This window comes from Jiella avicenniae (genome assembly GCF_021390325.1).
Taxonomy (GTDB): Bacteria; Pseudomonadota; Alphaproteobacteria; order Rhizobiales; family Rhizobiaceae; genus Jiella; species Jiella avicenniae.
Genome location: NZ_JAJUWU010000011.1, coordinates 1 through 55573, shown reverse-complemented (window position 1 = coordinate 55573; position 55573 = coordinate 1). Strand labels below are relative to the sequence as shown.

At 67.9% G+C, this 55573-nt stretch carries 53 protein-coding genes and 1 pseudogene (1 of these 54 cut by a window edge); 26 read left to right on the top strand and 28 right to left on the bottom strand.

Features of this window, described 5'->3' with window-relative positions:
- The 9 genes from LZD57_RS12770 to argE form a co-directional block, all read right to left on the bottom strand.
- On the bottom strand, positions 1–1502 hold the 5' portion of the coding sequence (locus LZD57_RS12770) for an ABC transporter ATP-binding protein (protein WP_233719862.1). The gene continues 160 nt to the left of window position 1, outside the view; the window shows 1502 of its 1662 coding nt (coding positions 1–1502); its start codon is at positions 1500–1502; its stop codon lies beyond the left edge, outside the window.
- Positions 1502–2353 carry an ABC transporter permease gene (locus tag LZD57_RS12765; protein WP_233719861.1) on the bottom strand — a complete coding sequence of 284 codons (852 nt, stop codon included), beginning with the start codon at positions 2351–2353 and terminating at the stop codon, positions 1502–1504. Before LZD57_RS12765 ends, LZD57_RS12770 begins: the two co-directional genes overlap by 1 nt.
- Complete coding sequence (locus tag LZD57_RS12760; RefSeq protein ID WP_233719860.1) at positions 2350–3306, bottom strand: ABC transporter permease; 957 nt, start codon at positions 3304–3306, stop codon at positions 2350–2352. The genes LZD57_RS12765 and LZD57_RS12760 overlap by 4 nt, the downstream gene beginning before the upstream one ends.
- A gap of 75 nt (positions 3307–3381) precedes the next feature.
- Positions 3382–4995, bottom strand: coding sequence for an ABC transporter substrate-binding protein (locus LZD57_RS12755; RefSeq protein ID WP_233719859.1), 1614 nt, complete (start codon positions 4993–4995; stop codon positions 3382–3384).
- A gap of 63 nt (positions 4996–5058) precedes the next feature.
- Positions 5059–5766, bottom strand: a complete 708-nt coding sequence (locus LZD57_RS12750; RefSeq protein WP_233719858.1) for an HAD-IA family hydrolase — start codon at positions 5764–5766, stop codon at positions 5059–5061.
- Positions 5767–6040: 274 nt separating this feature from the next.
- A complete protein-coding gene (locus tag LZD57_RS12745; protein WP_233719857.1) occupies positions 6041–6970 on the bottom strand; it encodes a 2-hydroxyacid dehydrogenase in 930 nt (309 codons plus the stop codon).
- Between the two features lie 5 nt (positions 6971–6975).
- Complete coding sequence (locus LZD57_RS12740; RefSeq protein WP_233719856.1) at positions 6976–8358, bottom strand: aspartate aminotransferase family protein; 1383 nt, start codon at positions 8356–8358, stop codon at positions 6976–6978.
- A gap of 20 nt (positions 8359–8378) precedes the next feature.
- On the bottom strand, positions 8379–9209 hold the full coding sequence (locus LZD57_RS12735; protein WP_233719855.1) for a GNAT family N-acetyltransferase: 831 nt from the start codon (positions 9207–9209) through the stop codon (positions 8379–8381).
- A 209-nt stretch (positions 9210–9418) separates the two neighbouring features.
- Complete coding sequence (gene argE / locus LZD57_RS12730; RefSeq protein WP_233719854.1) at positions 9419–10561, bottom strand: acetylornithine deacetylase; 1143 nt, start codon at positions 10559–10561, stop codon at positions 9419–9421.
- A gap of 242 nt (positions 10562–10803) precedes the next feature.
- Here argE and LZD57_RS12725 point away from each other — a divergent pair, with 242 nt between their 5' ends.
- A complete protein-coding gene (locus tag LZD57_RS12725) occupies positions 10804–11484 on the top strand; it encodes a haloacid dehalogenase type II (protein ID WP_233719853.1) in 681 nt (226 codons plus the stop codon).
- A 3-nt stretch (positions 11485–11487) separates the two neighbouring features.
- Entirely contained in the window at positions 11488–12765 is a 1278-nt protein-coding gene (locus tag LZD57_RS12720) for an NAD(P)/FAD-dependent oxidoreductase (RefSeq protein WP_233719852.1), read from the top strand.
- 118 nt (positions 12766–12883) lie between these two features.
- On the opposite strand, the gene LZD57_RS12715 is transcribed toward LZD57_RS12720, so the two are convergent.
- From LZD57_RS12715 to hslV, 4 genes and pseudogenes are all read right to left on the bottom strand, one after another.
- Positions 12884–14341, bottom strand: a complete 1458-nt coding sequence (locus LZD57_RS12715; protein WP_233719851.1) for an NAD-dependent succinate-semialdehyde dehydrogenase — start codon at positions 14339–14341, stop codon at positions 12884–12886.
- Positions 14342–14345: 4 nt separating this feature from the next.
- The gene (locus LZD57_RS12710; protein WP_233719850.1) at positions 14346–15395 is read right to left on the bottom strand and encodes a tartrate dehydrogenase; all 1050 of its coding nucleotides are present in this window, start codon (positions 15393–15395) and stop codon (positions 14346–14348) included.
- A gap of 44 nt (positions 15396–15439) precedes the next feature.
- Positions 15440–15625: pseudogene (locus LZD57_RS24155) on the bottom strand (aldehyde dehydrogenase family protein); the annotation flags it as partial.
- Positions 15626–15898: 273 nt separating this feature from the next.
- Complete coding sequence (hslV, locus tag LZD57_RS12705) at positions 15899–16465, bottom strand: ATP-dependent protease subunit HslV (RefSeq protein ID WP_233719849.1); 567 nt, start codon at positions 16463–16465, stop codon at positions 15899–15901.
- A gap of 222 nt (positions 16466–16687) precedes the next feature.
- On the opposite strand from hslV, the gene hisB reads away from it, so the two are divergent.
- From hisB to LZD57_RS12685, 4 genes are read left to right on the top strand one after another with little or no spacing between them, the layout of a single operon-like run.
- Complete coding sequence (gene hisB / locus LZD57_RS12700) at positions 16688–17296, top strand: imidazoleglycerol-phosphate dehydratase HisB (protein WP_233719848.1); 609 nt, start codon at positions 16688–16690, stop codon at positions 17294–17296.
- Between the two features lie 22 nt (positions 17297–17318).
- Positions 17319–18083, top strand: coding sequence for a DUF2628 domain-containing protein (locus LZD57_RS12695; RefSeq protein ID WP_233719847.1), 765 nt, complete (start codon positions 17319–17321; stop codon positions 18081–18083).
- 2 nt (positions 18084–18085) lie between these two features.
- Entirely contained in the window at positions 18086–18739 is a 654-nt protein-coding gene (gene hisH / locus LZD57_RS12690; protein ID WP_233719846.1) for an imidazole glycerol phosphate synthase subunit HisH, read from the top strand.
- The gene (locus LZD57_RS12685; RefSeq protein ID WP_233719845.1) at positions 18736–19215 is read left to right on the top strand and encodes a methyltransferase family protein; all 480 of its coding nucleotides are present in this window, start codon (positions 18736–18738) and stop codon (positions 19213–19215) included. The genes hisH and LZD57_RS12685 overlap by 4 nt, the downstream gene beginning before the upstream one ends.
- A gap of 36 nt (positions 19216–19251) precedes the next feature.
- Here the strand turns inward: LZD57_RS12685 and LZD57_RS12680 are convergent, their stop codons facing one another.
- The gene (locus tag LZD57_RS12680) at positions 19252–20316 is read right to left on the bottom strand and encodes a hypothetical protein (RefSeq protein WP_233719844.1); all 1065 of its coding nucleotides are present in this window, start codon (positions 20314–20316) and stop codon (positions 19252–19254) included.
- 177 nt (positions 20317–20493) lie between these two features.
- On the opposite strand from LZD57_RS12680, the gene LZD57_RS12675 reads away from it, so the two are divergent.
- Complete coding sequence (locus LZD57_RS12675) at positions 20494–20970, top strand: CYTH domain-containing protein (protein WP_233719843.1); 477 nt, start codon at positions 20494–20496, stop codon at positions 20968–20970.
- Positions 20971–20989: 19 nt separating this feature from the next.
- Positions 20990–21961, top strand: coding sequence for a CHAD domain-containing protein (locus LZD57_RS12670; RefSeq protein WP_233719842.1), 972 nt, complete (start codon positions 20990–20992; stop codon positions 21959–21961).
- A gap of 37 nt (positions 21962–21998) precedes the next feature.
- On the opposite strand, the gene LZD57_RS12665 is transcribed toward LZD57_RS12670, so the two are convergent.
- Positions 21999–22871, bottom strand: coding sequence for a glucose 1-dehydrogenase (locus LZD57_RS12665; protein ID WP_233719841.1), 873 nt, complete (start codon positions 22869–22871; stop codon positions 21999–22001).
- Positions 22872–23070: 199 nt separating this feature from the next.
- On the opposite strand from LZD57_RS12665, the gene LZD57_RS12660 reads away from it, so the two are divergent.
- Together LZD57_RS12660 and LZD57_RS12655 are read left to right on the top strand one after the other, a co-directional pair.
- Positions 23071–23886, top strand: a complete 816-nt coding sequence (locus LZD57_RS12660) for a DeoR/GlpR family DNA-binding transcription regulator (protein WP_233719840.1) — start codon at positions 23071–23073, stop codon at positions 23884–23886.
- A gap of 44 nt (positions 23887–23930) precedes the next feature.
- A complete protein-coding gene (locus tag LZD57_RS12655) occupies positions 23931–25148 on the top strand; it encodes an MFS transporter (protein WP_233719839.1) in 1218 nt (405 codons plus the stop codon).
- A 377-nt stretch (positions 25149–25525) separates the two neighbouring features.
- Here the strand turns inward: LZD57_RS12655 and LZD57_RS12650 are convergent, their stop codons facing one another.
- Positions 25526–27133 (bottom strand): GMC family oxidoreductase, encoded by a 1608-nt coding sequence (locus tag LZD57_RS12650; protein ID WP_476733807.1) that lies wholly within the window; start codon positions 27131–27133, stop codon positions 25526–25528.
- Between the two features lie 188 nt (positions 27134–27321).
- Between LZD57_RS12650 and LZD57_RS12645 the strand changes: the two genes are divergently transcribed.
- Positions 27322–28008 (top strand): SOS response-associated peptidase, encoded by a 687-nt coding sequence (locus tag LZD57_RS12645; protein WP_233719837.1) that lies wholly within the window; start codon positions 27322–27324, stop codon positions 28006–28008.
- Positions 28009–28108: 100 nt separating this feature from the next.
- Positions 28109–28723, top strand: coding sequence for a glutathione S-transferase family protein (locus tag LZD57_RS12640; RefSeq protein WP_233719836.1), 615 nt, complete (start codon positions 28109–28111; stop codon positions 28721–28723).
- Between the two features lie 101 nt (positions 28724–28824).
- On the opposite strand, the gene LZD57_RS12635 is transcribed toward LZD57_RS12640, so the two are convergent.
- The gene (locus LZD57_RS12635) at positions 28825–29190 is read right to left on the bottom strand and encodes a gamma-butyrobetaine hydroxylase family protein (protein WP_233719835.1); all 366 of its coding nucleotides are present in this window, start codon (positions 29188–29190) and stop codon (positions 28825–28827) included.
- 304 nt (positions 29191–29494) lie between these two features.
- Between LZD57_RS12635 and moaA the strand changes: the two genes are divergently transcribed.
- Positions 29495–30484 (top strand): GTP 3',8-cyclase MoaA, encoded by a 990-nt coding sequence (moaA, locus tag LZD57_RS12630; protein ID WP_233719922.1) that lies wholly within the window; start codon positions 29495–29497, stop codon positions 30482–30484.
- 2 nt (positions 30485–30486) lie between these two features.
- Positions 30487–30963: a hypothetical protein gene (locus tag LZD57_RS12625; protein WP_233719834.1), complete on the top strand. Its 477-nt coding sequence runs from the start codon at positions 30487–30489 to the stop codon at positions 30961–30963.
- A gap of 59 nt (positions 30964–31022) precedes the next feature.
- Here the strand turns inward: LZD57_RS12625 and LZD57_RS12620 are convergent, their stop codons facing one another.
- Positions 31023–31565, bottom strand: coding sequence for a hypothetical protein (locus LZD57_RS12620; protein WP_233719833.1), 543 nt, complete (start codon positions 31563–31565; stop codon positions 31023–31025).
- An 82-nt stretch (positions 31566–31647) separates the two neighbouring features.
- Positions 31648–32193, bottom strand: coding sequence for a hypothetical protein (locus tag LZD57_RS12615; RefSeq protein WP_233719832.1), 546 nt, complete (start codon positions 32191–32193; stop codon positions 31648–31650).
- Between the two features lie 323 nt (positions 32194–32516).
- On the opposite strand from LZD57_RS12615, the gene LZD57_RS12610 reads away from it, so the two are divergent.
- The 3 genes from LZD57_RS12610 (at position 32517) to LZD57_RS12600 (ending at position 35362) form a co-directional block, all read left to right on the top strand.
- Positions 32517–33731: a multidrug effflux MFS transporter gene (locus LZD57_RS12610; protein ID WP_233719831.1), complete on the top strand. Its 1215-nt coding sequence runs from the start codon at positions 32517–32519 to the stop codon at positions 33729–33731.
- 11 nt (positions 33732–33742) lie between these two features.
- Positions 33743–34393 (top strand): molybdenum cofactor guanylyltransferase, encoded by a 651-nt coding sequence (gene mobA / locus LZD57_RS12605; protein ID WP_233719830.1) that lies wholly within the window; start codon positions 33743–33745, stop codon positions 34391–34393.
- A 177-nt stretch (positions 34394–34570) separates the two neighbouring features.
- On the top strand, positions 34571–35362 hold the full coding sequence (locus tag LZD57_RS12600) for an ABC transporter substrate-binding protein (protein WP_233719829.1): 792 nt from the start codon (positions 34571–34573) through the stop codon (positions 35360–35362).
- A gap of 188 nt (positions 35363–35550) precedes the next feature.
- Here the strand turns inward: LZD57_RS12600 and LZD57_RS12595 are convergent, their stop codons facing one another.
- On the bottom strand, positions 35551–36513 hold the full coding sequence (locus LZD57_RS12595) for an MBL fold metallo-hydrolase (protein WP_233719828.1): 963 nt from the start codon (positions 36511–36513) through the stop codon (positions 35551–35553).
- Positions 36514–36635: 122 nt separating this feature from the next.
- Between LZD57_RS12595 and LZD57_RS12590 the strand changes: the two genes are divergently transcribed.
- The 6 genes from LZD57_RS12590 to LZD57_RS12565 all read left to right on the top strand — a co-directional run bounded on the left by LZD57_RS12590 (position 36636) and on the right by LZD57_RS12565 (position 42567).
- Positions 36636–37343: an ABC transporter permease gene (locus LZD57_RS12590; RefSeq protein WP_233719827.1), complete on the top strand. Its 708-nt coding sequence runs from the start codon at positions 36636–36638 to the stop codon at positions 37341–37343.
- On the top strand, positions 37340–38152 hold the full coding sequence (locus tag LZD57_RS12585) for an ABC transporter permease (RefSeq protein WP_420844800.1): 813 nt from the start codon (positions 37340–37342) through the stop codon (positions 38150–38152). The genes LZD57_RS12590 and LZD57_RS12585 overlap by 4 nt, the downstream gene beginning before the upstream one ends.
- A gap of 156 nt (positions 38153–38308) precedes the next feature.
- Positions 38309–40567, top strand: a complete 2259-nt coding sequence (locus LZD57_RS12580) for a methyl-accepting chemotaxis protein (protein ID WP_233719826.1) — start codon at positions 38309–38311, stop codon at positions 40565–40567.
- Between the two features lie 134 nt (positions 40568–40701).
- A complete protein-coding gene (locus LZD57_RS12575; protein WP_233719825.1) occupies positions 40702–41574 on the top strand; it encodes an NAD(P)-dependent oxidoreductase in 873 nt (290 codons plus the stop codon).
- Between the two features lie 150 nt (positions 41575–41724).
- Positions 41725–41934 (top strand): hypothetical protein, encoded by a 210-nt coding sequence (locus LZD57_RS12570; protein WP_233719824.1) that lies wholly within the window; start codon positions 41725–41727, stop codon positions 41932–41934.
- Positions 41935–42312: 378 nt separating this feature from the next.
- A complete protein-coding gene (locus LZD57_RS12565) occupies positions 42313–42567 on the top strand; it encodes a Fic family protein (protein ID WP_233719823.1) in 255 nt (84 codons plus the stop codon).
- 33 nt (positions 42568–42600) lie between these two features.
- Here the strand turns inward: LZD57_RS12565 and LZD57_RS12560 are convergent, their stop codons facing one another.
- Together LZD57_RS12560 and LZD57_RS12555 are read right to left on the bottom strand one after the other, a co-directional pair.
- Positions 42601–43086: an Lrp/AsnC family transcriptional regulator gene (locus LZD57_RS12560; RefSeq protein WP_233719822.1), complete on the bottom strand. Its 486-nt coding sequence runs from the start codon at positions 43084–43086 to the stop codon at positions 42601–42603.
- A gap of 98 nt (positions 43087–43184) precedes the next feature.
- Positions 43185–43574, bottom strand: coding sequence for a winged helix-turn-helix transcriptional regulator (locus LZD57_RS12555; protein ID WP_255699916.1), 390 nt, complete (start codon positions 43572–43574; stop codon positions 43185–43187).
- 85 nt (positions 43575–43659) lie between these two features.
- Here LZD57_RS12555 and LZD57_RS12550 point away from each other — a divergent pair, with 85 nt between their 5' ends.
- Positions 43660–44271 carry an FMN-dependent NADH-azoreductase gene (locus LZD57_RS12550; protein ID WP_233719821.1) on the top strand — a complete coding sequence of 204 codons (612 nt, stop codon included), beginning with the start codon at positions 43660–43662 and terminating at the stop codon, positions 44269–44271.
- A 187-nt stretch (positions 44272–44458) separates the two neighbouring features.
- Here the strand turns inward: LZD57_RS12550 and LZD57_RS12545 are convergent, their stop codons facing one another.
- From LZD57_RS12545 to LZD57_RS12520, 6 genes are all read right to left on the bottom strand, one after another.
- On the bottom strand, positions 44459–44785 hold the full coding sequence (locus LZD57_RS12545; RefSeq protein WP_233719820.1) for an SPOR domain-containing protein: 327 nt from the start codon (positions 44783–44785) through the stop codon (positions 44459–44461).
- Between the two features lie 131 nt (positions 44786–44916).
- Positions 44917–46734, bottom strand: coding sequence for a vWA domain-containing protein (locus tag LZD57_RS12540; protein WP_233719819.1), 1818 nt, complete (start codon positions 46732–46734; stop codon positions 44917–44919).
- A 285-nt stretch (positions 46735–47019) separates the two neighbouring features.
- Positions 47020–47799, bottom strand: coding sequence for a succinate dehydrogenase iron-sulfur subunit (locus LZD57_RS12535; RefSeq protein ID WP_233719818.1), 780 nt, complete (start codon positions 47797–47799; stop codon positions 47020–47022).
- A 149-nt stretch (positions 47800–47948) separates the two neighbouring features.
- Positions 47949–49061 carry an App1 family protein gene (locus LZD57_RS12530; protein WP_233719817.1) on the bottom strand — a complete coding sequence of 371 codons (1113 nt, stop codon included), beginning with the start codon at positions 49059–49061 and terminating at the stop codon, positions 47949–47951.
- 88 nt (positions 49062–49149) lie between these two features.
- The gene (locus LZD57_RS12525; RefSeq protein ID WP_233719816.1) at positions 49150–49920 is read right to left on the bottom strand and encodes a hypothetical protein; all 771 of its coding nucleotides are present in this window, start codon (positions 49918–49920) and stop codon (positions 49150–49152) included.
- A 241-nt stretch (positions 49921–50161) separates the two neighbouring features.
- Positions 50162–53977: a hydantoinase B/oxoprolinase family protein gene (locus LZD57_RS12520; protein WP_233719815.1), complete on the bottom strand. Its 3816-nt coding sequence runs from the start codon at positions 53975–53977 to the stop codon at positions 50162–50164.
- Between the two features lie 133 nt (positions 53978–54110).
- Between LZD57_RS12520 and LZD57_RS12515 the strand changes: the two genes are divergently transcribed.
- Positions 54111–54638: a winged helix DNA-binding protein gene (locus LZD57_RS12515; protein ID WP_233719814.1), complete on the top strand. Its 528-nt coding sequence runs from the start codon at positions 54111–54113 to the stop codon at positions 54636–54638.
- Between the two features lie 114 nt (positions 54639–54752).
- Complete coding sequence (locus LZD57_RS12510; RefSeq protein ID WP_233719813.1) at positions 54753–55283, top strand: retropepsin-like aspartic protease family protein; 531 nt, start codon at positions 54753–54755, stop codon at positions 55281–55283.
- Positions 55284–55573 lie beyond the last annotated feature (290 nt).

Below are 55573 nucleotides of genomic sequence, written 5' to 3'. Positions count from 1 at the left end.
TGATACATCACCAGCACCCGGTCGCAGACCGCCTCCACCGTCGACAGGTCGTGGCTGACGAACACGTAGGTGAGGCCGAGTTCGCGCTGCAGTTCGTCGAGGAGATCGAGGATCGCAGCGGCCACCACGGTGTCGAGCGCCGAGGTGATCTCGTCGCACAGGATCAGCTCCGGCCTGGCGGCGAGGGCCCGGGCGAAGTTGACCCGCTGCTTCTGCCCGCCGGACAGTTCCGGCGGCAGCCGGTGCTTCAAGGCCTTGGGCAGCCGGACCATGTCGAGGAGCCGGTCGACCTCCGCCTCGCATTCGCGGCCCCGCGTGCCGTGATAGAAGGTCAGCGGTCGTGACAGGATCGCCCCCACCGAGCGGTTGGGATTGAGCGCCGTGTCGGCCAGCTGGAAGACGATCTGCAGCTTGCGCAGATCCTCCTTCGAGCGGTCTTTCGTGCGTCGCCCGAGTTCCACCCCGTCCATCCTGATCTGGCCGATCGCCGGCGGCAGCAGGCCCGCGATCGCCCGCGCCAGGGTCGACTTGCCGCTGCCGGATTCGCCGATCACCCCGAGGCTCCTGCCCCGCTCGAGGCGGAAGCTCACGTCCTTCAGCGCGAGATATTCCGGCCGGCCGTCCCGGCCGATCGCGCCGTAGCCGGCGGTGAGGTTCGTCACTTCCAGGACGGGCGTCTCCGGACCGGGCCGCTCCGTCGCTGCGGCCTCGTGCGGCCTCGGATGGAAGGCGTCGATCAGCGCCCTGGTGTAGCCGTGCTTCGGCGCCGTGACGATCTGCTCGGTGGCGCCCTCCTCCTGCACCTCGCCGCCCTTCAGGACGACGATGCGGTCGGCGATCTGGGCAACGACGGCGAGATCGTGCGAGACGTAGACGCCCGCCATGCCGCGTTCGCGCATCACCGACTTGAAGGCCCGCAGCACCTCGATCTGGGTGGTGACGTCGAGCGCCGTGGTGGGTTCGTCGAACACCATCACCTCGGGATCGGCGATCAGCGCCATGGCGGCGGCAAGACGCTGCAGCTGCCCGCCCGACACCTGATGCGGATAGCGCAGGCCGATCGTCTCGGGATCGGGCAGCGCCAGGGCGCGGAACAGCCCGATCGCCTTCTGCCGGGCTTCTTCCATCGGCATCAGCTGGTGGATCTTCGCGACCTCGACGACCTGGTCCATGATGGTCTGCGAGGGATTGAAGGCCGCCGCTGCCGATTGCGGCACATAGGCGACCTGCCGGCCGCGCAGCCGCCGCCGCTCGGCCCCCGACATCGCCACGACGTCCCGGCCGGCGACACGGACCGAACCCTTTCGGATCGAACAGCCCGTGCGCGTGTGGCCGAGTAGCGTCAGGGCGATCGTCGTCTTGCCCGAGCCGCTTTCGCCGATGAGGGCGACCATCTCGCCCGCGCCGACGTTCAGGTCGACGCCCTTGATGATCTCGACCGTGCGGCCGGAATCGGTCCTGGCGCTGACGTGCAGATCGCGGATTTCGACGACGTTGCCCATCATTCGCTCCTGTCGCGGATCCGCCGGGGAAGGTTGTCGATCAGCATGTTGACCGAGATCGTCAGGCTGGCGATGGCGATCGAGGGCATGATCACCGCCGGAGCCCCGAATGACAGCCCGCCGATGTTCTCGCGCACCAGCGCGCCCCAATCCGCGTTCGGCGGCTGAACGCCGAGTCCGAGAAAGGACAGACCGGAGAGCAGCAGCACGATGAAGACGAAGCGCAGGCCGAAATCGGCCAGAACCGGGCCGATGATGTTCGGGAAGATCTCCTCGCGGATCGTGTAGATGGTGCCTTCGCCGCGCGCCCGCGCCACCGTGACGAAGTCCATGGCATTGACGTTGACGGCGAGCGCCCGGGCGAAACGGTAACTGCCGGGCGCGTAGAGCACGGCGATCGTCAGGACGAGCACTGTCATCGAGCTGCCGACCGCGGCGACCACGACGAGGCCGAACATCAGGGAGGGAAGCGAGTTCAGCGCGTCGAGGAAGCGTGACAGGATCGCGTCGAACCACCCTCCGACGACCGCCGCGATCATCCCGAGCGTCACCCCGACGAAACAGGCGATGGCGACGGCGGCAAGTGAGATGCCGACGGTGTAGCGCGCGCCCATCAAGACGCGGGACAGCATGTCGCGGCCGAGATAGTCGGTGCCGAGCCAGAACTGCGCCGACATCGGCCCGTAATAGTCGAAATCGACGATTTGGCCGACCGGATAGGGGCTGATCCAGGGCGCAGCGATCGCCACCACCATCCAGAACAGGATGATCGCGGCGCCGATGATGCCGACGGCGTTCATGTGCCAGCCGAAGCGACCTTTGCGGGCGGAAGCTGTCGTCGTCATCGTCATTGGTTCCGCAGCCGCGGGTTGGCCATGATCGCGACGAGGTCGGCGATCAGGATCAGAAGGAGATAGCTGACGCAGAAGATCATCGCACAGGACTGGATGAGCGGAAGATCGCGGGTGGAGACCGCGTCCACCATCAGTTTCGCCACGCCCGGATAGTTGAAGATCGTCTCGACGATGATGACGCCGCCCAGCAGGTAGGAGAGCGACAGGGCCATGGCGTTGACGATCGGGCCGAGCGCGTTCGGCAGCGCATGTCTCAGCACGATCCGCCGGCGCGATGCGCCCTTGAGCAGAGCCATCTCGACATAGGCGGTGTCGAGGGTGTCGATCACCGCCGCACGCGTCATCCGGATCATCTGCGCCGAGACGACGAAGGACAGTGTGATGACCGGCATCGCGTAGATCCGCAGGAGCTCGCCGAGTCCTTCGACATCACTGGCGACCGACAGGGCCGGCAACCATTTCAGGTAGACCGCAAAGATCATGACGGCGAGCGTCGCCACCATGAATTCGGGGATCGAGATCACCGAAACGGTGAAGACCAGGACCAGCCGGTCGTAGGTCGACCCCCGGAACATCGCCGCGGTGATGCCGAGGGTGAGGGCGATGGGCACCGAGAACAGCGTCGTGACGAAGGCGAGTTCGAGCGAATTCGCCAGCCGTCCCGCGATGAGATCCGCGACCTCGCGATTGTTGGCATAGGAGCGCCCGAGATCGCCGGTCAGGAGCCCGCCGAGCCAGTACAAGAACCGCAGGAAGGCCGGCTGGTCGAGATGCATCGACTTGCGGAGGCCGGCTACGGCCTCCGGCGTCGCGGCCTGGCCGAGCAGGATCTGGGCGACGTCGCCGGGAAGAAGCTCGGTGGCGAAGAACACCGCGAAGGCGACGACCAGGAGAGAGATCAGCATGATCCCCAGGCGCTTGGCGACAAGTCGCGCGATGAGGGCATTCATGATGGCGACGGCTCCCCGTGATCCGCGAATGAATGAACGGCCGGGCGAAGAGCGCCCGGCCGAAAGGTCGGAGGATCAGTCGTCGAGCCAGACGTACTCGGCGAAGGCATAGCCCATCATGCCGCCGAGCGGGTTCGCGCGCATACCCTTCAATTTGGAGGAAAGGGCGTCGACGTTGGAGATCCACACCGGAATGATCGTGCCGGCCTCCTCGGAGACCATCACCTGCATCTCGTCGTAGATCGCCTTGCGCTTGGCTTCGTCGAGCGAGCCGCGCGCCTCGACCAGCATCTTGTCGAACTTCTCGGACTTGTAGTGGCTCTCGTTCCACGGCGCGTCCGAGGCGTAGAGCAGCGAGAACAGGATATCGGGCGTCGGCCGCGGATTGATGTTGCCGAAATGGATGGGCGCTTTCAGCCAGTAATTCGACCAGTAGCCATCGGAAGGAACGCGCTGAACGTCGAACGGCATGCCGATCTCCTGGCCGGCCTGCTGCACGACGGTGGCCATGTCGACAGCCGAGTTCGGCGCATCCGAGGTGATGATCGGGATGGTCTGGCCGAGCACGCCAGCCTTTTCGAACAGACTTTTCGCCTTGTCCGGGTCGTATTCCTTCGCCGGGAGCTCTTTGTTGTAATATTTGTCGTTGGGCGAAATCGGCTGGTCGTTGGCCACCACCGCCAGATCGCGCAAAATCGAGCGTTTGATCACCTCGCGGTTGATCAGATACTTCATACCCTCGACGAAGCCGGCTTTGTCGCCCGGATCCATGTCGAGTCGGACGTTGAGATCGGTATAGTTGCCGGACGTCGTCTGCGAGAGGCTGACGCCGTCCACGCCGTCCAGACGTCGCATCGACCGCGGATTGATCGCCGCCGCCAGCGCGATATCACCTGAAAGCAGCGCGTTGATGCGGGCCGGCTCGTCGGAAATCGCGATGAATTCGAAACTGTCGAGATAGGGAAGCTGGTCCTTCCAGTAGTTCTCGTTCTTCACGCCGACGGAGCGCACGCCGGGCTCGAAGACCTCGCACTTGAAGGCGCCGGTTCCGTTGGCGGTCGAAAAATCGGTCGTGCCGTCGGCGATGATCATGAAGTGGTGCAGCGCCAGGATGATCGGCAGATCGGCGTTGGGAGCGCTCAGCACGATCTCCATCACCTTGTCGTCGACCTTCTTGAAGCTCTCCATCTGCTTGGCCATGGCGTTGACCTTGGAGCCGACGGCCGGGTCCTTGTGGCGCTGCAGGGAATAGATGACGTCGTCGGTGGTGAGCGTCTTGCCGTCGTGGAAGGTCACGTCGGGGCGCAGCGTCAGCGTCCAGGTCTTGGCGTCCTGCGTCTCGAGCTTGTCGGCGAGCTCCATGCGCACGTCGCCGCCCTCTTCGAGGAACGTCAGGCGGTTGTAGAAGGCGCAGGCGCGGACGTAGTCGGTCGACAGCGAGCCCTTGGCGGGATCGAGCGTATCGGCCGTGGAGGCCGACCAGCCGGCGGCCGTGATCGAGCCGCCGGATTTCGGCGTCTCGGCAAAGGCCCGTGTGGCGCGGCCGATGATCGTGCCGCCGGCGGCAAGGCCGATGCCGCTCGCCATCAACAGGCGCAGGAGGTCGCGGCGGGTGGCTCCGCGGCGGATGGCATGCTCGACCATCGCATCGTCGCGACCGGTCCAGTTCGTCACAGTGTCATGGCTCATGCGTCGACCCCTTTTCGTGTCAGCAGGTGGCGAGCCCGTCTTGGTGCGGGATTGGAGAAGATCTCACTGCGCTTCGACGGCATCCGCCAGTGCGGCGAGCGACGTGAAATGGAAGTCCGGCCGGGTGAAGCTCTCCGGGGCGATCGTGCCGCCGCTGCCGGGGCGCCCGTGCCGCCGCTCGATCCAGCAATTGGTCAGGCCGAGCTGCCGCGAGATGCCGATGTCGTGATATTGGCTCTGGGCGACATGCAGGATGTCGGCCTTGCCGAAACCGTCTTTCGCCAGATCGGCGAGGACGAAGTCGAAGAAGGCCGGATCGGGCTTCTCGGTGCCCGTGTCGTCGGTGGTGAAGCCCTTGTAGAACGGCCGTCCGAGCACCTCCGCATAGCGTTCGAAGGCCCAGCGCTGGGCATTGGTCATGGCGACGAGCTTGAACCTTCGGGACAGCCGCGACAGCGCCTCGACGCTGTCGGCAAAGGCCGGAGAGGCCGCGACCGCCTCGACCATCCGCGCACCCTGCTCCGGCCCTCGCGGCAGACCGGTCCTCGCGGCGATGACGCCGTAGCAGCGGGCGACGTCGTCGGGGAACTTGCCGGCCTCCGCGTCGCGGCGGCATTGCCCGTAGATCGCCAGCGCCGCTTCGCCGTCGACGGTGAGGCCATGGTCCGCCGCGATGGCCTCCAGACCGCCGGTCAGTCCCGCCTCGAAGTCGATCAGGGTCCCGACGACGTCGAACGTCAACACCTTGAAATGGGTCAGTGCTTTGTCCACGCGATGCGCTCCTCTGCACGTACGACCTCGGCGCCGCGAAAGTCGAACGGCATATTGTTCCGTGATGGCAGACCTTGATTTGTCCCGAGGGATGTTGCGGACCCCGGGGTCTTCGACGTGCAGTCCACGGCCCTGTCGGGCTTTCTGCCGCCTGCGGTCGCCGTCCTCCACCAGACTGTCGCAGGACTGCGATCCAAGAAAACCCGAAACGCCCCGTCGCCGCGGCATTTTGTTTTGAAATCGCGCCCGTGGCGATATTTTCCGCAGTGCCTAATCAGTAACCCTTAGCTCTGTCGACGCGGCCCGGCACGGGGCGACCGGCCAGATGCGCGCGGATGCACTCGACGGCGCAGACCGCCCCTTCCTCGAAGTCGGTCACGGTGGCCACATGCGGCGTCAGGATCACCTGCGGATGGGTCCAGAGGCGGTGCTCGGCCGGCAGCGGCTCGGGGTCCGTCACGTCGAGGAAGGCGTCGGCAAGCCGGCCGCGATCCAGGGCCGCGAGCAGCGCGTCATGGTCCAGATGCCGGCCGCGACCGGCGTGAACCAGGCATGCGCCTTCGGGCAGCGCGTCGAAGAGATCGGCGTCGAGGATGTTCTCGGTCTCGGGCGTCAGCGGCAGCAGGCAGACCAGGATGTCGGTGCGCGAAAGGAACGGCCGCAGCCCGGCCGTTCCCGCAAACGTCTCCACCCCGGCGATCGTCCGCGGTGTGCGGGACCAGCCGGCCAGTTGGAACCCCAGCGGCAGCAGCGCATCGATCGTCGCGCGGCCGAGCTGTCCGAGCCCGAGGACGCCGACCCGCCGGCGGCGGGCCAGTTCCACCGGGCCGGCCTTCCAGACTTTCTGCCGCTGCTGGTCCAGGTAGCGCGGCAGCTGGCGATGCATCGCCAGGACGCCGAGCAGCGTGTAGTCGCGCATCATCTCGCCGATCGACGGGGTGATCATCCGCGCCACCGCCACCTGTTCCGGCAGGGCGGCGAAATCGAGCTGATCGACGCCGGCGCCGACCGACAGGATCATCTCGAGCCCGGGGTAGCGCTCGACGATGCCCGCCGGCAGCGTCCAGGCGGCGATGAAGCGGACGTCCCGGGGATCTGCGACCGCCGCCTCGCCGTCGAGGAACGGCACGTCCGGCAACTCGCGCTCGAAGATCGGCCGCCAGACGGCGGCGCGCTCGGCGCCGGAGAGGTAGAGCAGCGCCACGGCGCTCAGGCGCCCGTCATCGCCGAGCGCACGTCCGGATCGTCGAGCGTCTCGTCGAGGACGCGGAGGGTGCGCGCGACCATCTCGTCGATCTCCTCGGGCGTGCAGCACAGAGGCGGCGCGAACCCGATCGCGCCGTTGGCGAAGGCGCGGACGATCAGGCCGGCGCGATAGGCCCGGTCGAAGATCCGCCGGGAGGCCTCGGCGGCGGCCGGCAGCGGCGTCTTCGCCGCCTTGTCGGTGACGAGTTCGATCGCCGCCAGCATGCCGCGACCCCGGACGTCGCCGACCAGCGGATGGTCGGACAGACCGTGCAGCCCGGCCATCAGCCGCGCGCCGGCCTTGCGGCCGTTTTCCAAGAGGCCGCCGTCTTCGTACAGCCGCAGCACCGCCAGGCCGACCGCGGCGCTGACCGGGTGGCCGGAATAGGTGTAGCCATGGCCGATCAGCGCTTCGCCGGCGCCGTCGGCGATGGCCTGGTAGACGTGATCGGCCATCAGCACGGCGCCGAGCGGCGCGTAGCCGGAGGTCAGCCCCTTCGCGACGGTGATGAAGTCCGGAACGATGCCCTCGTCCTCTGAGGCGAAAAGCGGTCCGGTCCGCCCGAAGGCGGTGATCACCTCGTCGGCGACGAACAGGATGTCCATCTCCCGGCAGGCCTCGGCCATCGCCTTCATCCATCCCGCTGGCGGCACCAGCACACCGCCCGACCCCTGGATCGGCTCGGCATAGAAGGCCGCGACGCGCTCGGCGCCGAGCTCCTCGACCTTGGCCCTCAGCTCGGCCACCGAGGCGGCGATGATCGCCGCCGGATCCTGGCCGACGGGATTGCGATAGACGTAGTGGGACGAGATCTTGTGCTGCCAGTCGAAGGGCACGCCGAAGCCGAAGTGGAATCCCGGCAGGGCGGTCAGCCCGGCGCCGGCCGTCGAGGAGCCGTGGAACCCTTGCGCGAGCGAGATGAACTGGTCCTTCTGCGGGGTGCCGCGGGCGTGGTTGTAGTAGCGGATGAAGCGGATCGTGCTGTCCACCGCATCCGACCCGCCGAGCGTGAAATAGACGTGGTCGAGATCGCCCGGCGCCCGCTCGGCAAGTTCGGCCGCGAGCCGGATCGCCGGTTCCGAGCCCATGTCGAAATAGCCGGTGGCATAGGGCAGCCGGCGCATCTGCTCGGCCGCCGCCTCGACGACGCTTTCGTGTCCGTAGCCGGCGTTGACGCACCACAGGCCGGCGAAACCGTCGAGCAGCCGGTGGCCTTCGCCGTCGGTCAGCGTCGCGCCCTTGGCGGAGGCGAGGACGCGCACCCCGCTGCGCTCGTGCCCGCGCGGCGAGGCGAGCGGATGGATCAGGTGCTGCCTGTCGAGTTCGACGAGGGAGTTGGAGAGCATCGGGTTTCTCCGAGATGTGGTCAGCCGAGGGCCTGGGAGGTGAGCGCGTAGGTCCGCGCGGTGGATCGTTCGGTCGAACGGGGCGCGCCGCGGGTCATCGCCACGCCGCCGCCGGCCGGGGCGAGGCCCTGCGCTGCGAGCCAGAGCCCGAGGCCGTGTTCGGCGGGCGTGTCGACCCGCAGAAATGCGCCTTGGCGGCGGGCGAAATGGGCGGCGATCAGGCGCCTTGCCGTCTCCTCGTCCTGCGCGACGACCGGGCCGACGACCTCGCCACGGCCGAAAGGTCGACGGACGGCAAAGCCGGCGACGCGACCATCGTTGCGGACGACGACCGCCTCGCCTTCGGCCAGAAGGTGCCCGAAAAGCGCGCCGCGGTCGGCGCCGAAGGCTTGCCGGTCGAGCGCCACGATCGCCTCGCGATCGGCTGGCCCGGCGTCCTCGACCCCGTCCGGCGGGGGCACGGCGGCGACCTCGCCCTGGTGCTGGAGGATCCGTCCGGCCTCGACGAAGCCGAGCTTGGCATAGAGCGGCAGGCCGGCCTTGGTCGCGGTGAGCCGCAACGATCGCTCGCCGGCGGCCTGCATGACCGTCTCGACGAGGCGCCTGCCGAGCCCGCGGCCACGCATGGTCTCGTCGACGATGATCATGTCGAGCATCGCGACGCCGTCGCCGAAGGGCGTGCAGAAGGCCGTGCCGACGACGCGCCCGCCCTCGGTCGCGACGATCCCGTGCGAGAGTTCGGCGATCAGCGCCCAGTCCTGCGGGCGATGCGGCCAGCCTTCCCTGCGCGAGAGCGCGACGGCGGCTTCGAGATGATCGGCCGTGAACGGAAAGATCTGGAGTCCGGGCATCGGGCAAGCGTTCTGGATGGTCGTCATTCGTCCAGTCGTAGCAGCGTCCGGAAGGAAGATGCTTTCGGCGGCCGGCCGGGCGACGGAATATCCGGCCGCGGGCGGCGGCGATGGCCGCAGCAAATTGCGGCGCCGCGCCGGCGCGCCGGTCGGGTGGGCCGGGCTGAGATGAAGTCCGGCAACCCCGAACGGGTCCGCCGAACTCCGTCTCACTGCGCCGCGGCCCCTTGCGCGGTCGCGCCCGACAGCCTGCGGCCGAGGCGCAGGACCATCTTGCTGGCGGCCTGCAGTTCCGCGACGGTGATGTACTCCTCCGGCTTGTGGGCGCGGGCGATGTCGCCCGGCCCGCAGACGACGGAGGGAATGCCCGCCGCCTGGAACAGCCCCGCCTCGGTCCCGTAGCTGACGGCGGCGAGCGGCGGATGGCCGGACAGTTCGCCCGCCAGCGCCGCCAGCGGATGATCCTCACCCAGCGCCAGCCCCGGATAGCTGGCGATGATCTCGGCGGATAGACAGTCGTTCGCCGCGACGATCTTCAGCGCCGGCTCCAGCAGCGCCAGGGGATCGACGCCGGCGATCGCCCGCGCCTCGATCTCGGCGCCGGCGCGCTCCGGAATGACGTTCAGCGCCTCACCGCCGGTGATCCTGCCGATCTGGATCGTGGAGTAGGGCGGCGCGAAGTGCGGATCGCGCGGCCCCGAGAGGCGCTGGGCTTCCGCCGCTTCCGCCATGGCGGTGAGGGCCGGCAGGATCACGTGGATCGCGTTGGTTCCGAGATCGGGCCGCGACGAGTGGCCGGACCTGCCCTCGGCCAGGATCCTCAGCGCCGCCTTGCCCTTGTGCCGCAGAACCGGCACCAGCCCCGACGGCTCGCCGACGATGCAGCCGAGCGGTGGCGCGCAGAGGGTCGGCAGCTTCTCGATGAGATGGGGAACGCCGCGGCAGCCCGCCTCTTCGTCATAGGACAGCGCGATGTGGATCGGGCGGGCGAGGTCCATTGCCACGAGGTCCGGCACGACCGAGAGGACCGCCGCGACGAAGCCCTTCATGTCGACGGCGCCGCGTCCGACCAGCCGCCCCTCCACCTCGCGCAGCCGGAACGGGTTGCCGGTCCAGGCCGGTTCGTTGGCGGGCACGACGTCGACGTGGCCCGACAGGATGTAGCCCGGAACCCCGGCCGGGCCGATCGTGGCGAAGAGATTGAAGCGATCGCCCTCCGGCCCGCCGATCACCACGGAGGCGACGCCGTGCATCGCCAGGAAGTCCCGGACGTAGTCGATCAACGCGCCGTTGTGGGTGCCGACGACGGAGCGGAAGGCGACGAGGCTGGACAACATGGACTGGGGATTCATCGGGACCGTCTCGCTGAAGGCGTGGCGTCTGCCACAAAGCCGTTGCGACCCGCGCCGGGCGCGCAACGGATTGCACCAAGACTGGCGCGAAACGCTCGGCAGGCCTTGCCGTCGTTCCCCGCGCATTCGCAACAATCTGCTTCGTCCGGTCCGCTGAAGACTAGAAATCGTGCCATTCGGGGGCGTTAGGATCGAAGCCGCCCCGCCGAGCGTTCGAGGCGGCCGGCCGACCCGATCCCACCATGAGAGGCAAGACGCCCGTGTTCCGCCCGAAATTCATCACCTTCGACTGCTATGGGACGCTGACCCATTTCCAGATGGCCGAGAAGACGCGGGAGATCTACGGTTCGCGCCTGTCTCCCGACCTCCTGGAACGGTTCATCCGGAACTTCGCCGCCTACCGGCTCGACGAGATCATGGGCGACTGGAAGCCCTACGACCAGGTCGTCGTCAACGCCGTCGAACGGACCTGCAAGCGCAACGGCGTCGCCTTCGTCGAGGCCGAGGCCCGGCAGTTCTACGAGGCGGTGCCGACATGGGGTCCGCATCCCGACGTTCCGGAGGGGCTGGCGAAGGTGGCGAAGGAGATCCCGCTCGTCATCCTGTCCAACGCCATGGACGCCCAGATCATGTCGAACGTCGAAAAGCTCGGCGCGCCCTTCGCCCATGTCTTCACCGCCCAGCAGGCGAATGCCTACAAGCCGCGCTTCCAGGCCTTCGAATACATGCTGGATGAGCTCGGCTGCGGCCCCGAGGACATTCTCCACTGCTCCTCGTCCTTCCGCTACGACCTGATGTCGGCCCACGATCTCGGCATCGCCAACAAGGTTTGGGTCAATCGCGGCCACGAGCCGGCCAATCCCTATTACGGCTACGTGGAGATCCCCGACGTTTCGGGCCTTCCGGCGGTGGTGAGCCTCTAGGCCATGCAGTTCAAATCCTATTGGCACGACACCGCGCCGCGCTTTTCGGGCGCAGCCGAGGGACCGGTCGAGGGCACGTTCGACGTCGCCGTCGTCGGGGGCGGCTTCACCGGTCTGTCGGCGGCGCGCACGCTGGCGAAAGCCGGTGCGCGTGTCGCTCTCCTGGAAGCCCGGCAGGTCGGCTTCGGCGGCTCCGGGCGCAATGGCGGCCACCTCAACAACGGGCTCGCCCACGGCTATCTCGCCGCCAAGGAGCATCTCGGCGAGGCGCGGGCGAAGGCTCTCTACCGCGCCTTCGACGATGCCGTGGACACGATCGAGCGGATCGTCGCCGAAGAGGCGATCGACTGCAGTTTCCGGCGCGCCGGCAAGCTAAAGCTTGCCTCCAAGCCCGGACATTTCGAGGCGATCGCCAGGAATTTCGAGGCGGTCCACCGGGAGGTCGACGCCGACACCGCGCTTCTGTCGAAAGAGGACCTGCGCGGCGAGATCGGCTCACGGGCCTTTCACGGCGCGATGCTGTCGAAGAAGAGCGCCATGATGCACATGGGCCGCTTCGTCGACGGCATGGCCGAGGCCGCCACGCGGCACGGCGCGGCGATCATGGAGAATGCGCCGGTGACGGCGCGCGCGAAGGAGGGCGCCGGCTGGCGGCTGACGACGCCGCGGGGAAGCCTCACCGCGAACCGCGTCTTCCTGGCCACCAACGCCTATACCGAAGGACCGTTCGGCCACTTCAGGCGCCGGGTGATCCCGGTCGGCAGCTTCGTCCTCGCCACCCGGCCGCTCAGCGACGACGAGGTCGCGGCGACCATGCCCGGCAACCGGACCTGCGTCACCTCGCTCAACATCGGCAACTATTTCCGCCTCTCGCCCGACAACCGGCTGATCTTCGGCGGCCGCGCCCGGTTTTCGGCTGTGTCCGATGCAAGGTCCGACGAAAAGTCCGGCCGCATCCTGGCGGAAAGCCTCGCCGGGATCTTCCCGCATCTCGCCGGTATCGACATCGACTATTGCTGGGGCGGGCTCGTCGGCATGACCAAGGACCGGTTCCCCCGGGCCGGCGAGGCGGACGGCGTCCATTACGCCATGGGCTATTCCGGCCACGGCGCGCAGCTTGCCACCCATATCGGCGAGATCATGGGCGAGGTGATGGCCGGCAAGCAAAACCGCAACCCGATGGAAGGCATGGACTGGAACGCCGTTCCCGGCCATTTCGGCAAGCCGTGGTTCCTGCCCGTGGTCGGCCTCTATTACCGGATGCTCGACAAGTTCCAGTAGAGGCTGTTGCCGACCGGCGCCGGCACGTCGTCGGCGACGGTTCGTTCCAGGGCCTCACGGAGGCCGGCACCGCCTCTGCGGCACCGGCCTCCTTGCGTCTGCCGTCGGCGAAGCCGGTTCAGCCGAGCCCGCCGATGTGGAAGGCTTTCGTCTCCAGATATTCCTCGATGCCGAGCTGCGAGCCTTCCCGGCCGAGACCGGACTGCTTGACGCCGCCGAACGGCGCGACCTCGGTGGAGATCAGCCCGGTGTTCAGCCCGACCATGCCGAATTCCAGCGCCTCGCCGACCCTGAAGCCGCGGGCGAGATCGCGCGTGTAGAAATAGGCCGCGAGACCGAAGGGCGTGCCGTTGGCGATGGCGAGGGCCTCCTCCTCGGTCTCGAAGCGGAAGATCGGCGCCACCGGCCCGAAGGTCTCCTCCCCGGCGAGCTGCATGTCGGTGGTCGCGCCGGTGAGGACGATCGGCGCGACATATTGCGGCCCCTCCGGCAATGCGGCCCGCTCGTTCGCCAGCCGGGCCCCCTTGGCGAGCGCGTCGTCGACATGGCGGACGATCTTCTCGAGCGCCGCCGCGTTGATCATCGGCCCGATGGCGACGCCCTCCTGCGTTCCCGGCCCGACCTTCATCGCCGCGACCCGTGCCGACAGTTTTTCGACGAAGGCGTCGTGGATGCCGGACTGGACGAGGATGCGATTGGCGCAGACGCAGGTCTGGCCGCCATTGCGGAACTTGGAGATCAGCGCGCCCTCGACCGCGGCGTCGAGATCGGCATCGTCGAAGACGATGAAGGGGGCGTTGCCGCCGAGTTCGAGGCTGAGGCGCTTCACCGTCGGGGCGCATTGCGCCATCAGCAGCGAGCCGACCTTCGTCGAGCCGGTGAAGCTCAGCTTGCGCACGGCGGGATTGCCGGTCAGTTCGCCGCCGATCCCCGTCGGCAGGCCGGTGACGACGTTGATCACGCCGGCCGGAATGCCCGCCTGCTCCGCCAGGACGGCCATGGCGAGGGCCGAAAACGGCGTCAGCTCGGAGGGCTTGACGACCACGGTGCAGCCGGCGGCGAGCGCCGGAGCGACCTTGCGGGTGATCATCGCATTCGGAAAGTTCCACGGGGTGACGATGCCGCAGACGCCCACCGGCTCCTTCAGGACGGCGATCCGGCGGTCGGGAGTGGGTGACGGGATGAGCCCGCCGTCGATCCGCCGCGCTTCCTCGGCGAACCACTTGACGAAGGAAGCGCCGTAGCCGATCTCGCCGTCGGCTTCGGTCAGCGGCTTGCCCTGCTCGAGCGTCAGGATCATCGCCAGTTCGGCCCGATGCTCCAGCATCAGGTCGTGCCAGGCCATCAGCAGGGCGGCGCGCTCGGCATGGGTGCGCTTGCGCCAGCTTCGAAAGGCCGCCTCGGCGGCGGCGATCGCGCGCTGCGTTTCGCCAGCGCCCATCGCCGGCACCGTGCCGAGCACTTCGCCGGTCGCCGGATTCGTTACCGCGATCGTCTCGCCGCCGTCGGCGCCGGTCCATTCGCCGCCGATGACGGCCCGCTGCCGCAACAGCGGCATGGTTTCGATGGCGTCCATCGCCCTACTCCTCTTCGATCGCCTTCAGAACGGCGGCGGTGATGTCCTCGGTCCCGTGCCCGCCCGGCCGGACGCCGACGCCCTGCGCCGTCGTCCGCTCCATCGCCCGCATGATCCGCCCGGCGCCGCCGCCTTCGCCGAGATGCTCCAGCATCATCGCCGTCGACCAGATCGTCGCGAGCGGGTTGGCGATCCCCTTCCCCATGATGTCCGGCGCCGAGCCGTGCACCGGCTCGAACATCGACGGGCCCGACCGGGTCGGGTCGATATTGGCCGATGCGGCGAAGCCGAGGCCGCCCTGGATCGCGGCGCCGAGATCGGTGAGGATGTCGCCGAACAGGTTGGAGGCGACGACCACGTCGAGCGTTTCCGGCGCCATGACCATGCGGGCCGCCATCGCGTCGATGTGGTAGGACTTCACCTCGACGTCGGGATAGTCGGCGGAGATCTTCCGGGTCGTCTCGTCCCAGAAGACCATCGTGTGCTTCTGGGCGTTCGACTTCGTCACCGAGGCGAGGCGCCCCGAGCGCTCGCGCGCCTTGTCGAAGGCAAAGCGCAGGATGCGCTCGACGCCGGCCCGGGTGAAGATCGCCGTCTCGACTGCGACCTCGTCGGCGGTTCCCTGGTGGATGCGACCGCCGGCGCCGGAATATTCGCCCTCGGTGTTCTCGCGAATGCACAGGATGTCGAAGCCTTCGGCCTTCAGCGGACCTTCGACCCCCGGCAGGAGCCGGTGCGGCCGGACGTTGGCATATTGCACGAAGGCCTTGCGGATCGGCAGCAGCAGGCCGTGCAGCGAAACCGAATCCGGCACGGTCGCCGGCCATCCGACGGCGCCGAGCAGGATGGCGTCGTGGCCGCGCAGCGTCTCGATCCCGTCTTCCGGCATCATCGCGCCGGTGTCGAGATAGGTCTGGCAGGACCACGGGAAGCTGGTGCCTTCGAGGCCGAATCCCTCTTTCGCCGCGACCGCTCCGGCGACCTGCCAGGCGGCCTCGACGACGGCCGGGCCGATGCCGTCGCCGGGGATGAGCGCGATCTTGTATGAGGTCATGGTTGCTCCCTCGTTGCGGATGTCAAAGGTCGATCAGAACGGACTTCATCCGCGGTCTCAGCCGCCACGACCTCGTCGACGACCGCGGCATCGGCCTTGGGGCAGCCGGCGTGAACGGCGCCGTCCGAGGGCCGGTGGACGGCGATTGCCGGCTCTGCCGCGATCAGGCGGCCGCCGATGTGATGGCCGACGGGACAGACGATCGTGGCAGGATCGAAGCTGAGGGACATGGCGCGCCTTTCGCAGCCAAACGCGAATCGATGCGCCGAGGCTAGTCCGGCCCGCGCGACAGGAGATCGCGAAGACGGGCCCGCCGTGGCACATTCCATCGCGTGCCTGCCCCCAGGAAGCGGAATATGACGCGGCGACCCTGCCGCGGTCGAAAGCCCCGGCGATCCCCGACGCGGTGGCGGGCAGGCCGTGCCGGGTGCTCCAGCCGTCCGACGAGGAGCGCAATGCCGCCTTTCCGCCGCGTGTCTTCGACGGCGCCGGACGTCCTGGCCTCAGGCGGCGTCGTCGATCGCTTCGACGACGACGTTGTCGTTGGTGTAGATGCAGATTTCGGCGGCGATCTTCATCGCCTTGCGGGCGATCGCCTCGGCGTCCATGTCCATGTCGGCGAGTGCTCTCGCCGCCGCGAGCGCATAGTTGCCGCCCGAGCCGATGGCCATCAGGCCCTGTTCCGGCTCGAGCACGTCGCCGGTGCCAGTCAGCGTCAGCGTGACGGAGCGGTCGGCGACGATCATCATCGCTTCGAGCCGCCTGAGATACCGGTCGGTACGCCAGTCCTTGGCAAGCTCCACGCAGGCGCGCATCAACTGGTCGGGATACTGTTCGAGTTTGGCTTCGAGCCGCTCCAGCAGGGTGAAGGCATCGGCCGTCGCGCCGGCGAACCCGGCGATCACCTGGCCGCCCTTGCCGATCCGGCGAACCTTCCTGGCGTTCCCCTTGATCATGGTGTTTCCGAGGGAGACCTGGCCGTCGCCGGCGATCACCACCTTGCCGCCCTTGCGGACGGTGACGATGGTCGTGCCGTAGATCTTGGCCGGGTCGTGCTGTTCGAAATTCATGGCAGATCCTCTTGCAGGGGCGGCCGCCTCGAAATGGCGCGGTGCCACGGCGCGGTCGCTTCCCCGTTCGCCCCCATGTGGGCGCCCGTCTCTTCGTTGCCAAGCAAGAGTGTCGGCGAGAGACCGGTTTTTGCGTCGGTTTTGCGACAGACGGCTTTCCACCCGCTGCATTCCAGCGTAGAAGCCAAGAAAAATGAACCATCCGTGTTCAGGGGCAGGAACATGGCTCACACCGCCGGGCGGCGCGACGGCGTGGTCGAACGCGCGACCAAGGAAACCAAGGTCAGGGTTCGGGTCGATCTCGACGGCACCGGCCGTTCGACCATCGCGACCGGCGTCGGCTTCTTCGATCACATGCTGGAGCAGCTGTCGCGTCACTCGCTGATCGACATGGACGTCGCCACCGAGGGCGACCTCCACATCGACGATCACCACACCGTCGAGGATACCGGCATCGCGATCGGCCAGGCGATCCGCCAGGCGCTCGGCGAGCGCCGCGGCATCCGCCGCTATGCCTCGCTCGATCTGGCCATGGACGAATGTCTGACGCGTGCCGCGATCGACGTCTCGGGCCGGCCCTTCCTGGTGTTCAGGGCCGAGTTCTCCCGGGCAAAGATCGGCAGCTTCGACACCGAGCTGGTGCGCGAATTCTTCCAGGCGCTGGCCCAGAATGCCGGCCTGACGCTGCATGTCGAAAACCTCTACGGCGACAACGCCCACCACGTCGCCGAGACCTGCTTCAAGGCCGTGGCGCGGGTGCTCGGCCAGGCGATCGAGATCGATCCGCGGCAGGCCGACCTCGTGCCCTCGACCAAGGGGCTCTTGGCATGAGGATCCGGCAGGGGCTGCGCTCATGAGCCGCTACGTCGTCTTCGAACCGCCGGAGGCCGTGGGTCCGAGCGACGCGGCGATCTTCCTGCGCGATCGCTTCTCGTTCCTCGCCTTCGTCTTCACCTTCCTGTGGATGTTCCGCTACGGCCTGTGGGTCTCGGGGCTGGTGACGATCGCCATCCTCGTCGCGCTGAACCTGCTCGGTACGGTTCAGGGCTTCGAATTGAGCGCGGCGCTGATCTCGGTCCTGCTCGGCGTCCTGATCGGCCTCGAAGGGCCGAGCCTTCGGGCCGCGAGGTTGCGGCGCAACGGCTGGAACGACGTCGCCGCCTTCGAGGCGCAGAACACCGACGAGGCCGAGCTGATCTATTACTGCGCGGCCGAGACCGCCGCGATCGAGCCGCCCGTTTCGCCGGCGACCCCCTCTGCGCCCGTCACCCCGGCTGCGCCGGCGGAACCGGCCGCATCGAGCGAACCGGGCGGGCCGGCGGAAGGGGCGATGACGGCGGAAGAGCCAGCCGTTCCGGCCGCCACCGTTCCGACCTCCCGCGGCGAGGCTCGTCCGACCGAACGGAGCCTCGCAGACGACGCCCCTTCGCCCACCGAAACCGTCGAGACCGCGTCCACGGATCGGGAAGCTCCGACGACGACCGATCCGAGCGCCCGGCTGAAGACCGAGCTGGAGCGGAGCATCAAGGTCGAGGGCTGGGCCGAGCGCTGGGACAAGCCGGGCGTCGAAGTCGCCAAGCTGTCCGGCGGGCGCCGCCGCCCGGTGGGCAGGCTCTGACGATGCCGACCTTCGCCATCATCGACTACGGCTCCGGCAACCTCCGCTCGGCCACCAAGGCGGTCGAGCGCGCCGCCCGCGAGGCCGGCCGCAACGTCGCCGTCGCCCTCACCGACGACCCGGAGGTGGTGCGCGCGGCCGACGGGGTGATCCTGCCGGGCGTCGGCGCCTATGCCGACTGTCGGGCCGGGCTCGCCGCGGTTCCCGGCATGGTCGAGGCCTTGCGGGAAGCCGTCGAGACCCGGGCAAGGCCGTTTCTCGGCATCTGCGTCGGCATGCAGCTGATGGCCTCGCGCGGCCTCGAAAAGACCGTCACCGAGGGCTTCGGCTGGATCCCCGGCGACGTCGTCCGGATCGAGCCCGCCGATCCGGCGCTGAAGATCCCGCAGATCGGCTGGAACACCATCACCGCAAGGCGGGACCATCCGCTTCTCGCCGGCATCCCGACAGGACCCGACGGGCTGCACGCCTATTTCGTCCACTCCTACCATCTCGCCGCCAGCGATCCCGACACCGTCGTCGCGACCGCCGACTACGGCGGTCCGGTGACGGCGATGGTGGCGCGGGACAATTTCGCCGGCACCCAGTTCCATCCCGAAAAAAGCCAGACGCTGGGGCTGAGGCTGCTCGCCAACTTCCTCGGCTGGAAGCCGTGAGCCGCCCTGCCGGGGTCGACCATCCGGGCGTCGTCGCCCCGCCGCCGCTGATCTACGGCGTGCCGCTGCTCGTCGGCATGGTCGCGCATTTTTCCGGCGCCGGGCTCGATTTCGGCCTGCCGCTCCGGCTTCGGCTCCTCCTCGGCCTGCCGGCCCTGGCGGCGGGGATCGTGCCGATCGCCCTCGCGCTCCTGCGCTTTCGCCGCGCCGGCACCAGTCCCGAGCCGTGGAAGCCCTCGACGGCGCTGGTCGTCGACGGCGTCTACCGCCTCACCCGCAACCCGATGTATCTCGGCATGGCCCTCGTCTATGCCGGCGTCGCGCTGCTTTTCGACTGCGCCCTCACCGCAGCCCTTCTCCTTCCCGCCGTCCTGACGATCCATTACGGCGTGATCAGGCGCGAGGAGCGCTATCTGACCGGCAAGTTCGGCGATGCCTATCGCGATTTCATGCGCAAGAGCCGCCGCTGGCTGTGATCGGCGCTCGCAGCGCGCACCGGACGGCGGACGATCTCAGGCGTTGCGGTGGCCTTCGACCAGCGTGCGCGCCAGCACCCGGGCGAAGGTGTCGAAGCCGTCCTTGTGGACGAGCTCGAAGCCGTGGGTGTTCTGGGTCGGGATGCACATCACCGCCGTCTGCGGCTTCAAACCGTCGGAAACCGCCGCGCTCGCATCCGAGGCGAAGTACTTCAAAAGCGCCAGCTGCAGCCCGACGTCCTCCAGCCTCGCGGCATCGCGGATGTCGTCGATCAGGCCGGGGCTGTAGAGGCCCTTCTGGTCGCCGAAGGACAGGATCGGCCGTTCGTCGAGAACGGTATCGTATTCCGCCGCCACGGGTCCGACCTCCAGCGCGATCATCTGGTCGCCGGGCAGCGTGCGCGCGGCATATTTGGCGCCCGCATTGGTGACTTCCTCCTTGGTCGAGCAGACGTAGTAGACGTCGCGCGTCATGTCGGCGCGGCGCTCTTTCACCCGGCGCATCGCCATCAGCCCGGCCAGCATCGGGGCGCGGTCGTCCATGAAGTGGCCGCCGAAGAGCTCGCCGACCTCGATCAGCTCGCGCTCGACGACCGAAAGGACGACCCGGGTTCCCGGATGAACGCCCGCCGCCGCCAGTTCCTCCGGCGACATGCCAGTGACGACGAAGCAGTTGTCCCACTGGGTGCCGTCGCGGCGGATGTCGGCCATGTCCTTGGAATGGTCGGTGCGATGGAGCGAACCGAGCGACAGCACGCCGACGAGGCATTCCCCGTCGGCGAGGATGTCGACGGCGCACTGGCCGAAGGAAATCGGTCGGTCGCCGCCGAGATTGGTGATCCTCAGCGTGCCGTCCGGATTGATGCGCTTCACGATCATCGCGATCTCGTCCATGTGCGCAACCGCCATCACGGGTTCGGCCGAAGGCTCCGGCGCCCGCAGGACCGAGACGAGATTGCCGGCCGGATCGACCCGGACCTCGTCCATCACCGCTTCCAGCTCGGGCTTGAACCGTGCCGTCACGTCCCGTTCGTCGCCGGAGGGGCCCCGGGTTCGCAGGAGATCGAGCAAGAGGCCGCGATCCTCTTTCGAAATGTCCATTTTTCGTCGCTCCTTCGTGTCGTTGACCTTGCGTCTCCAAGGCCAACTCCGGCAACCTCGCCCCGTTCCGGCGAAAGTCTCGGGCGCCGGCGAAAGCCAGCCTCGCCGGAAAGCGGTCCGGAACGACCGCCGGCCCCGGCAAGTTTGCCAGCCATGGCGGCAAGGAAGAGGGTATCGATGGCGCGGGAAATCGAGCGGAAATTTCTCCTCGAAGGCGATGGCTGGCGGCCGCATGCCCATTCCGCCAGGCGCCTTGAGCAGTTCTATCTGTTCGCCGGCGACGATCGGTCCTGCCGGGTGCGCATCACCGACGGCGCCTCGGCGAAGCTGACGATCAAGATGGGGCGCGGCCTCAGCCGCGGGGAGTTCGAATACGACATCCCGCTCGACGATGCCGAGATCCTGCGCCAGAGCGCCCTCGGCCGCATCGTCGAGAAGACCCGCCATCTGGTCCCGAACGGGCGTCACACCATCGAGATCGACGTCTATGAAGGTGCCCTCGCCGGGCTCGTCGTCGCCGAGATCGAGCTGGCGGACGAGGACGAGAGCTTCGAGCGGCCGGAGTTCCTCGGAGCCGAGATCACCGGCGACGCGCGCTATCTCAACCAGACGCTGGCGCTTCGCGACCACGGCGGACCGGCCGAGACCCTTTGAACCTGGAAGTGAACCGCAAGTGGCCTACGAGATTCGCCCCGCCCGCGCCCTCGACGCGGAGTTTCGCAAGGCGGCCGTCGCCCAGATCGATCGGGCGCTGAAGGATCTGCGGCAGGAGGAGGGCGACCCGCACGAAGCGGTTCACGAGGCCCGCAAGCGCTTCAAGAAGCTGCGCGGGCTCGTCCGCCTGCTCCGGCCGGCCGGCGAGGACCTCTACGGCGAGCTGAACGCCGCGTTCCGGGACGGTGCCAGGGGCCTCTCGGGCGTGCGCGACAAGGCAGCGCTGATCGAGGCCTTCGACGATCTCGTCGCGACCTTCGACGACAAGCTGCGCGTCCGTTCCCTGGCGACGGTCCGCCGCAAACTGGAGGCCGAGCGCGACGACGCCGCCGGACAAGAAGGCGACCTCGCGGAGGCCGGTCGTCGTGCGATCCAGGCCCTCGAACAGGCGCGATCGAAGGTGCAGGCCTTTCAGATCGACGGCGGGCGACACGATGCGAAGAAGGCCGGCCGCCTGCTCGCGAAAGGCGCCGGCCGCACCTATGCCCGCGCCCACGACGCGATGAAACGCGCCCGAAAGACCCGCAAGGCGGAGGACTTCCACGAGCTGCGCAAGCGGGTCAAATATCACTGGATGCATCTGCGGCTTCTTGCTCCCGCCTGGCCCGAGGCGTTCGAGGCCCCTATCGCCGCCGCCAAGGCCGTCGCCGACGATCTCGGCCGCGATCACGACTTCGCGGTGATGCGGGCCGAGATCCGGGCCGACCCGAAGGCCTTCGGCGACGAGGAAACCCTCTCCCTTCTCATCGCGCTGATCGACCGGCGGCAAAGCGAACTGCGCGAACGCGGCCTCGCCGGAGCGCACCGGCTCCTCGTCGAGACGGATGCGCACTTCGCCGCCCGCATCGAAGCGCTCTACCGGCTGGCCGCGCGCGAAAGCGGCTCCCGGATGCCGCCGGAGACGCCCGGGGCCGATCGCCGGGTGGCATGACCCGCGGCCCGGCACGCTGTCGCCGGCTGCCTTCCCCTCAGAGCATCGGCCTGCCACCCGTCACCTCGATCACCGCGCCGGTGATGTAGGTGGCGTCCTCCGAGGCGAGGAAGACGTAGGAGCCGGCGAGTTCCGCCGGCTGGCCGGCGCGGCCGAGCGGCGTGTTGGAGCCGAAGCTCTTCACCTTTTCCTCCGGCATGGTCGAGGGGATCAGCGGCGTCCAGACCGGGCCGGGCGCGACGGCGTTCACCCGGATGCCCCGATCGGCGACCATTCTGCACAGCCCTGCCGTGAAGTTCTGGATCGCCCCCTTGGTCGTCGCATAAGCGAGGAGACCCGGCGAGGGATCGGTCGAGTTGATCGAGGCGGTGTTGATGATCGTGCCGCCGGGTTCCATCCGCGCCACCGCCCGCTTCGACAGGTAGAACATGCCGTGGATGTTGGTGCGGAAAGTCACGTCCCACTCGGTCGCGGAGATGTCTTCCGGCTTTTCGAACGTCGCCTGGTGCGCGGCGTTGTTGACCAGGATGTCGAGCCGGCCGAACTCGTCGAAGGCCCGGTCGATGAGGCCGTTGCAATAGGCCTCCTCCTTGACGTCGCCGGGTACGAGGACCGCCTTGCGGCCGGCCTTCTCGACCCAGTCGGCGGTCTCTTTCGCGTCGTCGTGCTCGTTCCAGTACGAGATGATCACGTCGGCGCCCTCGCGCGCATAGGCGATCGCGACGGCCCGGCCGATGCCGGAATCGCCGCCGGTGACGATGGCGACGCGGTCCCTCAGCCGGCCATGGCCCTCGTAGCTCTCTTCGCCGTGGTCGGGTTTCGGCGTCATCTCGTCGGTATCACCGGGCATCGCCTGTTGCTGGGCGAGCTGCTCGGGGCGCGGGTAACAGTTTCTCGGATCGCGGGGCATGGTCGGTCTCCTGGTCGGATCGATTGCGACGATGCGCGGCCATGGCGCCACCCGGCGCGGCCAGGTCGCGTCTCGCACTCTCCCGGAAAGCCCGCCGGTTCCGCGCGCGTTCCGGCCGGGCCCGGAGACAATCGCTAGCTGCACATGCAATTCCACCGAACCGAGATCGACCCGATTGCGTGTTAATTCCGAATCATGCATGAACGTGCATATCGGCATCGGATCTCTGGAGACGGACATGCTCACCCGCGAGAGACAGGCGGCGATCGCCGGCCGCCTCGCCCGCGACGGCAAGGTGCTGGCCGGCGAACTCGCCGCCGCCTTCGACGTCTCCGAAGACACGATCCGCCGGGACCTCCGGGACATGGCCTCGGCCGGCCTCTGCGAGCGGGTCTATGGCGGCGCCCTCGCCCGGTCCTCCGCACCGCTTCCGCCGCCGCTGCACGAACGGGCACGGATCGGCGCGCCGCAGAAGCACGCCCTCGCGGCTGCCGCCGCGGCCTTTCTCGCCGACGGATCGACGATCTTCATCGACGCCGGCTCGGCCAATCTCGCCCTCGCCGCGAAATTGCCGCAGGACCGGCGGCTGCGCGTCGTCACCCATTCCCCGGCCATCGCGCTCGCCGTTCCGCCCCGCCCCCGGCACCCGGTGACGCTGATCGGCGGGCGCTACGACGCCGAGACCGGCGCCTGCCTCGGGGCGGACGCGCTCGGCGAGGTTGAGAGGCTGCGGCCGGACCTCCTCGTCCTCGGCGCCTGCGGTCTCGATGCGGCGGCGGGCGTCACCGCCTTCGATCCCGAGGACGCGGCGATCAAGCGGCGTCTCGTGGGCGCCAGCGTCCGAACCATGGTTCTCGCCACCGCCGAAAAGCTCGCCACCGTGGCACCCTTCTTCGTCACCGGCGTTGAAGCCGTCGGGCGGATCGTCACGGAGGCGGGAGCGCCGGCCCCGGTCGTCGAGGCGCTTCGCGAGACCGGCGCCGACGTCGTCCTCGCCGGCGCGCCCGGGCGCTGACGCTCGTCCCGACCTTTCACGCATCATCGAATTCGGATCGTCTCATGCCCCTAGCATCGCCGCCCGGCCTCGGCCGCTTTCCGCCGGCCCGCCGCGCCGTGGCGCTGGCCTTCTTCGTCAACGGCTTCGGCATCGGGAGCTGGGCGCCCGAGGTGCCGGTGCTGGCGGCGCGGCTCGGCATCGGCGAAAAGACCATCGGCTTCCTCATCGTCGCCTTCGGTCTCGGCGGGATCCTGACGATGCCGCTGATCGCGAGGGCCATCGCCCGCCTCGGCTCGCGCCCGCCGATGCTGCTGACGCATTTCTGCGCGGCCTTCGCCTTTCCGGCGCTGATCCTCGCGCCCACGCTCGGCTTCGCCTTCGCGGCGATCTTCCTGTTCGGCATGATGTTCGCCGGCATGGACGCGGCGATGAACGCCAATGCCGTCACCCTCGAACGCCACATGGACCGGGCGATCATGTCGTCGAGCCACGGTTTCTGGTCGGTCGGCGGCTTCGTCGGCGCCGGCGCCGGCGGGCCGATCATCGCCGCCTTCGGTCCCGGCGCCCATGCCGCCGCCGTCGCAGCGGTCATCCTGGTCTGCTTCGCCCTCGTCTGGAGAATGGCCCGCGACGACCGCGCCGCGGTGCAGACGCCGGCGATGGCCGGGAAGACCGTTGCGGCGACGGGGGCTGCGGCGTCATCCTACGGCACGGCCGGGCTTCTCAGCGCCGTCGCCATCGGCCTCTTCGCCCTCGTCGCCATGCTGCCCGAGGGCGGCACGATCGACTGGAGCGCGCTGTATCTGAAGACCGAACTCGGCGCCGACACGGCGACCTCCGGCTTCGCGCTGGCCGCCTTTTCCGCCGCGATGGCGATCTTCCGCTTTCTCGGCGACGACATCCGCAACCGTCTCGGCGCCGTGAGGACGGTGCGGCTCTTCGCCTTCGTCGCCGCCTGCGGCCTCGCCCTCGCCGCCCTCGCCGGTCACGTCCTCGTGGCGCTGGCCGGCTTCGCGCTCGCCGGCATCGGCCTTGCCAACATCGTTCCGATCGCCTTCTCCGCCGCCGGCAACGTCAAGGGCCTGCCCGACGGAACGGGCATCACGATCGCCACCGCCATCGGCTATTCCGGCGGCCTGATGGCGCCCTCGATCATCGGCTTCGTCGCCGAGCACGTCGGGCTCGCCACCGTCTATCTCGGCATGGCGGGACTGCTCGCCGTCGTCCTCGCCCTCTCCGGCATGATGGCCGGCGCCGACCGGGACGTCGCCGTCGATTGACGCGCCTGCAGCCGACCGCGGCGGAGGCGCCAGCCTCAACGATTCGTCATTCTCGGGCCCCGTCCCGAGAATCCAGAGATCGTCGGGCGCGATCGGCTTCAGTTGCGGAACGCGGCTTTAGCTGCAGAAGGCGGAAGCGGCCGATGTTGCCGCGGGTGCCCCTGGATTCTCGGGACGGGGCCCGAGAATGACGAAGCCGAGACATTTCGCCACCTCCTTCAACCGTGGCATCGCTTGGCACCGGCTTACCGATGGAGTCGCTCTGGTGATGTGAATGCTGTAGCGACAAGCCCGAGAATGACGCCGCGGTGGGGCGAACACGACTGAAATTCAGACGTTCATAGAACCCGTCGCAAACCGCCCCGGGTCCCTCCCCCTCACCGTCCCCTTGCGTCCCCCAGCATCATCTCGGCGCCCTTGTCGGCGATCATGATGGTCGGCGAATTGGTGTTGCCGGAGGTGATCGCCGGCATCACCGAGGCGTCGATCACCCGCAGCCCGTCGATCCCGCGCACCCGCAGCCTGTCGTCGAGGACCGCCGCCGCGTCGTCGTCCGTTCCCATCTTCGCGGTGCCGACCGGGTGGAAGATCGTGGTGCCGAGATCGCCGGCGGCAACCAGCATCTCGTCCTCCGAGGCGACATGGGCGCCGGGCTTGTATTCTTCCGGGCGGTACGGCTCCATCGGCTTCTGGAAGACGATCCGTCGCGCCCATTTGAGCGAATCGACCGCCACCTGCCGGTCGGCTTCCGTCGACAGATAGTTCGGCCGGATGTCCGGCTTGTCCTCGGGCAATGATCCGGTGAGATGGATCGAGCCCCGGCTGGTCGGGCGAAGGTTGCAGACGCTGGCGGTGAAGGCGCCGAAACGGTGCAGCCCGTGCCCCCAGTCGTCCAGCGACAGCGGCTGGAAATGAAATTCCAGATTGGCGGTCTCGTATTGCGGCGAGGATTTCACGAAGGCGCCGACCTGGCTCGGCGCCATGGTCAGCGGGCCCTTGCGGAACAGCGCGTAGTTGACCCCCATCATCGCCCGGGAGACGAGATTCCAGTATTCGGTGTTCAGCGTCTTGATGCCGTTCACCTTGTAGATCGGCCGGATCTGCAGGTGGTCCTGCAGGTTCTCGCCGACCCCCGGCAGATGCTTCACGACGTCGATGCCATGGGCGGCGAGCCGCTCGCCATGGCCGATGCCGGAGCGCTCGAGGATCAGCGGCGAGCCGACGGCGCCGGCCGAAAGCACCGCCTCGCCGCGAACGCCGGCGCGGTGGGTCGCCCCGTCCTTGCGGTAGACGACGGCGGTGACCCGGCCCTCCGTCACCTCGACGCGGTCCACCGAAACCCCGGTCTCGACCTTCAGGTTCGGCCGCGTCAGCACCGGCTTCAGGAAGCCGCGCGCCGCGCTCCATCGCCGGCCGCCCTTCTGGTTGACCTGAAAGTAGGAGGAGCCGGTGTTGTCGCCGGTGTTGAAGTCGGGGATCTTCGGAACGCCCGCGGCCTCCGCCGCATCGCGGATACGATCGAGTATGTCCCACTTCACCCGCGGATGCTCGACCCGCCACTCGCCGCCGGTGCCGTGAAATTCGCTGCCGCCCTCGGCGTGATCCTCGACCCGCTTGAACACCGGCAGGACGTCGTCCCAGCCCCAGCCCTTCAGGCCGAGCTTGCGCCAGTGGTCGTAGTCGGCGGCCTGGCCGCGCATGTAGATCATCGCGTTGATCGCCGAGGAGCCGCCGAGCGTCTTGCCGCGGGGATAGGCGAGCGAGCGGCCGTTCAGCCCGGCCTCCTCGGCGGTGCGGAACATCCAGTCGGCGCGCGGATTGCCGATGGCGAAGAGATAGCCGACCGGGATGTGGAACCAGATCCAGTCGTCCTTCCCCCCACCCTCCAAGAGCAGGACCCGGTTGCCGGGATCCGCCGAGAGCCGGTTGGCGAGCACGCAGCCGGCCGACCCCGCCCCCGCGACGACGTAATCGAAGGTCTCGATGATATTGGTTTCAGCCACGCTATCCTCCCACCCGCCGAAGCTGTCGCACAGACCCGAAAACCTGCCAAGACCAAACTACGGCGGAGCGTGATATCGCCGGCCGTCACGCCGGTCGACGCTCCGTCGTCGGCGGTCTTGCCCGAGCGCCTCGGGGCGCGACTGTATCCGCAAGAGCCGGGAGGCAGACGATGTGCAACCTTTATTCCGTCACCAAGGGCCAGCAGGCGATCCGCGAATTCACCCGGGCGACGCTTGACCGCACCGGCAACCTGCCGCCGCTGCCGGGAATCTTTCCCGACCACGCCGCCCCGGTGGTGCGCAGCGTCGCGGGCGAGCGGGAGCTGACGATGATGCGCTGGGGCATGCCCTCCCCGGCCTTCGTCCTGAAGAACCGCAAGGCCGATCCCGGCGTCACCAACATCCGCAACGTCAAGAGCCCGCATTGGCGGCGCTGGCTGTCGCCGGAGCATCGCTGCGTCGTCCCCTTCACCAGCTTTTCCGAATACGAGGATCGGGCGGGAAAGAAGGTGCCGGTCTGGTTCGCGCTGTCGGAAGCCCGCCCCCTCGCCGTCTTCGCCGGCATCTGGACCGAATGGACCAGCGTCCGGAAGGTCAGGGAGGGGGAGGTGACGGCGGATCTTTTCGGCTTCCTGACCTCGGACCCCAACCGCGAGGTCGGCCGCATCCACCCCAAGGCGATGCCGGTGATCCTGAGCGAGCCACGAGAGATCGATCTCTGGCTGTCGGCGCCGTGGGCGGAGGCCGGGGTGCTCCAGCGACCGCTCCCCGACGGTGCGTTGACCATCGTCGCGGAGGGAGAGCGGGAGGACGGCGCGGAGGCTGCAGCGGAGCCGGTCCAGCCGCGGCTCCTGTGATCTGGCGACGCGACGTCATTTCCGACACCGCGCCACAATGGCGTCATGATTGCGGACGCATATTGGCGAATATTCATGTTTTGTTCTGGAGAACCGAAGCATGCAGGGTCGTTTCAAACTCTACTTCAACCCCCAGAGCCGCGCCGCGGTGGTGCGCTGGATGCTGAACGAGGTCGGGGCCGACTACGAGCTCGTGCCGATCGACTTCGAAAAGGGCGAGAACCGCACGCCGGAGTTTCTCGCCCTCAATCCGATGGGCAAGCTGCCGACGCTGATTCTGCCGGACGGCACGGTGATGACCGAGACGGCTGCGATCCTCGCCCATCTCGCCGACTGCTTTCCCGAGGCCGGCCTCGCCCCCGCCGTCGGCACCAGCGAAAGGGCGACCTATTACCGCTGGCTGTTCTTCGCGCCCTCCTGCCTGGAACCGGCCGGCATCGACGCGATGATGCGCAAGGATGCCCCGCCGCTGCCGAAGATGGCGCTCGGCTGGGGCAGCTACGACGACGTCGTCGACACGATCGAAGAACGCCTTTCGGCCTCGACCTACGTCACCGGCGAGACCTTCACCGCCGCCGATCTCGCCATCGGCGCGACGCTCTGGTGGTTCACCATGTTCGGCGCGCCGCGGATCAAGGACAGCGCCGCGATCCAGAGGTTCGTCGGCCGCCTCACCGATCGCGAGGCGTTCAAGCGCGGGCAGGCGCCGGGCTGAGGTCCCTGCCCGAAGTCGCATCGCCCGATCCCGGCCCCGACGGGCAAAGTCCCGGCACGTTGCCCCTCGGGCGAGATCGGTCGAACCTGCAGCGGTCTCGCTCAGGCTTCGCGCCGCAGCCCCTTGGCCCGCAACTCGTCGAGATAGCCCTGCCAGCGCGCATCCTTGTCACGGCCGAGTTCCGACAGGTAGCTCCACGAATAAAGGCCGGTGTCGTGCCCGTCGGCAAAGACGATCCGCACCGCGTAATGGCCGACCGGCTGGAGGTCGCGGATCGTCACGTCGATCTTGCCCGCCACGGTCTTGCGCTCGGCCTCCGAATGGCCGCGCACCTCGGCCGAGGGAGAGAGGACCCGCAGCATCTCGGCGGAAAACGCGTCCCTGGCGCCGTCCGCCCAGACGACCGTCAGCGTCCGGCGGTCCTTCGAGACCTTCAGTTCGCTCGGGGCTTCCACCTTGGCGTTCATCGTCGCAACCTCCGTCGGGCGACCCGGGCTCGAACCGTCACGGTCGCTTTTCCAATGGCTTGATCGGCCCCTGCGGCTTGACCCTCGCCCCGCGCAATTCCACATTCGGCGCACGAAATGCAAGCATGTGGTTCGATTTCGATGGCGCCTGGCGTCATCCGACGCGCGGTCCCGACCGAGGGGCGAGGCTCGTGCCGATCCACGCGACCACCCGCCGGAAGGACGTAATTCGAGCATGGCGATTGCCCGCGACATCGCAGACCGCCCGGGAGCTGCAACGGTTCCGGTGCGGCAGGCCGGCGAGATGATCGATCCGTTCGGCCGCGCGATCACCTATCTCAGGATCTCCGTCACCGATCGCTGCGACTTCCGCTGCGTCTATTGCATGGCGGAGAACATGACGTTCCTGCCGAAACGCGATCTCCTGACGCTGGAAGAGCTCGACCGGCTGGCGACCACCTTCGTCGAGAAGGGAGTGCGCAAGCTCCGCCTGACCGGCGGCGAGCCGCTGGTGCGGCGCAACATCATGCATCTCATCCGCTCCCTCTCGCGCCATCTCGGCACCGGCGCCCTCGACGAACTGACGATCACCACCAACGGCTCGCAGCTCGAACGTTTCGCCGCCGAGCTCGCCGATTGCGGGGTGAAGCGGATCAACGTTTCGCTCGATACGCTGAACCCGGACAAGTTCAAGGAGATCACCCGCTGGGGTAATTTCGCCAAGGTGATGGCCGGCATCGACGCGGCGCAGGCGGCCGGCATCAGGGTCAAGCTCAACGCCGTCGCCCTGAAGGGCTTCAACGACGACGAGATCCCGTCGATGCTCGAATGGGCCCATGGCAGGGGCATGGACATGACGCTGATCGAGACGATGCCGCTCGGCGAGATCGACGGCGACCGGACCGATCAGTATCTGCCGCTCTCGGCGGTCCGGGCCGGGCTGTCGGAGCGTTTCACCCTGACCGACATCCCCTACAAGACCGGCGGCCCCGCGCGCTACGTCGAGGTGGAGGAGACCGGCGGCCGGCTCGGCTTCATCACCCCGCTCACCCACAATTTCTGCGAAAGCTGCAATCGCGTCCGCCTGACCTGCACCGGCACCCTCTACATGTGCCTCGGCCAGGAGGACGCCGCCGATCTCAGGACGCCGCTCAGAGCCTCCGAGGGCAACGAACTCCTGTCGAACGCCATCGACGAGGCGATCGGCAGGAAACCGGAGGGACACGACTTCATTATCGATCGGGAGACGCGCAAACCCGCCGTCTCGCGACACATGAGCGTGACCGGAGGATAGACATGGCGAAATCACGGTATTCACTGGCGGCAGCCGGCCTTGCCGCAGCGGTCCTGTGCGGCCCGGCCCTGGCCGGCCAGGTGACCTACGAGAACGAGCGTTTCGGCACGAAAGCAAGCTTTCCCTCCGAGGCGTTCCCTCAGAAGCTGCCGGCCCCCGTCGAAGGCGACGGCCTCGCCTGGGCTTCGCCCGACGGGGCGCAGATCTTCATCTATGCGCGCGAGAACGCCGGCGGCGAGACGCCGAAATCCGTCATCCGTGCCCGCGGCCGGACCGACGACGTCACATACGACGCCTCGGGGCGGAGTTGGGCCGTGGTCTCGGGCTATCGCGACGGCAAGATCTTCTACGAGCGCTACATCTTCCGCGGCAATCTCATCCATTCGGTGGCGATCCGCTATCCGAAGGACGAGCGTGCCACTTACGACAAGCTGGTCGGCCCGGTGACGATGACGCTGAAAGGCCGGGCCGGAAGCTGAGCCGCTGGCCTCGCCGTTCGAACCACCGGCATCGTCGCCCGCATGCCCGAAGGGAAGGCTCAGGCGATTTCGAGCGCCCGATAGGCCTTGAGCGCGACGCGCAGGTTCGCCTGGGCCTGCGACAGTGCCGTATCGGCTGCCGGTGCGGCGCCAGGCGCGACGTTCGATTGCCCTGCGGTCGTCCCCGCCGGCCCCGTCGGCCCGCTCGGCTCGGCGAGTGTCCTGAGGATGCGCCGGCTGCGCCAGTCCGCTTGGGTTTCCAGCGCGGCCTCGCGAATGCGGTCGCGCCCGGAATCCGGTGAGGCGTGAAGTGGCGCCGGCGCGTTGCGGGGTGCGGCCTCCGCCGTGAGACTTCTCGGGGCGAGCGCCGCCGCGGCCTCGGCGACGTCGTGTTGAGCGGGGTGCGGCGCGCGCGGGCCGAGCTTCAGATCGACGACCGCGGCCAGCACCCGGTCGGTGGGCGTCGCCACCCTCGCCTCCACCGTCGGGACGGTGGGCGGGGACGGGGGCGCGGGAACGGCGGTTTTCGCCAGCCGCTCCTCGACGAGTTTCATGATGGCGCGTGCCAGAAACCGCAAGATCGCCGATAGATCGAAGCTCACCCGTTCGTCCTCCCTGCCTTCCGGAGGGTCCCGCGTCCTCTGCGAGTTCGCCCCGGCGTCGTCCCTGCCGTGTCGCGCCTTCCTATGATGCCTTCTCCGGCCTCCAGGGCCGCACCGAGTCGGGTCTTGCCAATCCGGAGTCCGGCTCCGGCGCGCGCTCGGCGCGCCCCAGCGCCTCGATGAAATCCCGGATTTCGTCCCAGTTCCGCTCGCTCTGTCGCGCCGAGAGCGGCGGTCGCTCCTCCGGTGCCGGCGGCGGAGGCAGCGCCTTGCGATCCGGCAGCGACGCCTTGAGCGCCGCAGACAGAGGCGTGGCGGGGCCTTGTGCCTCGTTCGTCTTGCGCCGCCGCGTCTCTTCGGCGGACATCAGCGCGTCGAGCGCCCGGCCGATGCCGGATACGGCGCCGGGGGCGCCGCCCGTCACCGGCGGACCGTCGAGCCGCACGGCGGCGAAGCCTTCCCCACTCGTCGGACCGTCGCCGGCCGCATCCGGCGGACCGGCGGTGCCGCCGCGGGTCCGATGGTCCCGGCGGCGGCCGTGCCGGCCCTCGTCCGGATCGAGCGGATTCCTGCGAGGGGCGGAATATCCGCCGAGAAGGGCGGTGACCGCCGAAAAATCGAATCCCATCTGCCCTTCTCCAGCCGCGCCGAAGCAGGAACTGTGCGAAGCATCGACTGAGTTTCTCTTTTTGCGCGAGGAAGGATTTTAACGAATCGACGATTTCCGTCGGATTCCCGCGCGATCGTGTCGGCCTCGCCGCGATCCTCGGTCTATGACGGCCGGGAGCCTGCAGAGAGCGGCAACGCGCTGCCTTTGCCGGAAGCGAACCCCGGTGGCGCCGCCGGCTTCCACCCTTGCCAGGCGGTCGCGAAGGGCCATCTTCCGCTGCGATCGAACCGGCGACGCCCCGTCGCCGCAGCCCCCTACAGACAGGCGTGACGATCCCCGACATGGCAGCTCATCACGACACGCACTCACCCGGCGCGACATCGGCGACGCGTCGGCCGATGCTGGTGACGCTGATCGTCGCTTCGGCCCTGTCGCCGCTCGCCATCAACATCTTCATTCCGTCGATGGCCTCGATCGCCCGCGATCTTCTGGCGGACGAGGCGATCGTCGGGCTCGGCCTGTCGCTCTATCTCGCCGCCACCGCGCTCATCCAGCTCGTCGCCGGGCCGCTCTCCGATCGCTACGGCCGCCGCCCGGTGATCATCGGCGGCATGGTGCTGTTCATCGCCGGCACCGGGATGTGCCTCGCCGCCGAGGAGGTCTGGCTGTTTCTGGCCGGCCGCGTGGTCCAGGCGGCGAGCGCCACGGGCATCGCGCTGTCGCGGGCGATCGTGCGCGACGTGTTCGAGCGCGAGCGTGCCGCGGCGATGATCGGCTACGTCACCATGGGCCTTGCCGTCGCGCCGATGATCGGGCCGCTGATCGGCGGGTCGATCGACACGGCCTTCGGCTGGCGCTGGGTGTTCTGGCTGCTCGGCGCGATCGGTCTCGTCACGATCGGGCTCCTGGTGGCCGACCTCTCGGAGACCAATGCCGAGCGCGGCAAGCCGATGCGCGACCAGTTCAAGAACTACGGCGCGCTGTTCGCCGCCGGCTCGTTCTGGAGCTACGCGCTCGTCTCGGCGCTGATCTCGGCGGTGTTCTTCGCCTTTCTCGGTGGGGCTCCCTTCGTCGCGGTGAACATCCTGCAGATGACGCCGGCCGAATACGGCCTCTGGTTCGGGCTCTGCGCCGCCGGCTACATCCTCGGCAACTTCATGACGGCCCAACTGTCCGAGCGTCTCGGCATCAAGACGCTGATGGTGGCGGGCAGCACGATCTCGATGTCGGCGGCGCTTCTCTCCCTGGCTTTCATCGTCGTCGGCTGGCTGACGCCGGCGACGGTGTTCGCGCCGATGTTCCTCGTCGGCATCGGCAACGGGCTGGCGACGCCCACCTCGACGGCCGGAGGCGTCAGCGTCGTCCCCCACGCCGCGGGCGCGGCGGCGGGCATGCTGGGCGCGCTGCAGATCGGCACCGGGGCGCTCGCCTCCTTCGCCGCCTCGCTGGTCGCCACCCGCTACGGCGGGCCGGTCGGACTGTTCGCGCTGATGGCGGCCTTCGGCCTCGGCTCGCTGCTCGTCGCCATGACGGCGCCTCGGGTCCGCGAGGCTTGACGAGGGCGCCCGTGGCGGAATCGCGAAACCCTGCGGGTCTCATTCTCGCCGGCGGCCGAGGCAGCCGCATGGGCGGCGACACGCCCAAGCCGCTGATCGACCTCGCCGGCCGGCCGCTGATCTCCCATGTGATCGACAGCGTGTCGGCAAAGGTCGAGCCGCTCATCCTCGCAGCGCCTCTCGGAAAAGGCTACGAGCGTTTCGGCCTCGCGCTCGCGCCGGACCGCCGACCCGGGCTCCTCGGCCCCTTGGCGGGGATCGAGGCGGGGCTATGGACGCTGGCCGAGATGGGTCAGGGCCAGTCCGCCGAAGAGGGGCCGCAGCAACTCCTCGTCGCGCCCGGCGACACGCCGTTCCTGCCGCACGATCTCGTCCCGGCTCTGCAATCTGCCGCCGGCGACCGGCCGGTGATCGCGCGCTTCGCCGGCCGGCCTCAGCCGGCGGCCAGTCTCTGGCCGCTGGCGGTCCTCGCCGATCTCGGCCGCTGGCTCGACGACGGCCGGCCGCTGGCGATTCGCGCCTTTCTCGGCGCGATCGGCCACCGCGAGGCGGTGATCGAGCCCGTCCCCGACGCGCCCGACGGGGATCCGTTCTTCAACGTCAACACGCCCGCCGATCTCGCCCGTGCCGAGGCATTCCTCGCCGGGGAGGCGGACGATTGAGCGATCGAAGGGCCGCCGACGACGCTCGCGCGGCCCTCGTCGATCAAGCGGGAGTTGCTTTCGGCTTTCGAAAAAGCCAGCATGCCTTCCCACCGAGCATGCTCAATCGCGCGGCATTGTCACCGCACCGGTTCGGGCCAACGAAGACAGACGTTTCTGACGACGAAGAGGTTTTCCATGCGTCTTGCCCACTCCCTCGCTCTCGCGGCCGCGCTCTCGGCGCTTCTCGCCGGAGCCGCCGCCGCTCAGGATGCCGACAAGGACTGGTCGAAGGTCGTGATCGGCACGGAGGGCGCCTATCCGCCCTTCAATTTCCTCGACGCCTCGGGCGAACTCAAGGGCTTCGACGTCGACATCGCCAAGGCGCTCTGCGAACAGATGAAGGTGGAGTGCACCTTCGTGACGCAGGACTGGGACGGCATGATCCCGGCGCTGCAGAACGGCAATTTCGACGCGCTCATCGCCTCGATGTCGATCACGCCGGAGCGCGAGGAACAGATCGCCTTCACCGACAAATATTACAACACGCCGCCGGCGATCGCCGTGCCGAAGGATTCGGAAATCACCGAGGCGACCGGCGAGGCGCTCTCCGGCAAGGCGATCGGCGCGCAGGTCTCGACCACCCATGCGAGGGCCGCGGCCGCGCTGTTCCCGGACGCCGACATCCGCCAGTATCCCACTGCCGAGGAGTACAAGCTCGACATCGAGAGCGGTCGTCTCGACGCCGTGATGGACGACGTCGTCGTGCTCGACGAATGGGTGAAGAGCGACGCGGGCGCCTGCTGCAAGATCCTCGGCACCTTGCCGGCCGACCCGGCGATCTACGGCAAAGGCGTCGGCGTCGGATTGAGAAAGGGCGACGACAAGCTGAAGGGCATGTTCAACGACGCGATCGCCGCGATCCGTGAAAACGGAACCTACAAGGAAATCCAGGACAAGTATTTCGACTTCGACGTCTACGGCGAATGAGCCTCACGGACGCCGCGGCGTCGAATGTCCCGCACCGATCGCTCCGGCGACCGGCGCGGCATGTGGCGCGGCTAGGCATATGCGAGTGGCCTGATCTCCCCCCTTGCGGGGGAGATCGAAACGTTACCGGCGGTGCTTCCTCTCGACCGACTGCCTTGGCCGGCGGGCGGCGTCGGGCCCGCGAGCCATCAATCCAGCGAATACTGCCAGTCAGAGGAAACGAAGCGATAGCCTTCGCCCTCGCTGACCACATGGCCGACGCTCGGGAAGGCGATGTGCATGCCGGCGACGCGGGTGCGCTTTTCGGCGACGTCCCGGAACAGCGCCTTGCGCGTTTCCGCAGCCTGCTTCGGGTCGACGTCGAATGCGATGGTCACCTCCGGATGGCGGAACTGGATCGGACCGGCATGGACGATGTCGCCCCAGATCAGAAGCCCGTCCTCTCCCGCGCCGACCATGTAGCCCGTATGGCCCGGCGTATGGCCGGGAAGCTCGCGGGGGGTGATGCCGGGGAGGAGTTCCGCGTTGCCGGTGAAGGTCTCGACCTTGTCGCCGGCCACTTCCATCGCCTGGCGGGCCGCGTCGAAGAAGCCCTTGGCCGAATCCGGCGCCGCATCCCGGTTTTCCGTCGAGGTCCAGAAGTCGTATTCGGCCTGATGGAGATGGACGGTGGCGTTCGGAAAGGCGAGGCGTCCGTCGAGCACCAGCCCGCCCACATGGTCCGGGTGCAGATGCGTCAGAAGCACGACGTCGATGTCTTCCGGCGGAATCTCCGCCGCCCTGAGCCGCTCCTGCAGCTTGCCCATTTCCGGAAAGGCGCCAGCCCCGCCGGTGTCGACGAGCACGGTCTGCTCCGGCAGGTGAACGACATAGGCGTTGACGCCCGTGGTCACCGGCGGCTCGCCCTGAAACGCCCCCTGCAGGATGGCCCGGGCCTCCTCCATCTCGATATTGGACAAAAGCGAGGGATCGAGATCGAGATAGCCGTCCGAAACGGCGGTGACGACGGCATCGCCCAGCTTGATCTGCTGAACCGGAAGCACCTGCGAGGTCGGCGTCGGAACCTTCGCGGAGGCCGGCAGGGTTGCAAAGCGCAGCGCGACCGGCGCGAGCGCCGCCCCGACGGCGAATTGGCGACGAGATATCGGCATGAGCGTTCTCCCATTACGTTGCGTCCTCGCCGGTACGTATCGCGCTCGGCGCTCGCGGCGAATGAACGCTATGTCCGCTCCGGCGCGACGACGCCGAGACCTGCGGCAAACCGGATGAGATCATGGATGCACTGACGCTCCTCGGCTTCGGACCGACCGGCTGGGGCGACGATCTCGCCAGAGGCGTCGTCGTCACCGTCACCTTGTCTCTCGCGACGTTGCCGATCGGACTTTGCCTCGGCTTTTTCCTGTCGCTCGCCAAGCAGTCGGACGACTGGCTGCTCAAGCTGTCGGCCGACATCTTCACCACGATCTTTCGCGGTCTGCCCGAGCTCCTGACGCTGTTTCTCGTCTATTTCGGCGTCAATGCCGCGCTGAAATCCCTGTCCCAGGCGACGGGCCTGCCGGATCTCGCGCTGTCGAGCTTCGTCTCAGGCATGGTGGCGCTCGGCGTCGTCTTCTCGGCCTTCGCCAGTGAAGTCTTCCTCTCCGCCTTCCGGGCCATCCCCCACGGCCAGCGCGAGGGAGGCCTCGCCCTCGGCCTCGGCCGGACCAAGGTGATGATGCTGGTCATCCTGCCGCAGCTGATCAAGATCGCGCTGCCCGGCCTCGGCAATCTGTGGATGAACCTTCTGAAGGACACGGCCCTCGTCTCGGTGATCGGCCTCGCCGACATCCTGCGCCAGGCGCAGATCGCCGCGCGGGTGTCGCGCGAACCGTTCCTGTTCTTCGGCACGGCGATCGTCCTCTATCTCGTCCTGACGATCCTTTCCTCCATCGCGATCGGCGGCATCGACCGCTGGACCAAACGCGGCGAGGTGGCGAAATGAGCGGCAACGCCCCTTCCCTCGCCGCTCCGGCGCCGACGCCGCAGAAGCCGAAGATCGCCGGCATGATCGCCATCGGCGTGTGGATCGCGGTCGCCGTCGCCTTCGTGATCTACTTCGCCACGGCCTTCGACACGACGCTGATCGCGCGCTTCGGCTGGTCGTATCTCTCGGGCCTGTGGGTGACGGTCTCCCTCGTCGCCGTCTCCTTCGTCCTCGGCGCCCTCGTCTCGCTGCCCGTGGCGCTCGGGCGCATGGCGAACAATCCGGTCGCCGGGGGGCTCGCCTTCGCCTTCGTCTATTTCTTCCGCGGCACGCCGCTGATCGCCCAGATCTTCCTCGTCTATTACGGATTCGGCCAGTTCCACGGCTTCTTCGAGGCGATCGGGATGTGGTGGTTCTTCCGCGAGGCCTGGTATTGCGGCCTGCTCTCCCTCGCGCTCAACACCGCCGCCTATCAGGCGGAGATCCTGCGGGGCGCGATCGAGAGCGTGCCGAAGGGCCAGTGGGAGGGCGGCCGCTCGCTCGGCCTTCCCCGCACCGTGATCTTCTTCAAGATCGTCATGCCCCAGGCGCTGATCGTCGCGTTGCGGCCCTATGCCAACGAGATCATCCTGATGATCAAGGCCTCGGCCATCGTCGCGATCATCACCGTCTACGATCTCTTCGGCGAGACCCGGCAGGCCTATTCGCGCACCTACGACTTCCAGACCTACGTCTGGGCGGCGCTTCTCTACCTCGCCCTCGTCGAGGCGTTGCGCCACGCGACCAACTGGGCCGAACGCCGGCTGACGGTGCATCTGAAGCGCTGAGGCGGGCCCCGCCGCCGCGACGATCGTCGCCCGCTTCGCCTGGACGCCGAGGGCCCCCTGCGACATTTTTGCGTAACGAGACGTTGTGGATTCATCAATTCGAAAGAGACTCTGGAAAGTATCGTTGGAAACGATCATCCTCCATGAGAAAATCAGATGCGGCTCGGTTCTCTTTCGATCAAGGCGAAATTCGCCCTCCTCGTCGTCGGTGCGACCTTCGTGGCCGGCACGGTCGTGGGGGCCCTCAGCTACCGGATCGGCCGGGACGGCCTGATCGAGGCGAGCCAGGCACGGCTCGCCATGGTCGCCAGCGTGCGGGCCGACGCCCTTTCGGCCTATCTGCGCCGGGCCGAAGAGGCCCTCGGCGAGATCGCCCAGAACAATACGCTGGGCGAAACCATGGACGGGCTGGCGAGCATCCTGACGGCGGAAGGGCCGGCGATCGCCGGGTACTTCCAGGATCCGAACAAGTCCCTCGATGAGCGCATCGTCGACGACGGCAAGAATTCCCGGCTGCTCTATGCGATGAAATACGGCAAGTTCCACGCATCCTTCGTCAACGCCCTGCAAAGTGCGCAGCTTGCCGACATCTACGTCGTCGCCCCGGACGGCATCGTGTCCTTCAGCGTCACCAAGGGCCCCGAACTTCTGCAGAACGTCACCCAGATGGCGGACAAGACGCTCGCCGACATCGTCGCAAGGTCCGAGGCAGCCGGGCCGGAAGCGGTGGTGACGACGGGCCTGACCGACTATCCGGCCGCGTCCGACGGCCGCTCGGCCTTCCTCGCGCGCGCCCTGAGCTTCAGCAACTGGGGCAAGACCGAGCGCCGCGGCACCGTCGTCGTGCGCATCGCCTCGACCCGCCTCGATCAGGTGATCACCCCGGCCAGCGGCATGGCCGGCATGGTGGGTATCGACGAGGCGATGCTGCTCTCGCCCGAGGGCCGGATGGAAGCCGGCCGCAGCACCACGGGTTCGGCCGGCCTGCCCGAGACGTTGCAGGACGCGGCGCGCGAGGCGCGACCCGGCGCGGCCTTCGCCGAGGTCGCGGGCCATGGCGAATTCTACGTCTGGCAGCCTCTCGACGTTCTGGGGGAAACCATGCTGCTCGCCATCGGCGAGGACGAGGAGACGATGCTCGCCTCCGCCGACGATCTCGCGTACTACGCCCTGGCAACGACCCTTGCCATCGTGCTCGCCATGGCGCTCGTCGGCTTCCTCGTCTCCGCCCGCCTGACGCGTCCGCTCGCCGATCTCGCCGGCCTGATGAACCGGCTGACCGACGGCGACAAGACCATCGCCATCGACACGCTGGGCCGCAAGGACGAGATCGGCGCGATGAGCCGGGCGCTCGACTCCTTCAAGCGCAACGCCATCGAGAAGGACGAGATCGAAGCCGCCACCCTCGCCAAGGACCATCAGTTGGCAGAAGAGCGCGAGCAGACCAGCGCCGAGCGCGAAAGGAGCGCGCAGGAACTCGAACACACCGTGCGGATCCTCGCCAACGGCATGAAGGCGCTGGCGGCGGGCCGGCTCGACACGCGGATCACGACGCGCTTCCCCGATGCGCTGGAAAGCCTCAGGCACGACTACAACCGCTCGCTGGAGCAGCTTTCGGCGACCATCCTGTCGATCAGCCAGGCGGCGACGCACGTGCGCCAGGAATCCTTCGAGCTGCAGGAATCCTCGGAAGAGTTGTCCCGCCGGACCGAGCGTCAGGCGGCGACCCTCGAGGAGACGGTCGCTTCGCTCGCCGAGACCAACGATTCGCTGCGCGGCTCGCTGGCCCGCTGCGACGACGCGGTGAAGACCACCGAACGCACTGTCGCCGATGCCGGGCGCTCCTCCCAGGTGGTCAGCCAGGCGATCGCCGCCATGGAGCGGATCGAGGCCTCGTCGAAGGAGATCGAGACCATCATCGGGGTGATCGACGAGATCGCCTTCCAGACCAATCTCCTGGCGCTCAACGCCGGGGTCGAGGCGGCCCGTGCGGGCGAGGCCGGCAAGGGCTTTGCGGTCGTCGCCCAGGAAGTGCGCGAACTCGCCCAGCGCTCGGCCAATGCCGCGGCCGAGATCGGCAAGCTGATCCAGCGCTCGACCAGCGAGGTCGAGGGCGGCGTCTCGCTCGTCCGGCGCACGGGCCAGTCGCTGAACGCGATCGAGGGCAACATCCAGACCGTCAATGCGGCCCTCGAAGGAATCGCCGAGACCTCCCGCGATCAGGCGCGGCGCCTCGGCGAGATCAGCGCCGCGATGGGTGAGCTCGATCAGGTGACGCAGCAGAACGCCGCGATGGTCGAGCAGACCACAAATGCCATCCAGTCGCTCGCCGGGGAAGGCGACCGGCTCAGCGGGCTGGTCGAAACCTTCGCCCTGCCGGCCGAGACGGCTGCGCCCTTCGCCCGGGCGGCCTGACGCGAAGACCCGGCTCCCGCCGGCCTTTCCCCCGCCGGCGGTCTTCGTGCTCTCGGCCCGATTGACCCCGGCAACCCCCGGTCTAGTTCGCAAGACCAGAGCCGACATGACGAAGCCGACGGGGAGACGGACAGATGGCGAAAGTCGCATTCATCGGACTGGGCGTGATGGGCTATCCCATGGCCGGCCATCTGAAGACGAAGGGCGGCCACGACGTCACCGTCTGGAACCGCACGGGCGCAAAGGCCGAGAAATGGGCCGGCGAGTATGGCGGCGCCGCCGCGTCCTCGCCGCGCGAAGCCGCCGCGGGTCGTGAATTCGTCTTCATGTGCGTCGGCAACGACGACGACGTGCGCTCCGTCGTCTATGGCGACGACGGCATCTTCGCCGGCATGGAACGGGGCGCGACGCTGGTCGACAACACCACCGCCTCGGCGGAACTCGCCCGCGAACTGGCGGAAGCCGCCTCCGAAAAGGGCTTCAAATTCGTCGACGCGCCGGTCTCGGGCGGCCAGGCGGGCGCGGAAAACGGCGCGCTGACGGTGATGTGCGGCGGCGCGGAGGCCGACTTCGCGGCAGCGAAGCCGGTGATCGAATGCTACGCCAAGATGGTCGGGCTGATGGGGCCGGCCGGCTCCGGCCAGCTTACCAAGATGATGAACCAGATCTGCATCGCCGGCCTCGTCCAGGGCCTGGCGGAATCGATCGCCTTCGGCCAGAAGGCCGGGCTCGACATCGAGAAGGTCGTCTCCGTGATCTCCAAGGGCGCCGCCGGCTCCTGGCAGATGGAAAACCGCCACAAGACGATGAACGAGGGCCATTACGACCACGGCTTCGCCGTCGAATGGATGCGCAAGGATCTCGGCATCTGCCTCGCTGAGGCCAAGCGCAACGGCGCCCGGCTGCCCGTCACCGCGCTGGTCGACCAGTTCTACGCCGAGGTCGAGGCGATCGGCGGCAAGCGCTGGGACACGTCGAGCCTCTTGGCGCTGCTGAACCGGAACTGAGCATTACATAAGCCCGGAGGGGGTAACCGTGACGGGTGAAACGCAACGTTCGTGGATCTGTCGCGCTGCAGACATAGCTCGTGTCGCCAACCAGCGCTTGTCAGATTCGATACGCAGATTATCGTGCTGATGGAACTTAGGAGGTGATTCATGGCGGCCCGCAAGCCTTTTCTCGGACCGGTGGAGATTGACGAAGATCTCACTGAACTCCTGAGAGTAGCGAAGGAAACACGTGTAACTGACGAGCAATTACACGAACAACGGGTCAGCTTCGCTTTTGGAAATGCCCCGGATTCCGATCTGATTACGAAGGACTCTGTCAGGGCAGCGTCAAAGCGGATACGGCTAGTCGAAGTGTGAAAAGGAGGGAGGCCCGGTTGTTCCGGGCCTTTTTGATATGGCGGTAAGAGAAAAGGACGATCCAGCTTTATTTGCACGAATTTCGGAACAGAACCTTCTCCGTCAATACGATCTTTTGGCGAACTGCGTAGAGATCGGCGTGAGGAAAGGCCCCGAAGCGTTTGATAAATATACGCTTTGGGAATTAAATCACGTAGCGGTCTCAAATATTGCTCAGATGGGAGGTCGTTACAGAGAGGAGCCAATATACGTCGGCTCTCATCGGCCACCTCATTTCCGTGAAGTTCCAGCGCTAATGGATCGGTTTTTTCGTTCATCCATGAGAATTGGCATGTCGACGGCCCTCCGACACTTCTACCCGCTTACGCACTGTGACGGTTGAATTGGATACATCCATTTGTCGAAGGTAACGGCAGGACCGCACGAGCCGCATGCTACTATCTGATGTGCGTTCGTTTTGGAGACATGCTTCCTGGTAAGCAGACCGTTCCGGAGCGAATACGGAATGATCGCAAGCCATACTATGCCGCTCTCCGAAAAGCTGACGCAGCTTGGGAAAATGGCGACTTTGACGTTTCAGAGTTGGCCATGTATCTCCAAAAGCTGCTGAAAGAGCAACTCTATGATCGATAGTGAAAACTGTGCGACCACGTCGGATTAGACCCGTTACTCCCCCCGCGGCTCCTTGTCGAGCACCATGTAGTCGAGCGGCATCTGGGTCGTATATTTGATCTGCTCCATGGCGAAGGAGGAGGAGACGTCGCGGATCTCGATCTTCTCGATCATCTTCTTGTAGAAGGCGTCGTAGGCGGCGATGTCCGGCACGACGACGCGCAGCAGATAGTCGACGTCGCCGCTCATCCGGTAGAACTCGATCACCTCGGGAAACTCGCCGATCACCTCGGAAAACCGCTTCAGCCATTCGGTCGAGTGCGAATTGGTGCGGATCGCCACGAAGACGGTGACCCGCGCATTGACCTTTTCCGGATCGAGCAGGGCGACGCGCCGCATGATGACGCCCTCTTCTTCCAGCCGCTGGATGCGCCGCCAGCAGGGCGTCGTCGACAGGCCGACGCGCTTGGCGACGTCGGCGACGGCGAGCGTTGCGTCCTCCTGCAGTAGCCGCAGGATCTTCTTGTCGAGCCGGTCCATGGATCCCCGCAGTCTCAGCACAAAGGCAAGGGGATACAGCAGATGTCGCAAGAGCGGTAGGCTGCCCGTACCGTTCCGAGGCTCTGCGTCTTCATCGCCTATGCCTGCCGCGCATCGTATTCGCGCCTGGCTTCCTCGATCCGCATGTGGTTCTCGAACGCCCAGTCGCCGATGCCCCGGACCGGCCCGCACAGCGAATGGCCGAGATCGGTGAGCTCGTAGTCCACCCGCGGCGGGATCGTCGGCGTCACCGTCCGGGTGACGAGCCCGTCCCGCTCCAGCCCCCGCAGCGTCAGCGTCAGCATGCGCTGCGAGATCGAGCCGATCGCCCGCTTCAGCTCGCTGAACCGCTTCGGCCCGCCGGCGAGCAGCATCACCACCAGAACCGACCATTTGTCGCCGATGCGCGAAAGCACCCCGCTCGCGGCCTGGCAACTGCGCGGAAACCGGGCGTGATCGACGGTTACGGCTTTGTTCGCGGGTTTCAAACCTGTGCCTCCTTGCACTGCAGCATAGCAGTCATTTAATCAGCCTCAGTCACAAAACCATACCATGATTTCAGAGGTCACCGCGATGAAACTGCTTCACGTCGATTCGAGCATTCTCGGCGAAAATTCCGTCAGCCGCACCCTGTCCAGGGCGACGGTCGAGCGCCTGCGGAGCGAAATTCCCGGGCTCGAAGTCACCTATCGCGACCTCGTCGCCGAGCCGATCTTTCATCTGACGGCCCACCACCTCGCCGGGCCGGACCAGGATCCGCCGGGCGATCAGGCCCTGCGGGACGACCTGACGCGGGGCGGAGCGGCCCTCGACGAATTTCTCGCCGCCGATATCGTGGTGATCGGCGTCGGTTTCTACAACTTCTCGATCCCGAGCCAGTTGAAGGCCTGGGTCGACCGCATCGCGGCCAGAGGCAAGACCTTCCGCTATACGGAGAACGGTCCCGAGGGCCTCGCCGGGGACAAGCGGGTCATCCTGACGATTTCCCGCGGCGGCTTCTATGGTGCGGGTACGCCGATCGCCTCCTTCGAGCATGCCGAGAGCTATCTGCGCATCATCTTCGGCTTTTTCGGCATCGAGGACGTCGAAGTGATCGCGGCCGAAGGCATCAACATCGGGCCGGCGCAGCGGGAGAAGGCGACCAACGAGGCGCTGGCGACGATCGGGGGCCTCGCGGCCGCCTGACCGGTCGCGGCGAAGCGGCGAACGGCGCCCCCTCGAGGCGGGTGGCGCCGTCGTTCTGCACGAGGCCGAACAAAGGCCGCGGCCGCCGGCGCGTCCACCCGTCGACGTGAGCGCGATCGTCGGCGGAGCGCAGGGGCGCGGGCGAGATCGCGTCCCGGAACGAAAAGCCGATGCGGTTCTTCTCGTCCTACAGCGGCGAGCCGTAGAAGCACATCTTCTTCACATAGGCGCTGCCGACGCCGTTCTGCCGGAACTCGCGGCGATATTCGTTCGCCTCGCTCCGGCGCACCGGTCCCAGAGCGACGACGTAGAAGCCCTTGCCGGCATTCGGACTGTTCGAGTCGTCGAGATCGTAGACCGACGCATCGAGATTGCCCGCCTGATTGTAGGCCGAATTGCGGCTCTTGAAGGCGCCGCCGATGGCGTACCAGCCGCAGCCGGAGGCGTGGGCGAGCGAAGCCGACGCCGGCAGCAGAGCCAGCGCGACACAAACCGAAATCAATGACCGTGACATCCGCGTTCCTTCCCTTTGGTGAGATTGGATTTTCCGTTGCGGTCCGGGGATCTGAGGGCCACGCCGTCGACGTGGCATGCCCCGGACCGGATCGACCTGCCGCCGCCGGGCATCGTCCGGCCGGCGCGGCGTCACTCCGTCGCCGTTTCCCCGTCCGGCGGATCGATCGCCACCGGGCGCGAGGCGGCATCGGCTGCCAGCGCTCCGGGTCCGGCTTCGGGTCCCGGTTCGAGCCCGGGCGCCAGAGGCGCGGGGCCGGCGGTCGCCACCGTCGCCGCGGCCGGATCGACCGCTTCGACGACGCAGCCCTCCTTGTGGTGGACGCCCCGGAAGGCGAGGCAATTCGGGCGGGCGCGGTCCGCCATGGCGGCAAGCGCGGCCGGATCGGGCTTTTCGCCCTCGCCGACCTCGACCGACACGTCCCGGCCGGGCGCCTCGATCCGGACGATCCTCTCGCTGCGCTTCTTGCCTCCGCCCTCCTGGCCGGCATTGATCCGCCAGAGACCGGGCGTTAGGAAGAAGGGCTTGCGCTCGCCGTTCCGGTCGAGCCCGCCGCCGCCCGAAACGAAGTGCTTGCCCTCAGCGGCGTCGTAGAGATAGCTCGTCTGGCGCGTCACCGAGACGCCCGCGGCATCGCTGGCGGCGACATGAAGGCGGGCAAGGCCGAAATCGAAGTCCATCACCCGCGTCTCGCCTCGCTCCAGCCGCACCAGCTTTTCCCGGGTGATCGTGCGGGCGAAATTGCCGCGGATCATGTAGGTGCCGGGCGGCAGGGCCTCCTCGAACCCCTTGTAGCCGGTGGCGACGGGCTTTTCCGACAGCCGGCCGTCGTCGATCCGGAACACGTCGTAGTCGGCGCCGGCCGAGCCCGCGACGGCGCTCGCGACGGTCTGTCCCGGCTCCAGCGGCTCGCCCGCGCTGACGAAGCTTCGCACGACGAGCGTCGCCGCCGGCGCAAGTTCGATCGTCTCGACGTCCGGTCCCGGCGTGACGGTCACCGTCTCGGCGCTCGCCCAGGCCCCGCCGCCGGATTTGCGGGTGATGGCGAGGCGATAGACGCCGGGCGTCATCGTCGCCGTGCCGGATTCCTCGCGCGAAAAGCCGAGTTGAAGCTTCGTCACGACGTCCGAGGGGTCCTCGGGCTCGGCCGCGACCTTCAGCTCGCGCGCGTTGAGGACGAAGCGGCCGTCGCTGTCGCGGATGACGAAGCGGACGTTGCGGGGGGCGTCGGCGGCGGCGGCCGGTGCGGGCGGCGGCGTGAGCGCGGCCATGTCGGCCTTCGGCGCGATGGTCTGGCGCAGGGCGTCGCCGAGCTGGCCGGCATTGCCGGCGGAAAAATATCGCCCGCCGGTCCGGTCCGCGAGGCAAGCGACCTGCCGCCCCTCTTCCTCCGACAGGCCGAAGCCGACGACGTGGGCGGTGAAGTCGATGCCGTTCCGCTCGAGCTCGGCGGCGAGCGCGCATGGGTCGGCCCGGCAGGTCTCGATCCCGTCGGTCACGAGAACGACGGTCGCCTCGTTCTCGGTATATTTCAGCGCTTCGGCCGCCTGCCTCACGGCGTCGGTCAGCGGCGTCTTGCCCTTCGGCACGATGCCCTTCGCCGAGGCGACGATCGCCCGCAGCGTCCGCTCGGCGGGCCCCGGTTCCACCATGGTCTCGATGTCGTCGCAGCGGCCCTTGCTGCGGTGGCCATAGGCGATCATGCCGAGGCTCATCGGTCCGCTCGCCTCGGACAGGACGGAGGACAGCGTCTCGCGGGCGATCTCGATCTTCGCCCGCCCGTCGACCCGGCCCCACATGGAGCCGGAGCCGTCGAAGACGACCATCACGTTGCGGCCCTCGGCAGGCATGGGTTCCGCCGCGACTGCCGGGGGCAGGGCGAAGAGCGTCGCCGCCAGGCATGTCGCGGCGACGGCAAGGGCGCGGGCGATCGGAACGGAAGAGGGCATGTCGGAATCCGCGCGGATCCGTCGGCCGGCGACGCGAAATGCCGGCTTCTGGAAATGCCCCGGCGCGGACTATTCGCAGAAAATGCCGCTACGTCAATATAGAGGCCGAGCCGGCCGTCGCCGCGACGGCGAGCCTCGGCGGGCGATGTCGAAGTCTTGATGACGGCGGCCACGCGCCGGAAGCGGGCGGCGCACCGGACGCCCCGCGTCCGCCAGCGACGCGTCGGCCCGCCTGCCCGGACGAACGGCTCGCCCGGGTGCTCGGCCTGCGTCTGTTTGCCGGGATCAGACCCGGCGTTCGACCATCATCTTCTTGATCTCGGCGATCGCCTTGGCCGGATTCAGGCCCTTCGGGCAGGTCTGCGTGCAGTTCATGATCGTGTGGCAGCGGTAGAGCTTGAACGGATCTTCCAGCCCGTCGAGCCGATCGCCCGTCGCCTCGTCGCGCGAATCGATCAGCCAGCGATAGGCCTGCAGCAGCACCGCCGGGCCGAGATAGCGCTCGCCGTTCCACCAATAGGAGGGGCAGGAGGTCTGGCAGCAGAAGCACAGGATGCATTCGTAGAGGCCGTCGAGCTTCTCCCGGTCGGCGTGGCTCTGGCGCCATTCCTTCTCGGGCTCGGGCGATTCGGTCTTCAGCCAGGGCTCGATCGAGCGGAGCTGGGCGTAGGGAACCGTCAGGTCCGGCACCAGATCCTTGATCACCGGCATGTGCGGCAGCGGGTAGATGGCGACCGCGCCGTCGATCTCGTCCATGCCCTTGGTGCAGGCCAGGGTGTTGGCGCCGTCGATGTTCATGGCGCAGGAGCCGCAGATGCCTTCCCGGCAGGAGCGGCGCAGCGTCAGGGTCGAATCGACCTTGTTCTTGATCCACAGCAGCGCGTCGAGCACCATCGGCCCGCAGTCGGAGGTATCGACGTAGAAGGTGTCCATGCGCGGGTTCTCGCCGTCGTCGGGAGACCAGCGATAGATCTTGAATTCGCGAACGTCCTTGGCGCCTTCCGGCCTGTCCCAGACCTTGCCCTTGGTGATCCGTGAGTTTTTCGGAAGCGCGAGTTCGACCATCGTCTTTCCATCCGGTGCCTGTTTGGAATCGTTCGCACCATAGTGGTTGCGGTGCAAAACGGAAGTGCCGTTCTAACCTCGGTCCGGCTTCTAATCGGTTGAAAGGGTTCGGGCAAAATCGCCGCATCGGGCCCGATGCGGCAACGTCGTCAGGCTTCGCGCTCGCGCGCCGCGATCGCCGCGCGGACGGAGGCGACGTCGCCGGCGTCGATCAGCCCGAGGCCTGCCGCGCTTTCGGCGGCCTCGAACAGCGTTTCGGCGTGGGTCACGGGGATGTCCATGGCCTTCAGCGCGGCGATCGCCTCGCCGGCCTCGCGGGCGAGCTCGCCGTCGGTGACGTCGCGGATGTGGACCGCCATGATCCGGCCTTCGTGGCGCCGGGCCGCCTCGGCATAGATCGCCGCGTCCCGCTGGCCCGAATCGCCAATCAGGACGAAGGAAAGATGCGGATAGGCGTTCATGATCTTGTCGATCATCTTCAGCTTGTGGTCGTCGTGCCCGCCGGTCAGCCACTTGTCCCCGTCGAGGCCGAAATCCTTCAAGAGCATCGGCCCGAGCGGGATCTCGTGCAGAGCGAGGAAGCTCTGGAACAGGTCGTAGAGGTTCCAGGGGCTCGACGAGACGTAGAAGACCGGGTTCGTCTCGGGCCCGGCCTCGCCCTTCGCCAGAGCCCGGTAGAGATGCGACACGCCGGGAAAGGCCGTCCGGCTCTTCGCCGAATTGGCGACGACCGTCCGCCAGTGCTTGACGAAGTTGGTCGCGCCGGTCTTCACGATGGTGTCGTCGATGTCGGAGATGACGCCGAACCGCGCCGCCGGCGCGAGGGTGCGGACGTTGGCTTCGGCCGAAAGCGGCGCCACCTCGTGGACCGGCGCCGAGAGAAGCTCGAGTTCGACCGAAAACCACGGCGCCGTGCCGGCCTCCGCCCGCACCGGCAGGACGGCGTCGAAATAGCCCTCCGCGTCGGTGACGAGTTCGCCCGCCTCACCGCAGGCGCGCCAGGCGACCCGAGCGCCGGCGATCTCGTCGGTCTCGTATCGCTTCAGCGTCAGCCAGATGTTCCTCAGCGTCGATTCCGAGTGCGGGGCGGTCGTCACGCCCTGGTCCTCCAGCACCCGGCCCCTGATCCACAGGCCGTCCGGCGTCGCCATGCCGCGATAGGGCACCAGCATGGGCGTGCCGAGGAGCCCGGTGCGGCGCTTGAACGACAGCCGCGCACCGTCCCAGAACTCCTCGGCGCGGTGGAGACTGCGTCTCAGCATACGGCCGTCTCGCCCGGTTCCCGCCGGCAGCGGGCGCTGTCGGCGGTGGCGTCGAGGCTGGAGGCGAAACGGTCGCGTCCGGCCCCCATCAGTTGGCCGCACCGCCGCTCTGGCCGGCGTCCGGCGCGGTCGACGGCGCTGCGCCGCCGGCATCCGGCGCGACGTAGGTGCCGGTCTTGCAGGCGTCGGAGGTCGCATTGAGGAAGGTGATGATCGTCATCTGATCGTCCTTGGAGACCGTGCCGCGCTTCACCAGCTTGTCGGCGGTCGGAGGCGCGACGACGGTGGCGATGAGATAGTCGCGCTGCGGCGGGGTCAACTGCTGGACCGCCTGTTCGCCGAGGCAGGTGCAGGTCTCCGGCGACGCGTCGCGGATCTGGATGCCGCAGAGTTCGGCGATCATCTTCACCTGGTTCTCGTCGGTGAGATGCGGCAGCTGGAACTCGTCGCCGACGGCGTTGCGCGGCTGGCCGTCGGCACCCTTCGGCGGGTTCGCCTGATCGTTCGCGGCGCCGTTTTCGGGCGCTGCGGCGCCGGAACTTCCGGCCGCGTCCCCGCCGGAGGTCGCCTCCGGCGGCGCCGCGCCGAGTGGTGCGCCGCTCTCCGTCGCGTCGCTCGCGTCGCCGCCTGCCGCGGCCGGCTTCTGCGGCGTTTCGGTCTCGGCGGGATTCATCGGCGTCGGCGCGGCATCCGGCGGCAGGACGAGGTTCTGCCCGTCGGCCTGGCCCGAAGCCTCGCCCGACGTCTGGCCCGCGGCCTCGCCGTTCTTCGTCGAGCCGTCCGACTGGGCGGCCGCCGGCGATAGCGAGACCGCCAGCGCCGTCGCTGCCAGAAATGCTGCCCGAACAACAATTTGCATCACGAAACTCTCCCATAGGCCTGACGAAGCGCAAGGCCTCGCCATGTGGTGCCCGAGGACGGAGACCTAGCGCATTGTCTCTCCACGGCGAAGGGGCGCGTCGTCGCGGGATCATCCGCAACGGCGACGGGTCGCCCTCCGCCGGGACCACGGCGGCGAAGGACCGCCGCGCCCGGCAGAGGCCTTGCAAGCGCCTCCGCGCTTTCCCGACCCTGTGCTGACGGGCGCGAGCCCGCGCGCCTTACGAGGGAGCGCCGTAGCCGCCCGGCGTCGGGGTCGTGACGATCACCGCCTCGCCGGCGGCGAGCACCGTCTGGTCGCAGCCGGCGAGTTCCTCCAGCGAACCGTCCAGCCGTCGCACCTCGGTGCGGCCCATCTCGCCGGACGCGCCGCCGCAGATCCCCTTGGGCGGCCGGGTGCGGTGGGAGGAGAGGATGGCGCAGTCCATCTGCCGGAGAAACCGGATCGTCCGCTTCGTGCCGTCGCCGCCGCGCTTCTCGCCGGCGCCGCCCGAACCCTCGCGGATGTGGAAGTCCTCGAGCACGACCGGATAGCGCATCTCGAGGATCTCCGGATCGGTGAGCCGGGAATTGGTCATGTGGACGTGGACGCCGGACGTTCCGGCGAAGCTCGTCCCGTCGTTCATCCGGCCGGCCGGCGAGCCCGAGCAGATCGTCTCGTAATACTGGTAGCGCTCGTCGCCGAAGGTCAGGTTGTTCATCGTCCCTTCGGAATTCGCCAGGGCCTCGAAGGCGGCGAACAGCGCGTTGGTGACGTGCTGGGAGGTCTCGACGTTGCCGGCGACGACGGCCGCCGGATAGCGCGGCTTCAGCATCGACCCCTCCGGCACGACGATCTTCACCGGCCGCAGGCAGCCGGCATTCATCGGGATCGGCTTTTCCACCATCACCCGGAAGACGTAGAGCACCGCCGCCCGGGTGACCGGCTCGGGGGCGTTGAAGTTGTTTTCCATCGACGGCGAGGTGCCGGTGAAGTCGACCGTCGCCTCGCGGCTCTTTTTGTCGACGGTGATCTTCACCCTGATCACCTGGCCGCTGTCGGTCGGATAGTCGCAGGAACAGTCGTCGAGGGTGGCGATCAGCTCGCGCACCGCCTCGGCGGCGTTGTCCTGGACGAAGTTCATATAGGCCTGGACGGTTTCGAGGCCGAAATTCTCCACCATCCGGCGCAGCTCGGCGACGCCCTTCTCGTTGGCGGCGATCTGCGCCTTCAGGTCGGCGACGTTCTGGTCCGGATTGCGGGCCGGATAGGGGTGATCGCCGAGAACGCGGCGCAGCTCGTCCTCCTGAAAGGTGCCCCGGTCGACGAGCTTCAGATTGTCGATCAGGACGCCCTCCTCGTCGACCTTCGTCGCCCGCGGCGTCATCGATCCCGGCGCGATGCCGCCGACGTCGGCATGATGGCCGCGGGACGCGACGTAGAAGAGGATGCGGGGTGCTCCACCCTCCCCCTCGTGGGGAGGGTCGGACCGCAGGTCCGGGGTGGGGGTCTCGTCGGGCGCGGCTCCCCCCACCCGCCGCTTCGCGGCGACCTCCCCACGTGGGGGAGGTGGGGTGCCGAGGTCGGCACCCTCCTCGAACACCGGCGTCACCACCGTGATGTCCGGCAGATGCGTGCCGCCATTGTACGGCGCGTTCAATGCAAACACGTCGCCCGGCCGGATCCGCCCCTCGTTCCGGGCGATGATCGCCTCCACCGAGCGGTCCATCGAGCCGAGATGCACCGGCATGTGCGGTGCGTTGGCGACGAGCGCGCCGGTGTGATCGAAGACCGCGCAGGAAAAGTCCAACCTCTCCTTGATGTTGACCGAGGAGGCGGTGTTCTGCAGCGTCACGCCCATCTGCTCGGCGATCGACATGAAGAGGTTGTTGAAGACTTCGAGCAGTACCGGGTCGGCGCCCTTGCCGCCGGCCGTGCCGGTGCCGAGCGCGGCGAGCCGCGGCTTCTTCTCGACGCGCCGCAGAAGGACGTCGTTCTCCGCCGTCGTCTCGGCCGCCCAGCCGGGCTCGACGACGATGGTCTGGTTCGGCTCGACGATCAGCGCCGGGCCCCTGACGCTGGCGCCGGGGCCGAAATGCTCGCGCCGGATGATCGCCGCCTCGCGGCTCTCGCCGCCGGTGAAGAAGCGGCCGGTGTCGGCCGCCTCGCCGCCGGACGAGGGGGCCGCGCCCGTGGCGCCGGCCGCCGTCTCCTTCGGCTTCTCCGCGGTCTCGACCGACACCGTCTCGACGGTGATCGCCCGGCCCGGATAGACGAAGCCGAACTGCGCCTTGTGCGCCGCCTCGAAGCCTTCGCGCGCCGTCTCCAGCGAGCCGTCATAGACGACCGGCAGGGTCGTGTCGGTGCCGTCGTAGCGCAGTTGCAGCAGCACCTCCGTGACGTGCTCGCCCGGCGCCACCCCTTGCGCCTCCACCTCGCCGGCGGTCTCGCGGGAGAGCCGCCCGGCCAGCGCCTCGATCTCGCCCTTCGCCTCATCCGACAGGCCGGCGACGAGCGCCTGGCTTCGGCTGGAGAACAGCGAGGACAGGCCGATGCCATAGGCCGACAGCAGCCCCGACATCGGATGGATCAGCACGCTTTCCATCGACAGCGCGTCGGCGACGAGGCAGGCATGCTGGCCGCCGGCGCCGCCGAAGGAGTTGAGGAGATATTTCGAGACGTCGTAGCCGCGCTGCACCGAGATCTTCTTGATGGCATTGGCCATGTTCTCGACGGCGATGGTCAGGAACCCTTCGGCGACCTCTTCCGCCGAGCGGCCGTCGCCGAGCCTTCCGGTGAGTTCGGCGAATTTGTCGCGCACCACCTGAACGTCGAGCGGCTGGTCCTGGTCCGGCCCGAACACCGCCGGAAAGAGCTTCGGTTTCAATTTGCCGAGCATGACGTTGGCGTCGGTGACGGTCAGCGGCCCGCCCCTGCCATAGGCGGCGGGGCCGGGATTGGCGCCGGCCGACGCCGGGCCGACCTGGAAACGCCCTTGATCGACGGCGAGGATCGAGCCGCCGCCCGCCGCCACCGTATGGATGCGCAGCATCGGCGCGCGGATGCGGACCCCCGCGACTTCCGAATCCAGCGCCCGTTCGTAGGCGCCGGCATAATGCGTCACGTCGGTGGAGGTGCCGCCCATGTCGAAGCCGATGACCTCGGCGAAACCCGCCGCCTTCGCCGTCTCGGCCATGCCGACGACGCCGCCCGCCGGGCCGGAGAGGATCGCGTCCTTGCCCTGGAACATCTCGGCCGCCGTCAGCCCGCCGGACGACATCATGAACTGCAGCGACGGCGCGTCCTTGTCCCCGGTCTCGGCGCCGAGCGCCGACGCGACCTTGTCGACGTAGCGCCTGAGGATCGGCGTCAGATAGGCGTCGACCACCGTCGTGTCGCCGCGGCCGACGAGCTTGACCAGCGGCGAGACCTCGTGGCTGACCGAGATCTGCGAAAAGCCGGCTGCTTCGGCGAGTCGCTTGGCTCGGGCTTCGTGCTCGGGATAGTGCCAGGAATGCATGAAGACGATGGCGACCGCGTCGATGCCCGCGGCCTTCGCCGCCTTCAGCGCCTCCGCCGTCGCCGCCTCGTCGAGCGGGACCTCCACCGTGCCGTCGGCGAGCACCCTCTCCGACACCTCGGCGACGTCCGCGTAGAGTTGTTCGGGCAGGACGATCTCCTTGGCGAAGATGTCCGGCCGCGCCTGATAGGCGATCTTCAACGCGTCGCGGAAGCCGCGGGTGATCAGGAGCAGCGTCTTGTCGCCCTTGCGCTCCAGGAGCGCATTGGTCGCAACCGTCGTTCCCATCCGCACCGTGCCGATACGGCCGGAGGGGATGGCGCCTCCGGTCTCCACCCCCAGCGACTGGCGGATGCCCTCCAGCGCCGCGTCGTCGTAGACGCCGGGATTCTCCGACAGGAGCTTTTTCGGATGCAGCGAGCCGTCCGGCGCCTTGCCGATGACGTCGGTGAAGGTGCCGCCGCGATCGATGAAGAAGTCCCAGCGTCCGTCGCGGGCGGCAGCAGAGTCGGCGTTCGGATGGGTCTCTGCCGGCATGACGGGCACCTTTTCGCTGGCTGGATTGTCGTCCAGATATTTGTCGATAATTTATCGGTATGTTATCATCGTATTTGATCCCAGGCAAACGCGCCGATTTCGGCCGTGGGCCGTATCTTTCAGGAGGCCGCCGATGAGCACAGGCAAGACATCCGAACAGATCGGCCCGATCGTCTCCTCTGCGCATCTCGCCGACGGCGGCGCGCCGGCCCTGTCGGAAGTCGAGTTCGGCATGATCCTCTCCGGCCACGCCTTCGAGCGCTGGATGGTGCGCTGCATGACGGCGGCGGGCGAACCCGGACTGACCGCGACGGAGATCACGGTCCTCCACTCGGTCACCCATCGCGGCAAGCCGAAGCGGCTCGCCGACGTCTGTCTCGTCCTCGGCATCGAGGACACCCACCTCGTCACCTATGCCGTGCGCAAACTCGAGCAGAAGGGCCTCGTCTCGCGGGAAAAGGCCGGAAAGGAGCGGTTGATCGCCATCACCGCGGCCGGCGAGCGGGCCTGCCGGCGCTATCGCGAACTGCGCGAGAAGATCCTCGTCGAGGGCATTTCCGAACTCGGCCTCTCGGCCGAGCGCATGTCGGAGATCGCCCGTCTCCTGCGGCTTCTGTCCGGCCATTACGACCAGGCGGCACGAACGGCCGCGAGCCTCTGAGCGACGCGGCGCCGCGAAGGGGCGATTCGGCGCCGTCCCCTTTACCCCGTCGAAACCCTTGGCGGGTCATCCTGCGACCGGCTTTTTCGGGGACGCGAGGCGGATGACGGCGAAATGCACAATCATCTGATCGTTCTCGTGACGGCCTCGATCGTCGCCCTGGCGGCCCCCTCGCTCTTCGAGCGCTACGAGGCGAAGATGTCGTCCGGCCGGCCGGAAGCGCTCGACCGCGGCCCCGACGTCGTCGAGGCGGCCGCGCCGGCGCCCGGCATGCCGCGCGAGACGCGGATCGCGGCCGACTGGGGCGGGCACTTCACGACCGATGCCATGATGAACGGTCGTTCCATTCCCGTCATCTTCGATACCGGGGCGAGCAGGCTCTCGCTCGACGAGGCGACGGCGCGCCGCCTCGGCGTCACGCCGGCCGCCGGCGACTTCCGCCATCCCGTGCAGACGGCGAACGGCGTCACCATGGCGGCTTGGGCGCGGATCGACCTCGTCAGTATCGGGACCGTCTCGGTGCAGGACGTCGATGCGATGGTGGTCCGCGGTGCCGCCCTTCCCAAGGCACTGCTCGGCATGAGCTTCCTGACGCGCCTGAAAGGCTATTCCGTCGAAGACGGCCGGCTCACCCTGAGGAATTGAACGGCATTCGCCCCGCGCTCGTCGGGGCGAGGCCCTGCCGCCATGCGGCCGAAGACGATCTGCCCCGGCCCTTCACGCGGGGCTTGCCGTCCGAAGCGGCCGGACGGCCGTCAGTAATGCGGCGGCTTTTCCGAGCCGGGCTTTGCCAGCGCCACCTCTTCCACCGAACCGAGCCTTTCGCTCAGCGCCTGCGTCATACCAACTCTCATTGATCAGAACCCATGCGCCCACTCTCGCAGGCCGATGGACATGATGCGCCACGGCTGTGTTTCGATCTTTCGCCAAGCCCT

What these genes read in the sequence shown, in the direction of transcription:
- LZD57_RS12765 (WP_233719861.1), bottom strand. Translation starts at nt 2,353, where the DNA reads ATGACGATGACGACGACAGCTTCCGCCCGCAAAGGTCGCTTCGGCTGG.
- LZD57_RS12760 (WP_233719860.1), bottom strand. Translation starts at nt 3,306, where the DNA reads ATGAATGCCCTCATCGCGCGACTTGTCGCCAAGCGCCTGGGGATCATG.
- LZD57_RS12755 (WP_233719859.1), bottom strand. Translation starts at nt 4,995, where the DNA reads ATGAGCCATGACACTGTGACGAACTGGACCGGTCGCGACGATGCGATG.
- LZD57_RS12740 (WP_233719856.1), bottom strand. Translation starts at nt 8,358, where the DNA reads ATGCTCTCCAACTCCCTCGTCGAACTCGACAGGCAGCACCTGATCCAT.
- LZD57_RS12735 (WP_233719855.1), bottom strand. Translation starts at nt 9,209, where the DNA reads ATGCCCGGACTCCAGATCTTTCCGTTCACGGCCGATCATCTCGAAGCC.
- argE (WP_233719854.1), bottom strand. Translation starts at nt 10,561, where the DNA reads ATGAATCCCCAGTCCATGTTGTCCAGCCTCGTCGCCTTCCGCTCCGTC.
- LZD57_RS12725 (WP_233719853.1), top strand. Translation starts at nt 10,804, where the DNA reads ATGAGAGGCAAGACGCCCGTGTTCCGCCCGAAATTCATCACCTTCGAC.
- LZD57_RS12720 (WP_233719852.1), top strand. Translation starts at nt 11,488, where the DNA reads ATGCAGTTCAAATCCTATTGGCACGACACCGCGCCGCGCTTTTCGGGC.
- LZD57_RS12715 (WP_233719851.1), bottom strand. Translation starts at nt 14,341, where the DNA reads ATGGACGCCATCGAAACCATGCCGCTGTTGCGGCAGCGGGCCGTCATC.
- LZD57_RS12710 (WP_233719850.1), bottom strand. Translation starts at nt 15,395, where the DNA reads ATGACCTCATACAAGATCGCGCTCATCCCCGGCGACGGCATCGGCCCG.
- hslV (WP_233719849.1), bottom strand. Translation starts at nt 16,465, where the DNA reads ATGAATTTCGAACAGCACGACCCGGCCAAGATCTACGGCACGACCATC.
- hisB (WP_233719848.1), top strand. Translation starts at nt 16,688, where the DNA reads ATGGCTCACACCGCCGGGCGGCGCGACGGCGTGGTCGAACGCGCGACC.
- LZD57_RS12695 (WP_233719847.1), top strand. Translation starts at nt 17,319, where the DNA reads ATGAGCCGCTACGTCGTCTTCGAACCGCCGGAGGCCGTGGGTCCGAGC.
- hisH (WP_233719846.1), top strand. Translation starts at nt 18,086, where the DNA reads ATGCCGACCTTCGCCATCATCGACTACGGCTCCGGCAACCTCCGCTCG.
- LZD57_RS12680 (WP_233719844.1), bottom strand. Translation starts at nt 20,316, where the DNA reads ATGGACATTTCGAAAGAGGATCGCGGCCTCTTGCTCGATCTCCTGCGA.
- LZD57_RS12675 (WP_233719843.1), top strand. Translation starts at nt 20,494, where the DNA reads ATGGCGCGGGAAATCGAGCGGAAATTTCTCCTCGAAGGCGATGGCTGG.
- LZD57_RS12665 (WP_233719841.1), bottom strand. Translation starts at nt 22,871, where the DNA reads ATGCCCCGCGATCCGAGAAACTGTTACCCGCGCCCCGAGCAGCTCGCC.
- LZD57_RS12660 (WP_233719840.1), top strand. Translation starts at nt 23,071, where the DNA reads ATGAACGTGCATATCGGCATCGGATCTCTGGAGACGGACATGCTCACC.
- LZD57_RS12655 (WP_233719839.1), top strand. Translation starts at nt 23,931, where the DNA reads ATGCCCCTAGCATCGCCGCCCGGCCTCGGCCGCTTTCCGCCGGCCCGC.
- LZD57_RS12645 (WP_233719837.1), top strand. Translation starts at nt 27,322, where the DNA reads ATGTGCAACCTTTATTCCGTCACCAAGGGCCAGCAGGCGATCCGCGAA.
- LZD57_RS12640 (WP_233719836.1), top strand. Translation starts at nt 28,109, where the DNA reads ATGCAGGGTCGTTTCAAACTCTACTTCAACCCCCAGAGCCGCGCCGCG.
- LZD57_RS12635 (WP_233719835.1), bottom strand. Translation starts at nt 29,190, where the DNA reads ATGAACGCCAAGGTGGAAGCCCCGAGCGAACTGAAGGTCTCGAAGGAC.
- moaA (WP_233719922.1), top strand. Translation starts at nt 29,495, where the DNA reads ATGATCGATCCGTTCGGCCGCGCGATCACCTATCTCAGGATCTCCGTC.
- LZD57_RS12625 (WP_233719834.1), top strand. Translation starts at nt 30,487, where the DNA reads ATGGCGAAATCACGGTATTCACTGGCGGCAGCCGGCCTTGCCGCAGCG.
- LZD57_RS12615 (WP_233719832.1), bottom strand. Translation starts at nt 32,193, where the DNA reads ATGGGATTCGATTTTTCGGCGGTCACCGCCCTTCTCGGCGGATATTCC.
- LZD57_RS12610 (WP_233719831.1), top strand. Translation starts at nt 32,517, where the DNA reads ATGGCAGCTCATCACGACACGCACTCACCCGGCGCGACATCGGCGACG.
- LZD57_RS12600 (WP_233719829.1), top strand. Translation starts at nt 34,571, where the DNA reads ATGCGTCTTGCCCACTCCCTCGCTCTCGCGGCCGCGCTCTCGGCGCTT.
- LZD57_RS12595 (WP_233719828.1), bottom strand. Translation starts at nt 36,513, where the DNA reads ATGCCGATATCTCGTCGCCAATTCGCCGTCGGGGCGGCGCTCGCGCCG.
- LZD57_RS12590 (WP_233719827.1), top strand. Translation starts at nt 36,636, where the DNA reads ATGGATGCACTGACGCTCCTCGGCTTCGGACCGACCGGCTGGGGCGAC.
- LZD57_RS12585 (WP_420844800.1), top strand. Translation starts at nt 37,340, where the DNA reads ATGAGCGGCAACGCCCCTTCCCTCGCCGCTCCGGCGCCGACGCCGCAG.
- LZD57_RS12580 (WP_233719826.1), top strand. Translation starts at nt 38,309, where the DNA reads ATGCGGCTCGGTTCTCTTTCGATCAAGGCGAAATTCGCCCTCCTCGTC.
- LZD57_RS12575 (WP_233719825.1), top strand. Translation starts at nt 40,702, where the DNA reads ATGGCGAAAGTCGCATTCATCGGACTGGGCGTGATGGGCTATCCCATG.
- LZD57_RS12570 (WP_233719824.1), top strand. Translation starts at nt 41,725, where the DNA reads ATGGCGGCCCGCAAGCCTTTTCTCGGACCGGTGGAGATTGACGAAGAT.
- LZD57_RS12560 (WP_233719822.1), bottom strand. Translation starts at nt 43,086, where the DNA reads ATGGACCGGCTCGACAAGAAGATCCTGCGGCTACTGCAGGAGGACGCA.
- LZD57_RS12550 (WP_233719821.1), top strand. Translation starts at nt 43,660, where the DNA reads ATGAAACTGCTTCACGTCGATTCGAGCATTCTCGGCGAAAATTCCGTC.
- LZD57_RS12545 (WP_233719820.1), bottom strand. Translation starts at nt 44,785, where the DNA reads ATGTCACGGTCATTGATTTCGGTTTGTGTCGCGCTGGCTCTGCTGCCG.
- LZD57_RS12540 (WP_233719819.1), bottom strand. Translation starts at nt 46,734, where the DNA reads ATGCCCTCTTCCGTTCCGATCGCCCGCGCCCTTGCCGTCGCCGCGACA.
- LZD57_RS12535 (WP_233719818.1), bottom strand. Translation starts at nt 47,799, where the DNA reads ATGGTCGAACTCGCGCTTCCGAAAAACTCACGGATCACCAAGGGCAAG.
- LZD57_RS12530 (WP_233719817.1), bottom strand. Translation starts at nt 49,061, where the DNA reads ATGCTGAGACGCAGTCTCCACCGCGCCGAGGAGTTCTGGGACGGTGCG.
- LZD57_RS12525 (WP_233719816.1), bottom strand. Translation starts at nt 49,920, where the DNA reads ATGCAAATTGTTGTTCGGGCAGCATTTCTGGCAGCGACGGCGCTGGCG.
- LZD57_RS12520 (WP_233719815.1), bottom strand. Translation starts at nt 53,977, where the DNA reads ATGCCGGCAGAGACCCATCCGAACGCCGACTCTGCTGCCGCCCGCGAC.
- LZD57_RS12515 (WP_233719814.1), top strand. Translation starts at nt 54,111, where the DNA reads ATGAGCACAGGCAAGACATCCGAACAGATCGGCCCGATCGTCTCCTCT.
- LZD57_RS12510 (WP_233719813.1), top strand. Translation starts at nt 54,753, where the DNA reads ATGCACAATCATCTGATCGTTCTCGTGACGGCCTCGATCGTCGCCCTG.